At 65.1% G+C, this 57,671-nt stretch carries 49 protein-coding genes and 3 pseudogenes (2 of these 52 only partly in view); 14 read left to right on the top strand and 38 right to left on the bottom strand.

All coding sequences use genetic code 11. From position 1 onward, the window contains the following. A protein-coding gene (locus tag KXD96_RS14475; RefSeq protein ID WP_260736507.1) for an acyltransferase family protein crosses the window boundary here: on the top strand, positions 1-1,743 show its 3' portion. The gene continues 249 nt to the left of window position 1, outside the view; only the last 1,743 of its 1,992 coding nucleotides appear in the window; the start codon falls outside the window, past its left edge; the stop codon is at positions 1,741-1,743. Between the two features lie 149 nt (positions 1,744-1,892). Here KXD96_RS14475 and KXD96_RS14470 read toward each other — a convergent pair whose 3' ends face one another. From KXD96_RS14470 to KXD96_RS14435, 8 genes are all read right to left on the bottom strand, one after another. After that, entirely contained in the window at positions 1,893-2,768 is an 876-nt protein-coding gene (locus tag KXD96_RS14470) for an NAD(P)-dependent oxidoreductase (protein WP_260736506.1), read from the bottom strand. A gap of 75 nt (positions 2,769-2,843) precedes the next feature. Further along, positions 2,844-3,845, bottom strand: coding sequence for a glycosyltransferase (locus KXD96_RS14465; protein WP_260736504.1), 1,002 nt, complete (start codon positions 3,843-3,845; stop codon positions 2,844-2,846). Positions 3,846-3,973: 128 nt separating this feature from the next. Continuing rightward, the gene (locus tag KXD96_RS14460; RefSeq protein ID WP_260736501.1) at positions 3,974-4,753 is read right to left on the bottom strand and encodes an FkbM family methyltransferase; all 780 of its coding nucleotides are present in this window, start codon (positions 4,751-4,753) and stop codon (positions 3,974-3,976) included. A gap of 79 nt (positions 4,754-4,832) precedes the next feature. Next, positions 4,833-5,471, bottom strand: coding sequence for a 6-hydroxymethylpterin diphosphokinase MptE-like protein (locus tag KXD96_RS14455; protein WP_260736500.1), 639 nt, complete (start codon positions 5,469-5,471; stop codon positions 4,833-4,835). Positions 5,472-5,816: 345 nt separating this feature from the next. Further along, complete coding sequence (locus tag KXD96_RS14450; protein WP_260736498.1) at positions 5,817-6,539, bottom strand: SDR family NAD(P)-dependent oxidoreductase; 723 nt, start codon at positions 6,537-6,539, stop codon at positions 5,817-5,819. Then, on the bottom strand, positions 6,536-7,468 hold the full coding sequence (locus tag KXD96_RS14445) for a phosphoglycerate dehydrogenase (RefSeq protein WP_260736496.1): 933 nt from the start codon (positions 7,466-7,468) through the stop codon (positions 6,536-6,538). The genes KXD96_RS14450 and KXD96_RS14445 overlap by 4 nt, the downstream gene beginning before the upstream one ends. Next, positions 7,465-8,139 carry an acylneuraminate cytidylyltransferase family protein gene (locus KXD96_RS14440; protein WP_260736494.1) on the bottom strand — a complete coding sequence of 225 codons (675 nt, stop codon included), beginning with the start codon at positions 8,137-8,139 and terminating at the stop codon, positions 7,465-7,467. The genes KXD96_RS14445 and KXD96_RS14440 overlap by 4 nt, the downstream gene beginning before the upstream one ends. 25 nt (positions 8,140-8,164) lie before the next feature. Further along, on the bottom strand, positions 8,165-9,094 hold the full coding sequence (locus KXD96_RS14435; RefSeq protein ID WP_260736492.1) for a glycosyltransferase: 930 nt from the start codon (positions 9,092-9,094) through the stop codon (positions 8,165-8,167). A gap of 696 nt (positions 9,095-9,790) precedes the next feature. Here KXD96_RS14435 and istA point away from each other — a divergent pair. Together istA and istB are read left to right on the top strand one after the other, a co-directional pair. Next, positions 9,791-11,032, top strand: coding sequence for an IS21 family transposase (gene istA, locus KXD96_RS14430; RefSeq protein ID WP_260736489.1), 1,242 nt, complete (start codon positions 9,791-9,793; stop codon positions 11,030-11,032). Beyond that, positions 11,032-11,835 carry an IS21-like element helper ATPase IstB gene (istB, locus tag KXD96_RS14425; RefSeq protein ID WP_260736486.1) on the top strand — a complete coding sequence of 268 codons (804 nt, stop codon included), beginning with the start codon at positions 11,032-11,034 and terminating at the stop codon, positions 11,833-11,835. The genes istA and istB overlap by 1 nt, the downstream gene beginning before the upstream one ends. 418 nt (positions 11,836-12,253) lie before the next feature. On the opposite strand, the gene KXD96_RS14420 is transcribed toward istB, so the two are convergent. Both KXD96_RS14420 and KXD96_RS14415 read right to left on the bottom strand, forming a co-directional pair. Then, on the bottom strand, positions 12,254-13,030 hold the full coding sequence (locus KXD96_RS14420) for an SMP-30/gluconolactonase/LRE family protein (RefSeq protein ID WP_260736484.1): 777 nt from the start codon (positions 13,028-13,030) through the stop codon (positions 12,254-12,256). A 149-nt stretch (positions 13,031-13,179) separates the two neighbouring features. Further along, a complete protein-coding gene (locus KXD96_RS14415) occupies positions 13,180-13,941 on the bottom strand; it encodes an FkbM family methyltransferase (RefSeq protein WP_260736481.1) in 762 nt (253 codons plus the stop codon). 252 nt (positions 13,942-14,193) lie between these two features. Here KXD96_RS14415 and KXD96_RS14410 point away from each other — a divergent pair, with 252 nt between their 5' ends. Beyond that, on the top strand, positions 14,194-15,255 hold the full coding sequence (locus KXD96_RS14410; RefSeq protein WP_260736480.1) for a class I SAM-dependent methyltransferase: 1,062 nt from the start codon (positions 14,194-14,196) through the stop codon (positions 15,253-15,255). 68 nt (positions 15,256-15,323) lie between these two features. On the opposite strand, the gene KXD96_RS14405 is transcribed toward KXD96_RS14410, so the two are convergent. Together KXD96_RS14405 and KXD96_RS14400 are read right to left on the bottom strand one after the other, a co-directional pair. Continuing rightward, positions 15,324-16,127 (bottom strand): glycosyltransferase family 2 protein, encoded by an 804-nt coding sequence (locus tag KXD96_RS14405; RefSeq protein WP_260736478.1) that lies wholly within the window; start codon positions 16,125-16,127, stop codon positions 15,324-15,326. A gap of 182 nt (positions 16,128-16,309) precedes the next feature. Beyond that, positions 16,310-17,323 (bottom strand): glycosyltransferase, encoded by a 1,014-nt coding sequence (locus KXD96_RS14400; protein ID WP_260736477.1) that lies wholly within the window; start codon positions 17,321-17,323, stop codon positions 16,310-16,312. Between the two features lie 376 nt (positions 17,324-17,699). On the opposite strand from KXD96_RS14400, the gene KXD96_RS14395 reads away from it, so the two are divergent. Both KXD96_RS14395 and KXD96_RS14390 read left to right on the top strand, forming a co-directional pair. Continuing rightward, positions 17,700-18,953 carry a glycosyltransferase gene (locus tag KXD96_RS14395; protein WP_260736475.1) on the top strand — a complete coding sequence of 418 codons (1,254 nt, stop codon included), beginning with the start codon at positions 17,700-17,702 and terminating at the stop codon, positions 18,951-18,953. Between the two features lie 60 nt (positions 18,954-19,013). Beyond that, positions 19,014-20,306 (top strand): glycosyltransferase, encoded by a 1,293-nt coding sequence (locus tag KXD96_RS14390; RefSeq protein ID WP_260736473.1) that lies wholly within the window; start codon positions 19,014-19,016, stop codon positions 20,304-20,306. A gap of 18 nt (positions 20,307-20,324) precedes the next feature. Here KXD96_RS14390 and KXD96_RS14385 read toward each other — a convergent pair whose 3' ends face one another. The 12 genes and pseudogenes from KXD96_RS14385 to mutA form a co-directional block, all read right to left on the bottom strand. Further along, positions 20,325-21,131 (bottom strand): TylF/MycF family methyltransferase, encoded by an 807-nt coding sequence (locus tag KXD96_RS14385; protein WP_260736471.1) that lies wholly within the window; start codon positions 21,129-21,131, stop codon positions 20,325-20,327. Positions 21,132-21,370: 239 nt separating this feature from the next. Next, positions 21,371-22,645, bottom strand: a complete 1,275-nt coding sequence (locus tag KXD96_RS14380) for a glycosyltransferase (RefSeq protein WP_260736469.1) — start codon at positions 22,643-22,645, stop codon at positions 21,371-21,373. A gap of 377 nt (positions 22,646-23,022) precedes the next feature. Continuing rightward, positions 23,023-24,290: pseudogene (locus KXD96_RS14375) on the bottom strand (glycosyltransferase). Positions 24,291-24,413: 123 nt separating this feature from the next. After that, the gene (locus tag KXD96_RS14370; RefSeq protein ID WP_260745380.1) at positions 24,414-25,241 is read right to left on the bottom strand and encodes a TylF/MycF family methyltransferase; all 828 of its coding nucleotides are present in this window, start codon (positions 25,239-25,241) and stop codon (positions 24,414-24,416) included. 308 nt (positions 25,242-25,549) lie between these two features. Then, on the bottom strand, positions 25,550-26,551 hold the full coding sequence (locus KXD96_RS14365) for a class I SAM-dependent methyltransferase (RefSeq protein WP_260745379.1): 1,002 nt from the start codon (positions 26,549-26,551) through the stop codon (positions 25,550-25,552). Between the two features lie 63 nt (positions 26,552-26,614). Next, on the bottom strand, positions 26,615-27,733 hold the full coding sequence (locus KXD96_RS14360; protein ID WP_260736468.1) for an NAD(P)-dependent oxidoreductase: 1,119 nt from the start codon (positions 27,731-27,733) through the stop codon (positions 26,615-26,617). Positions 27,734-27,792: 59 nt separating this feature from the next. Continuing rightward, on the bottom strand, positions 27,793-28,680 hold the full coding sequence (locus tag KXD96_RS14355) for a TylF/MycF family methyltransferase (RefSeq protein ID WP_260736466.1): 888 nt from the start codon (positions 28,678-28,680) through the stop codon (positions 27,793-27,795). Positions 28,681-28,905: 225 nt separating this feature from the next. Then, positions 28,906-29,925 carry a sulfotransferase family protein gene (locus tag KXD96_RS14350; RefSeq protein ID WP_396876618.1) on the bottom strand — a complete coding sequence of 340 codons (1,020 nt, stop codon included), beginning with the start codon at positions 29,923-29,925 and terminating at the stop codon, positions 28,906-28,908. A gap of 226 nt (positions 29,926-30,151) precedes the next feature. Then, complete coding sequence (locus tag KXD96_RS14345; RefSeq protein ID WP_260736464.1) at positions 30,152-31,438, bottom strand: serine hydrolase domain-containing protein; 1,287 nt, start codon at positions 31,436-31,438, stop codon at positions 30,152-30,154. A 52-nt stretch (positions 31,439-31,490) separates the two neighbouring features. Next, positions 31,491-32,482 (bottom strand): annotated as a pseudogene (meaB, locus tag KXD96_RS14340) (methylmalonyl Co-A mutase-associated GTPase MeaB). Positions 32,483-32,573: 91 nt separating this feature from the next. Next, on the bottom strand, positions 32,574-34,829 hold the full coding sequence (gene scpA / locus KXD96_RS14335; RefSeq protein ID WP_260736461.1) for a methylmalonyl-CoA mutase: 2,256 nt from the start codon (positions 34,827-34,829) through the stop codon (positions 32,574-32,576). A gap of 5 nt (positions 34,830-34,834) precedes the next feature. Beyond that, positions 34,835-36,712 carry a methylmalonyl-CoA mutase small subunit gene (gene mutA / locus KXD96_RS14330; RefSeq protein WP_260736460.1) on the bottom strand — a complete coding sequence of 626 codons (1,878 nt, stop codon included), beginning with the start codon at positions 36,710-36,712 and terminating at the stop codon, positions 34,835-34,837. A gap of 155 nt (positions 36,713-36,867) precedes the next feature. Between mutA and KXD96_RS14325 the strand changes: the two genes are divergently transcribed. From KXD96_RS14325 to KXD96_RS14310, 4 genes are all read left to right on the top strand, one after another. Beyond that, positions 36,868-37,635 (top strand): TVP38/TMEM64 family protein, encoded by a 768-nt coding sequence (locus KXD96_RS14325; protein ID WP_260736459.1) that lies wholly within the window; start codon positions 36,868-36,870, stop codon positions 37,633-37,635. Between the two features lie 137 nt (positions 37,636-37,772). Beyond that, a complete protein-coding gene (locus KXD96_RS14320; protein WP_260745165.1) occupies positions 37,773-38,564 on the top strand; it encodes a S1 family peptidase in 792 nt (263 codons plus the stop codon). Positions 38,565-38,663: 99 nt separating this feature from the next. Next, complete coding sequence (locus KXD96_RS14315) at positions 38,664-38,930, top strand: hypothetical protein (RefSeq protein ID WP_260745164.1); 267 nt, start codon at positions 38,664-38,666, stop codon at positions 38,928-38,930. 53 nt (positions 38,931-38,983) lie between these two features. Then, a complete protein-coding gene (locus KXD96_RS14310) occupies positions 38,984-39,400 on the top strand; it encodes a nitroreductase family deazaflavin-dependent oxidoreductase (RefSeq protein WP_260745377.1) in 417 nt (138 codons plus the stop codon). On the opposite strand, the gene KXD96_RS14305 is transcribed toward KXD96_RS14310, so the two are convergent. From KXD96_RS14305 to KXD96_RS14295, 3 genes are read right to left on the bottom strand one after another with little or no spacing between them, the layout of a single operon-like run. Continuing rightward, positions 39,397-39,753, bottom strand: a complete 357-nt coding sequence (locus KXD96_RS14305) for a DoxX family protein (protein WP_260745163.1) — start codon at positions 39,751-39,753, stop codon at positions 39,397-39,399. The genes KXD96_RS14310 and KXD96_RS14305 overlap by 4 nt on opposite strands. A 9-nt stretch (positions 39,754-39,762) precedes the next feature. Continuing rightward, positions 39,763-40,908, bottom strand: a complete 1,146-nt coding sequence (locus KXD96_RS14300; protein WP_260745162.1) for an SPFH domain-containing protein — start codon at positions 40,906-40,908, stop codon at positions 39,763-39,765. Positions 40,909-40,944: 36 nt separating this feature from the next. Continuing rightward, on the bottom strand, positions 40,945-41,382 hold the full coding sequence (locus tag KXD96_RS14295) for an NfeD family protein (protein ID WP_260745161.1): 438 nt from the start codon (positions 41,380-41,382) through the stop codon (positions 40,945-40,947). A gap of 57 nt (positions 41,383-41,439) precedes the next feature. Between KXD96_RS14295 and KXD96_RS14290 the strand changes: the two genes are divergently transcribed. Next, positions 41,440-42,366, top strand: a complete 927-nt coding sequence (locus tag KXD96_RS14290) for a hypothetical protein (protein ID WP_260745160.1) — start codon at positions 41,440-41,442, stop codon at positions 42,364-42,366. Here KXD96_RS14290 and KXD96_RS14285 read toward each other — a convergent pair. The 3 genes from KXD96_RS14285 to fabG1 are packed head-to-tail and all read right to left on the bottom strand — an operon-like array spanning position 42,363 to position 44,991. Next, on the bottom strand, positions 42,363-43,373 hold the full coding sequence (locus tag KXD96_RS14285) for a ferrochelatase (protein ID WP_396878668.1): 1,011 nt from the start codon (positions 43,371-43,373) through the stop codon (positions 42,363-42,365). The two genes, KXD96_RS14290 and KXD96_RS14285, sit on opposite strands and share 4 nt — an antisense overlap. A 6-nt stretch (positions 43,374-43,379) precedes the next feature. Further along, positions 43,380-44,189: an NADH-dependent enoyl-ACP reductase InhA gene (gene inhA / locus KXD96_RS14280; RefSeq protein WP_260745159.1), complete on the bottom strand. Its 810-nt coding sequence runs from the start codon at positions 44,187-44,189 to the stop codon at positions 43,380-43,382. Positions 44,190-44,223: 34 nt separating this feature from the next. After that, complete coding sequence (fabG1, locus tag KXD96_RS14275; protein ID WP_260745158.1) at positions 44,224-44,991, bottom strand: 3-oxoacyl-ACP reductase FabG1; 768 nt, start codon at positions 44,989-44,991, stop codon at positions 44,224-44,226. A gap of 141 nt (positions 44,992-45,132) precedes the next feature. Between fabG1 and KXD96_RS14270 the strand changes: the two genes are divergently transcribed. Continuing rightward, on the top strand, positions 45,133-45,972 hold the full coding sequence (locus tag KXD96_RS14270; RefSeq protein ID WP_260745157.1) for a DUF559 domain-containing protein: 840 nt from the start codon (positions 45,133-45,135) through the stop codon (positions 45,970-45,972). A gap of 79 nt (positions 45,973-46,051) precedes the next feature. Here the strand turns inward: KXD96_RS14270 and KXD96_RS14265 are convergent, their stop codons facing one another. From KXD96_RS14265 to KXD96_RS14240, 6 genes and pseudogenes are all read right to left on the bottom strand, one after another. Beyond that, positions 46,052-47,059 (bottom strand): VWA domain-containing protein, encoded by a 1,008-nt coding sequence (locus KXD96_RS14265; protein WP_260745156.1) that lies wholly within the window; start codon positions 47,057-47,059, stop codon positions 46,052-46,054. Continuing rightward, a complete protein-coding gene (locus tag KXD96_RS14260; protein WP_260745376.1) occupies positions 47,056-47,967 on the bottom strand; it encodes a DUF58 domain-containing protein in 912 nt (303 codons plus the stop codon). The genes KXD96_RS14265 and KXD96_RS14260 overlap by 4 nt, the downstream gene beginning before the upstream one ends. A 53-nt stretch (positions 47,968-48,020) precedes the next feature. Next, the gene (locus KXD96_RS14255; protein ID WP_260745155.1) at positions 48,021-49,154 is read right to left on the bottom strand and encodes a MoxR family ATPase; all 1,134 of its coding nucleotides are present in this window, start codon (positions 49,152-49,154) and stop codon (positions 48,021-48,023) included. A gap of 152 nt (positions 49,155-49,306) precedes the next feature. Continuing rightward, the gene (gene ripB, locus KXD96_RS14250; protein WP_260745154.1) at positions 49,307-50,044 is read right to left on the bottom strand and encodes an NlpC/P60 family peptidoglycan endopeptidase RipB; all 738 of its coding nucleotides are present in this window, start codon (positions 50,042-50,044) and stop codon (positions 49,307-49,309) included. 10 nt (positions 50,045-50,054) lie between these two features. Next, positions 50,055-51,486, bottom strand: a pseudogene (gene ripA / locus KXD96_RS14245) (NlpC/P60 family peptidoglycan endopeptidase RipA). 238 nt (positions 51,487-51,724) lie between these two features. Beyond that, the gene (locus KXD96_RS14240; RefSeq protein ID WP_260745153.1) at positions 51,725-52,267 is read right to left on the bottom strand and encodes a DUF6676 family protein; all 543 of its coding nucleotides are present in this window, start codon (positions 52,265-52,267) and stop codon (positions 51,725-51,727) included. A gap of 188 nt (positions 52,268-52,455) precedes the next feature. Here KXD96_RS14240 and KXD96_RS14235 point away from each other — a divergent pair, with 188 nt between their 5' ends. Together KXD96_RS14235 and KXD96_RS14230 are read left to right on the top strand one after the other, a co-directional pair. After that, a complete protein-coding gene (locus KXD96_RS14235; protein WP_260745152.1) occupies positions 52,456-55,272 on the top strand; it encodes an aconitate hydratase in 2,817 nt (938 codons plus the stop codon). 8 nt (positions 55,273-55,280) lie between these two features. Further along, positions 55,281-55,862 (top strand): TetR/AcrR family transcriptional regulator, encoded by a 582-nt coding sequence (locus KXD96_RS14230; protein ID WP_260745151.1) that lies wholly within the window; start codon positions 55,281-55,283, stop codon positions 55,860-55,862. Between the two features lie 2 nt (positions 55,863-55,864). Here KXD96_RS14230 and KXD96_RS14225 read toward each other — a convergent pair whose 3' ends face one another. Both KXD96_RS14225 and KXD96_RS14220 read right to left on the bottom strand, forming a co-directional pair. Beyond that, a complete protein-coding gene (locus tag KXD96_RS14225) occupies positions 55,865-56,062 on the bottom strand; it encodes a helix-turn-helix domain-containing protein (protein WP_260745375.1) in 198 nt (65 codons plus the stop codon). 107 nt (positions 56,063-56,169) lie between these two features. Beyond that, positions 56,170-57,671, bottom strand: the 3' portion of a protein-coding gene (locus KXD96_RS14220; RefSeq protein WP_260745150.1) for an ABC-F family ATP-binding cassette domain-containing protein. The gene runs 127 nt beyond the window's last position; the window shows 1,502 of its 1,629 coding nt (coding positions 128-1,629); the start codon falls outside the window, past its right edge; its stop codon occupies positions 56,170-56,172.

The following is a 57,671-nucleotide window of genomic DNA, read 5'->3' as shown; positions in this document are numbered from 1 at the left end:
TTCAAGCGGCTAACCCCGGCTCTGGCGCTGATGGTTGCCGTGACGATGGTCCTGTCCTTTTGCCTACTGTCTCCGTTCGGCTCGCAGCAGACAGCAGCGCAAACTGGCATTGGTGCAATGTTGCTGGTGGCCAACTTTGTGATCGCCCGAAACACCGGCGGCTACTTTAACTCACCCGCGGAATCGAACCCCCTCCTTCACACATGGTCGCTCTCAGTTGAAGAGCAGTTCTACCTGGTATTCCCGGCGATTCTGGTCCTCAGCTGGGTGTTGTCCGAGCGTGGAGGGCGACGGTGGGCGCGAGCGACCCTCCTCGCCGGCACCGTCGCACTTATATCGTTTGGACTCGCGGCGATGGGAGCCGACAGACTTGCTCCGGGCGGTGCAGACTGGTTCCTGGGGTTTTACAGCCCGTTTACCCGAGCATGGGAATTCGCCGTGGGCGCGCTGCTCGCCATTGCCACCACGAGTCGCTCTCTTCGCTCGGACAAACTCGCCCACGCGCTCGCCTGGCTCGGTGTAGCGCTTCTCGCGGGGTCGGCCCTCTTGATCAACTCCACCACTCCGTTTCCCGGCCCGTGGACCCTGCTTCCGGTAGGCGGAACTCTCCTCGTGATCGCAGCCGGCACTCATCACACCACCCAAGCAAGCCGCGCCCTCGCGCGTCCAGCCGTTGTCAAGGTCGGAGACTGGTCCTACTCGATCTACCTTTGGCACTGGCCCCTGGTGGTGTTCGCCGTCCACCTGTGGCCCGATGTCGGCTTCGCACCCCTCGGAGCAGCAACACTGTCTCTCCTGCCCGCCGTCGCCTCCTACCGATGGGTAGAAGACCCATTGCGACGGCTTGCACTGATGACTCGTCCACGAACTCTCGCTCTCGTTGCGGCAGTAGTTTCGCCAGCCATCCTCCTGGCAGCAACTGTCGGCCTCGCTGCGGACAGGTACTGGTTACCACGATATAAATCGGGCGCCGTGCCGATCACTCATCGGGGCGATACGGGTTGGACGGATTGGGACGCGTATCTACGCAAGACCTATCACCCGTGCACGGACCAAGCCATTCGCGATGCCGCTCTCAAATGGAAAGGCATTAGTAATTGCTACCAATCCAAGCCAGGTTCTCGCATAGACGTTGCTGTTGTCGGAGATAGCCACGCGGAGGCCTTTTTCCTAGGGCTCGCCGACGTTTCACCCGACAAGAATATCGTCTACTATTCGTCGAGGGGGGTTCCGATAAGATCCGCAACCGGCTACTATGATCGAATCATTGAGGCGGTCGCGTCAGATCCAACCATTAAGACAGTAATTCTGACCTCACTGTGGGCTGTACACGGAGTACCAATAGATGGGCTCGTGCACACCTTTCGAGCCTTCACGTCGAGATCAAAGGCGGTCTTTGTAACCGACGACGTTCCTGTCTTTCAATACTTCGATCCCGTGGGCTGCAAGTATCGCGTGGCTCCGATCCTGCCCTTCCCGAAATGCAGCGAGAATCGACACGTGTTTGACGCGGCATACGCACAGTACTACCCAAAGCTTAGAGCGGCCGTCGACAGAGTGCCGGGAGTCCAGCTCCTCAACACGGCGAAATATTTCTGCGACAATTACGTTTGCAGCATGAATAAGGGCGATGCCCTCTTGTACCGCGACAGCAACCACGTGAATAACGTCGGCAGCAGGTTTCTCGCCAACCATATGCTCGCCGACTACCCCGCGTTCAGAGCTGCAATAACCCAACCCTGAAGGAATAGCCTAGTTAATTGTCATCCGTCCGCCAAACTCGAATTATCGGGCTACAAGGTAGCCTCGAACTCCTGGTCGGCACAGACTGCCATGCCACTAGGTCTACGACAGCAAGCATGGCCGTCCCGGCACCGATGGTTGGCGCGGGCCTACGGTGCGATCGCCGAGGGCGATGAGATCGAACTTGGGAGGAAAGCGCTCCGCAGTATGCCGTCGTACACGCGCTTGACGGTCACGGGAAACGGCGTGATCGCCACGTCCTGAAATTCGCGCGGGAAGTTGGTGGACAGCCGCAAGTCTCGAACGTGATACCGCGTGGAGGGACTAGTCCCTAGCGCGATGCGGACGGTGCGGTGGGCAACTTGTTGCACCGTCCGCACGACGGCGCAGACGGACACGGGTCGTTGAGACGAGATGTTGCGCAGCACGGGCGTCGACGGCTGGTCGCGCACCGCATTGTCAACCAGTGTGCGCACCATCGCGGCGGCATCATCGACGTACAAGTAGTCCCGGAGTGTCTCCATCGGTACGAAAACGTTCAACGATTGGCGGGTGATCGCTGCTCGGCACAGCTGACTGACCAGACCCTGCTGTTTCGCGAGGTTCTGGCCAGGCCCGGCAAGGTTGGACAACCGTCCGATCACAAGCGGAACCCAGCCTTCAAGCTTCGTCCGCAGGATCTGCTCCTGAGCGAGTTTCATCTCGCCGTAGGGACTCAGTGGCCGTGGCGTCGTCGCCTCGCTGAACGGCGGATGAGTCGACCCGGCATACACGCCACCCGCGGAGGACGAGAGGAAGAACGCACCCCGGCCAGCCGGCCGCAACTCGCGCATTTTCGTGACTAGGTGGGACATGATGCGCGTCTCCGCGACAAGTTGGTCGCCGGTGGAGCCGATGATCCCGCTGCCGGCGGCCCAAATAACCGACCAATCGTCGTTTCCGGCTTCGCGGACAAATCGCTGAAGATCGGAGTCGAGCACCCCGACCGCTTCATCGTGGTTTCCCCAAGGCACCGAAAGTTCCATGAATCTCGGGCCCATCGCCCGTGACACGGCGCTGCCGAGCAGTCCGCCGCGACCGATGATCCAGGTAAGCACGCGTCAGTCCGTAGGGCCGTCGAAGACGTCACCCGGGTCGCGCACAATGACGTATACCGGCTTGCCCATAGCCATCGTGGCCGAAACGGCAATGTACTCCGCGATGATCCCTAACCCGAACAGGACGGCTCCGCCGAGGACAAGCACGGCGACGAACACCGATGTCCAGCCTTGCACGGTGATGCCCCCGACCGCTTTCTGGATCGCGCTGTAGATCGCCACGACGAATCCGAGAAGGGAAAACAGGATGCCCATCATCGACACGAAGCGCAGCGGCCGGGTGCCCGAGGAGATGACGAGCCGCCAAAAATGCGAAACCAGGCGCTGAAACGTGTAGGCGCTAGCCGGTCGTCCTTCTTGGCGCATCAACACCGGAAACGTCGAGGGGTTAGCGACCACCCACGACAGAGCAACGTCCAAAAACACCTCGGCGCCGGCGTAGGCCGCAACGCTTCGTCCGGCCTCACCGAGGATCAGTCGATAACTGTTGAAGGCTCTTACGCCTTCGGACGACACCAAAACATGCAGGAAAAGCCACTTCGTTAGCCACGACGCCGCGTTGCGAAAGACACCGTGAGGTGGTCGGTTCCTCGGCGAGGCATAGACGAGTTGTGTGCGGTCCCGGTACGCCGTATCGAGAAAGTCGCCGATATATGCCGGATCGTGCTGTCCGTCCTCGTCCATCGTGACTATCCAGTCCCCGCCTGACGACGTCATGCCCGCGAGGGTCGCGGCATGCTGGCCGAAGTTGCGCGACAGCCACACCGGTCGGACCCATTCCTCGCTTGCAGCAAGCTCACGCACGACCTCTTCGCTACCGCGAATGCCCCGATCCCACACAAGGAGCACCTCATCGACGTGGAACCGACGACCGTCCGCGCTTTCCTGGATCGAACGGAGTTGCCCCAACTCCTTCACCACGGCGGGCAAGGTCGCGGCACCGTTGTAGACCGGAATCACAACGCTGACGGAGTCCACGCGAGCCATATGACGGTCGCCAGTCACGGGTTGCCTCCCGAACGAACGGGTCCAGTGGGGTAACTGTAACGATGGATAACCGACTAACTCACGTCAATCGCGATTTTTGGTGACGACAGCCGCTCCGCACAGGCGCTGTGCCGCCCGATGCCTTTTCACGCCCCGGCGCGATCAGCCCAGCGCCGGATGCGCATGCGCCTGACGGCGGACTGGCCCGCCCGCTCTACCGATTCGAGCAAGGGTGGGTCCACCGCGATCAAGTTGCCCCAACTTTCACTGTCAACGTCGGTCGGATAACGCGCGAAACGTCGCCACGTGTGCCGAGTGCCGTACCGGACGATCGGCTCCCACTCCGAAACCACGATCGAGTACCCGCGCTGCTCGAGGAACCGAGCGATGTCGTGCACATCGTGACCTAACCGCTTGGTCTTGTTGTCCTCGAATTCACACACCACGGCCTTGGGATGAAGATGTTCCCAGGGGAAGGTCCGCAAGACGAACAGGTCGAAACCTTCGGTGTCGATCTTCAAGAAGTCGACGTGTTCCACGCCGTGCTCGCGAATGTAGGTGTCAAGCCGCACGGTGCGAACTATCGTGGTCGGCGCGTGACTGGCGTGGAAGGGCGACAAGGTGCTGATGCCCGTTGAAACGTCGCTCGTGAAGAGCTGAACCTCGTCACCGTCCCGCTCAGATATTGCGCGAGGATCGATGACCAGGCCGGGAAAGCGGTTGGACATGATGGCCCGATTGGCCGGGTCGGGCTCGAACGCGTGTACCTTCCACCTCCGCGCCAAAAATGGCGCCGCAGAATAGCCTTGATGCGCACCGACATCGAGCATCGTCCCGGGCGTCCGCCCGATGACGTGAAATACTATTCCCACTTCGTCGAGGTCCCACGGCGGCAACACCCGACGCGCCAGCCATCGCAAAACCATCTCGTCACCCGCCTGAGAACACTATTGATGTCATCAAGCCGAATCCTTCCCTAGCTTTGTCGCCCTCGCGGCGCGGTTGTCAACGGGCGAGCGCCTCCTCAAGTGACAGTTTGGGAAACACCGTCAGTGCACCGCCGACAGTGGCATCGACGATGCGCCGGCCATCGTCCTCAAACGCTTTGCGCGCCAGTCGATATGCTATCTCGGAGTTCTCCAGATCGGGCAGTTGCCACTTGAAGCCTTTTGGGAAATAGCGCGGGTCGAAGTGGCTCGTGTCCGGCCCAGTCGACTCGACCAGTTGGTTCGGGGTCCCACTGACGGCGAAGCGGTGGTCGACGCCGACAAGGACGACCTCGGAGAATCCCATGTAGTACGCCAACTGCATCGCCACGTATGTGACCGTATAGCCTTCCCAGACCCCTCGGCCGGCGTCACGCGAGAAGTAGGGCCACAGCCCAACGATGGTGTTGAGGTACGCGGTATTCGCTGCGCCGTCAAGGAACGCACGGTTCTGCGCAGTCGTGAAGAGGGGCGCATTGATCTTCCGGAAATCATCAGCACATTGCTCAACCACGTGCCGGTTGATGACGACATGGAACGTGGTCTCGAATCCAAGGTCGTCGAACATCAGATAGATGCGATTCAGGCCGAAGGTGTATTCGTCCCGCAACAGGCCCAGGTCAGTGTCACGAAGGCTGGGGCCGTTGCCGATGATCACACAACGCTCGCCCGGATGCATGCTTTTGAATTGGCGGATATACCCGCGATTAGCCCGGCCAGCGGGGGTCAGAGTGTCGTCTAGCCACGTTCGAGCGCCTGCGATAGATCGAGTCAAAATACGGGCCGTGTGCTCACGAAAGGCATTCACTGCGGTGCAATTCGAGTCGGGAGAGCCTGAGTGCTTGTCGACAATCTGCTGTCTTGCACTTCACTCACAGCGGATGTTCCCCTAATCCCGGCTACGTCGCTCCACGGACGAACCTGTCGCCTTAGCCCCGTCAAGTGTGCCACACGTTATTGCCGCAGACGGCCGAGTCGCAAGCTCATGATCAGAGCTAACGCCTCATTCCGATCCCAGGCGAGCCGTCGCTCCACCGTCGACGACCAGAACGGTTCCGGTGATGAACCGGGCGTCCTCCCCGATCAGGAACGACACCGCTCCAGCGACGTCACTCGGCTCCCCGATGCGGCGAAGAGCGGTGCGCTGGCGCAGGAGTTCCTTGCGTTCCTCGGCCGTCTCCCCCCAGCGCGCGAACCCCTCACGAAGCTTCGCGGTGTCGATCGCTCCCGGAGCGATCGCGTTGACGCGGATGGTCGGTCCGAGATCCATTGCTGCGGAGCGCACCCAGCCCTCCAACGCCGCCTTCGTCGTGGCGTACGCCGTGATGCCCCCAGTCGTCGCGCGACCGTGAACGCTGCTTATAACCACGACCGACCCACCATTAGCCGCGAGGCTCTCGCGTGTGCCCGACATCAGCGCGTCGACGGCAAGTACGTTGACCCGCAAGGCGTTTGTCCATTCGCCGAAGGGCGTTTCCCCCGCGCCCGCGATGGGCTGCACCGCGCCGTTGTGTATGACGGCTTTCAAGTCGTATTTTCTGGCGAGCTCGTGCCCGAGGTCCATAAGCTGCTCGGACTCGCTCAGGTCGACCTGAAGGTAGGTATCGGCCGCCGGAGCAACGTTTCGGTCGATCCCGATCGCGATGTACCCGTCTTTGCGCATGCGTTCACACAGCGCCGCACCGATGCCACCGGCGGCCCCCGTCACTATGACAGCGCCGGTCATCGCGCAAGCTCCTCGATGAGGAAATCCACAGCCGCGCTGCTTGCCCGCACCACGCCCTCCCGGGTGTTGGATCCATTGTGCGCGCCCAGCACAACGTTTGGCAGCCGCCGGAGCTCGCTGTCCAGCGGCAGCGGCTCAACCTCGAATACATCGAGGCCGGCTCCCGCAAGCCGCCCGTTTTTGAGGGCGTCGATCAGATCCCTCTCCGATACGACGGGGCCTCGCGCAACGTTCACCAGGTACGCGTCCGGGCGGACCAAGACCAGGCGTTGGGCGTCGATCAGATGGAAGGTCTGCGGTGTCAGCGGGCAAGCGAGAATGATGAAGCGGCTTGTCGCCAAGAGCTTGTCAAGGTCGACGATCGATACACCCGTTGGTGCGCTGTCGACGAAAGGATCATAAGCAATGACATCCATGTCGAAACCGCGTCCGCGCTTCGCGATTTCACGCCCGATCGCGCCGAAACCCACGACTCCGAGCCGCGAGCCCGCAAGCGTTAGACCCTCCAGCTTGGGCCACTCGCCGCGGCGAACGGCGGCGTCCACCTCGATGTAGCCTCGTACGAGGTTCAAGATATAGCCGAATGCCGAGTCGGCGACTTCGTGGCCGAAAACTCCCGGGGTGTTGCGAACGGTTACCCCGTGCTCTCGAGCGGCTTCATGATCGACAGAGTCCATGCCGATCCCCCAGCGGATCACCGTCTTGAGCCTGGTGGCGCGGTTGAAGAATTCGCGGTCAAGCTGGTCGTCGCCGGCGATGATGCCCACCAGGCGGTCCCTGTATTCGAGCAGCTCCGCAGCGGTGAACTGTTGCCGCCCATCGAGTTCCGGTGCGACTACCTCGTAACCAAGTTTCTCGATCCGCTCGCGATGTCGCGGGAGTTCAACCTGCATCTGCCGGCAGGTCACCAGGATAAGCGGGGAGGTCACGTTCTGATCTCACTGCGCTCAGCGATTGCGGCTGCCAAAGAGAAGTCCTCTTCGGTGTCGATGTCCACGGCCTCCAGCGGCGCCATTTCAACCATGAACGGGTGGGCTCCGATGCGAGTACCGCGCTCGCGCAACAATTCCGGAGTGAATATGAAGAAGCAGGAGTTCTCGATGAACAACGGGGCAAGATCCTGCGTGCGCAGCAGCACGGACGGATCGTGATTGACTGGCCGGGTTTCAGCGTCCCAGAGACGGGCTTGCAGGCGTGTCACGCTGAAAACGGAGTCGAACTCACGGTCTGGCATTGCGAACATTTTCAGCGCCGCAGACACGGTGTCGGCCTTGAGGAATGGATTAGTCGAGTGTGTCTGCAGCACGATATCGGCGTCTACTTGGTCCAGCGTATTGAGCAACACATCGTTCATGGCGATACTGCCGTCTCGTAAATGCTCTGGCCGGACAAGCACCCGCACTTGGGGGAAGCTCTCGGCGCAGTCGTTGATGATGAACTCGCTGTCGGTGTCGATCACGATGAGGTCGATTTCGGGCACTGAGGTCAATGTGCGGACGACGTGATGGTACAGCGGAATTCCGGCGAGTGGGCGATAGTTCTTTCCCGGAACACGCTCACTGTCGTGGCGCATCGGGACAACGGCGACGGTGTGAGTCATTATCTCTGTAATAGTTGGTTACCCATTAGTCTTCGGAATAGACGATCTTTCGGCCCGGTGCGGGCGGAAGTTCGTCGCTTTGCGATTCGGCCGGGTAGTAGAAGCGCTCCAGCAGCCGCGCGGACACATGGTCCGGCTCGCGGAACCCCTGCCACGCCCCGATAAATTGGGCAAACCGAAATTGCGGGATGCTCAGCGCATTGCTGCGCAACAGGTCCGCTTTGATCGCATCCCGATAGTCACTCGCGATGTTCGACAGCGCAAGCCCCACGGCCCTCGGCAGGGACATCGATGACCCCTTGACGATGCGGGCATACGCCATCGCCTCCCGCCGGTACCGATTGCGGATGGTGCTCCAAGTCTCCTCGTGCACATGTACGACCGGCGCATCCGCGACATAGGCAATTTTGTAGCCCCTGTCGAGTGCCTTCTTGGCGAAGTCTAGGTCCTCAAGGCCGGTAAGAGTCTCGTCATAGGGCGTCTGGTGCCATACCGACTTCAGAACGGCGGCATTGGCATTGTTGCTGAACGGATGCCCCTGGTCCCATATGTTCTGGTTGGGAAACCACTTCAGCATCACTCGCGATTCGGAAAACTTGGTGCGCTCGTCCCCGACTTGGCGCCCATACGCTATGGCCACACCGTCACGGTCGAAGGCGCTGACGATGTGCTCGACGTGGGTGTTGTAGACCGGATAGACGTGCGCCGAGGCGAACAGCAGAATGTCGCCGCTTGCCGCGGCGCAGCCTCGATTGAGCGCCCGCCCAAATGAGAACTCGCGCTTGGCAATGTGCACAATTTTGCAGCCGGCAGCTTCGGCTATGGCGACAGTGTCGTCAGTGGAACCTGAATCGACCAGGATGATCTCGTCAAGTTGAAAGGTTTGCTGTTCGAGCCCCTTAAGCAACCGGCCGATGTGCTTGCCTTCGTTGTGGGCCCGGATGACCGCCGACACGCGACGCCGCCTTGTGTTCTCACTCATCGCTCGTAAGCCTCACACCAGAATGATCGAAATGTCTCGACTGCGGCGGGTCGGACACCTCATACTCCCTCTCCGTTACTTGCTCCCCCTTGGCAAGCGCCTAGCTCGCGGCACCCTCGGCATACGTCAGGTCTGCCGAGGGCGGAGCGTCAGTGGCAAGCATGCGCACCAGCTCATTGTTACTGGCATCGTGGCGTAACGATACCCGCGGATTGCCGAGTCCGAGGGCGTTGCGCCCGCAAAGCTCCACATCCACCGCCGATCGACCCCGCTAGCGCTGCTGGAGGAGTACTGGTGGGCGGCAGACGTGCGACCTAGTGGATCCCAGATCGGCCGCACCGGCGGAAGATGCGGCAAGGCATGTCGAGCAAGGTTCATGCGAGGGCCCGGTTGTGCGCCTAAAGTCAGCTGCTGAACCAAATATTGTCGGACGAGCAATTGAGCGCCAAGATTAAGTGACGCACTCCCTCGCCGGCTCGAATGTGGGTATAGTGGCCGCTGGAAGTTTCTGAGTGCACAACGCTAAGAAAATAGCGTAATTTGCAGCCACATCAAAATGGAATTAGCATTTGTCCGCGGCACGTGAATTGTGACCCCGGCGCGGCAACTGAAAATTGACCCCCTGGTCCGGTGGCCTGGCTCTAGTCGAGCCAGGAGGACCAGAAGGGAATGTTGTCTGTGGAAGATTGGGCTGAGATCCGCCGCTTGCGCCGGGCCGAGGGCCTGCCGATCAAGGTGATCGCGCGGGCGTTGAAGATCTCGAAGAACACCGTGAAGTCGGCGCTGGCTGATGATGAACCGCCGAAGTACGAACGGCCGCCACGCGGTTCGATCGTCGACGAAGTCGAACCACGCATCCGTGAACTGCTTCAGGTCTATCCGACGATGCCGGCCACGGTGATCGCCGAGCGGATCGGCTGGCAGCGTTCCATCCGGGTGCTCTCGTCGCGGGTGGCCGAGCTGCGGCCGGTCTATCTGCCGCCGGACCCGGCCTCACGCACGGCCTACGTGGCCGGGGAGATCGCCCAGTGTGATCTGTGGTTTCCCGACGTCGAGATTCCGGTCGGGTTCGGTCAAACCCGCACCGCGACCCGGCTGCCGGTGTTGACCATGATCAGCGCCTACTCCCGCTGGCTGCTGGCCATGCTGCTCCCGTCGCGGCGGGCCGAGGATCTGTTCGCCGGCTGGTGGGAACTGATCAGCCGGCTCGGCGCGGTGCCGCGAGCACTGGTTTGGGACGGTGAAGGCGCGATCGGACGCTGGCGGGGTGGGCGGGTCGAACTGACCAAGGAATGCCAGGCATTCCGCGGGGTGCTGGCCACCAAGGTCATCGTCTGCCGGCCCGCCGACCCGGAAGCCAAAGGGCTTATCGAACGCTCCCATGACTATCTGGAGCGCTCCTTTCTGCCGGGCCGGGCGTTCGCCTCACCGGCGGATTTCAACACCCAGATGACTGACTGGCTGACCGTGGCCAACACCCGCACCCGTCGCGCCCTGGGCTGCGCCCCGACGGATCGGATTACCGCGGATCGGGCCGCGATGCTCGCGCTGCCGCCTGTGGCGCCGACGGTCGGCTGGTGCTCGTCGCTGCGGCTGCCCCGGGATCACTACATCCGTCTGGACAGCAACGACTACTCGGTGCACCCGAGCGCGGTCGGTCGCCGGGTCCTGGTCCGGGCGGACTTGGATCGGGTGCAAGCGTTCTGCGACGGGCAGACCGTCGCCGAGCACGACCGGATCTGGTCCACCCATCAGACGATCTCCGATCCGGTGCACGTGGAGGTGGGGAAGGTGTTGCGGCGCAGACGCATCCAGATCCCACCACCCCCGCTCGCCTCTGAGGTGCCGGTGCGAGACCTGTCGTCCTACGACACCGCGTTCGGGGTGGATCTTGACGGCGGGGCCGCCTGATGGCCACCACCAAAACCACCACTGCCGGGCGGGACGTGACCACCGAGTTGGCGTATCTGACCCGTGCACTCAAGGCACCCACCCTGCGGGACTCGATTGCCCGGTTGGCCGAACGGGCCCGGGCCGAGAACTGGACCCACGAGGAATATTTGGCGGCGTGCCTGCAACGTGAAGTCTCTGCTCGCGAATCCCACGGCGGCGAGGGACGTATCCGAGCGGCACGCTTCCCGGCACGAAAGTCTCTGGAGGAGTTCGACTTCGACCATGCTCGCGGACTCAAACGCGACACCATCGCGCATCTGGGCACGCTGGACTTCGTCACCGCCCGCGACAACGTCGTGTTCCTCGGCCCACCGGGCACCGGCAAGACCCACCTGGCCATTGGGCTGGCGATACGGGCCTGTCAGGCCGGCCACCGCGTCCTGTTCGCCACCGCCGCCGAATGGGTCGCCCGACTCGCCGAAGCGCATCACGCCGGACGCATCCACGCCGAACTGACCCGCCTCGGGCGCTACCCGCTCATCGTGATCGATGAAGTCGGCTACATCCCGTTTGAACCCGAGGCGGCCAACCTGTTCTTCCAACTGGTCTCGGCCCGCTACGAGCGCGCCAGCCTGATCGTCACCTCCAACAAAGCCTTCGGCCGCTGGGGCGAGGTGTTCGGCGACGACGTCGTGGCCGCCGCCATGATCGACCGCCTCGTCCACCACGCCGAAGTCATCACCCTCAAAGGAGACAGCTACCGACTCAAAGACCGCGACCTCGGCCGCACACCTACCGCAGCGGCCACCACTGAGGAATAATCACCAACCACCCCGGCAGGGGGTCAATTTTCACCTGCCGCCAGGGGGTCAATTTTCAGCCGCCGCCGACAGCATTTTCTATCAATTTGATGACGCGTACCTTCGACACGGACTAACGCGCATGATAGGGAGCCGTTGGTTGCGGATTCAAGCAATATTCGCATCCAGCAATTTTAATAAGCCAAAGGCTTCCCCTGCCAATTCAACGAAATAAATCCTGAGTAATCAATCAGCTAGCCGCGCGATCGAAAAAGCCGACCATCCTGAAGTAATTCTCCCCGCACAATTAGTGGATAGCCTGAATGAAGAGGGTTGCCGCCGCCGTGGGTAACGGGAGCTCGCCGACCGACAGACCGCCAGGGCGCTGTTTTCGATCTGGACGATCTAACGCAGCCGAGGGCACGGATCTACTTCACCGTCACCCGCCAAACTCTGGGGCGACTGCCCCTCGTGATCCGGTACGCACTGCGAATATTGCGCCGGCAGAAGGCTCACGAGCGTGGGCCAGTCCCTGACGCGAGGTGGTGATGTACAGCAAATCGCGTCCGTCGCCGCCGAACGTACACGAACTGACCTGGGTGATGCCGGGCACACTAATGCTCTCGACGAGGCGACCCCTCGCGTCGTAATGGTTGATGCCCCCGGCGCCCCACAGCGCGACCCACAGCCCGTCGTCTTCGTCAATCGCCATCCCGTCGGGATATCCGGGTGTGTCGTCGATGTAGGTATGGATGCGGCGCCCCGACCACCCTCCCGTCTCGGGATCAACGTCGAATACATCCACACGCCGGGTCGGAGTGTCAACGTAGTACACACGGCTGCCGTCCGCCGACCATTGGACGCCGTTCGAAATCGATACAGACGAGACCAATTCGACGACCTGATGGTCGGGCGCCACGCGATAGACGGCTCCCCTACCAGGTCGCTCGTCGTAGGCCATGGTGCCTATCACGAAGCCGCCCAGAGGATCGCAGCCCCCGTCGTTGGTCCGCAAATTCGGATCATCGATGACATCCGCGATTTTCTCGAATGTCGACAGCTGATCGTCTGCACTGAGGAGCCCATGCTCGGTAGCGATCGCAAATCCACCGGATGCCCGGCGCCTCACCACGGTGGCTGCCCGACTCGGTACCTTGCAGCGGGACACTTCGCCGGAAGAATCGACCGCGACGATCTCAGCCGCCAGAACGTCCATGCACAAAATGCGACCCGTCTCCGCATCCCAGTACGGTCCCTCTCCGTGGTGGGCGACCGGTACGGTCACGCGTTCAGCTTCAAGCACCACAGGTGATTAGGTCCTTAAGTGCATACGCCGAAACTCCATGGCCCCGTGGGCGCTGACTTCTAGAGTCGGTACGCCATGCGTATAGCATCCGCGACCGCACCGGTGGCGCCACGACGCATGAACACGCAGTCGTTCTGCGAGTCGAACGAACCATGCGGGGGATACTCCTTAACCAGGCTGAACCCCATGCCATCGACCATCGCCTCGACCTCGGGCCGTAGTGCGATCCCTTCGTACAGAGGCAGCCGGAACAGTTCGAGATGCAGGGCCAGGCAGTCACCGTCGGCGAGGTAGTTGGCCGCCCCTTCCAGGATCTGTCGCTCCGCACCCTGCGCGTCGATCTTGAGAAGATGGTAGGGCTCGACGCGGTCAGCTAGTACGGCATCGAGCGTTGTGCACTGGATTTCCTCGATGTGGTCCAAACGCGATCGCTCGAACCATGTTTCGGCGAGATAGGAGGGGCCAATAGTGCGCAGGATGTCGAAGTTGTCGCGCACGTAATCAACATTCTGCCGAAATAGCGACGAGCCGTGACCATCCTGGCCGGCGTACACATAAAACGGCAGCGTGGCCGATTCACTCCAAAGGGCCGTGTCGATGGTGACCACGCGCGGCGTCTCGCCGCGAGGATCGCGCGGTTCAAACTTGAGGACGTGGCTGACAAGGTCGGACCGCTGATGCCAGGGACCCGGCAGTGATCCCACCGAGCCGACGTCGATCAGTCCCACGACGCCCCGACCGCCGCGGTTGATGACCCCATACCCTTGCACCCTATCGATCGCGCGACGCGCGAGACGGTTCGCGGCCTCTAGTGTCCCCATGCGCTTCTCCCCATGTCTTCTCCTACATCAAGCTGCTAGCTTTGGCGGCAAGTCACGGCCAAAGTGTTGCACGCGGAACGACTCCCCCGCAGGCGATGGGCGCCCCATCTCCGTGGCTTGGTGCACCGGCTAGCCAGAAACGCACCGCTTCAGGCAGCACGCCGGATCTGCGGCCGCCGGGAACCGGCTGCGTTTGCAGCGCGGATGATGATTGTCGCCCTTGATGTTAGAGTCGCCGCATGAGCCGGGGAGATGCTAAAAACTATCGCTATTCTGGAATTCCGTTTTCGTCGGCAAACTGTAGCGATTTGCCCGTGGACACCGTCGACGTCTGCTGAAGCACCGAGAACCGTGCAAAAGTTCACGAAATTGTGTCTTTCGCTGATCGACTTCGCGTTACTTCCGATCACCGCGACGGCGTCTTTAGCGTTGCGAGTGATTCGTTCCACCGGATTTGGGCGAATGCCATTGGCGTTGCGTGTTTTCAGACGAATAGGAATTTTTCCGATCCTCGACCATTACTATGAGCCGTTATTTAACCCAGTCCATCTGAGAAAGCCGTTATCCGAGGATCGCGAACTACCGAGCATCGATTGGAATGTCACTGAACAGCTGGATCTGCTGAGAAGGTTTCGGTTCAACGACGAACTGGTCAGATTTCCGCTCGACCGCCAGGCCGACCATGAGTTTTTTTACCGGAACGGTTTCTTCGAATCTGGGGATGCGGAATTCTTATACAACATGATCCGACTGTTTAAGCCGAAGCGGATTTTCGAAATCGGCAGCGGTCAATCAACACTATTGGCAGCGAGCGCGGTAGAAGCCAACCGTGTTGAAGATTCTGGCTACAAGTGCGAACACGTATGCATCGAGCCGTACGAAGCCGATTGGCTTGACAGGTTCAATGTGAGCGTCGTCCGCAAGCCGGTGGAACTGATCGACACGTCGTTATTTCGGCAACTAGAGAAGGACGACATCCTCTTTATTGATTCGTCTCACATGATCCGGCCGCAAGGCGATGTGCTGTTCGAGTACTTTGAGATTCTGCCCATCCTCAAATCCGGTGTATTGATCCATATTCATGACATCTTTACTCCAAAGGACTACCTGGAGGAATGGGTACAATCTGTTTGCTTCTGGAATGAGCAGTATCTGCTGGAAGCTTTTCTTAGTTACAATTCTGAATTCAAGGTCATTGGCGCGCTGAACTTTTTGAGACATCACTACACGGATGAGTTGACCGAGACCTGCCCTGTTCTTCGGCAACAATTGGAGTTCCGTGAGCCCGGCTCGTTCTGGCTGAGACGAGTCTAGCCGTCCCGCGCCACCGGAATAGAGGCGTCGCTTAGGAAATAACAGTGATACTCGCCGCCTCGGATCAGTCAAGTAGCGAGATTACCGCGTCGGTTTTTCGACATGTGTATGAACGCGTATTCCATGAGGCGAAGGTAGTACTCCCATGATCGCAGGTAAGCCCGCGACACTCGCCGTCCTCCCAGCGGGTAGCGGCGATGTAAGTCCCACATGCGGCGCAGGTCGCGAAAGACCACACTTGGGTGCCTGTTAGTACCGACACCGGTGGTGTCAAAGTCGCACAACACGCGTCGGATGGTGATTGGTTCCCGCAACAGCGCGGCACGCAAAATGAATTCTTGGTCTGCGGCGACCCCGAAGTCGAGGTCATAGCCTCCCAACTTGCTCACGAGCGATGACCCGAAGAACGACGCTTGGTGCGGAACCACCTGCCAACCGGCGAGAAACTTACGAATACTGAAGGGGATCGGGCCGCGCACACGCCCGAGACCGATGAGGTTGTCCATGCCATAGCCCCATACTTCGCGTGCCGGCCCATGGCCCGAGATCGCCTCCACAGCCTGAGCCACCGCGTCGGGATCCGAAAATCGATCGCCGGAGTGCATGAACCACAGCAGGTCGCCTGACGCGCGGGCAATGCCCTGATTCATCGCGTCGTACCTGCCCCCGTCGGGCTCGGATTGCCAATACGCAAATCCTGGATCACACGCGGCCAGGTACTGTACCACGTCGTCACCCGACCCACCATCGATCACGACGTGCTCGATACGTCCGGGGTAGCGCTGCGCTCGCACACTTTCCACCGTGCGTTTCAGCCCGTCGAGGTCGTGGAAAGAGATCGTTATCACCGAGACGGTCGGAGCCGCTGTCACCTACTTCCCCCTTGCGCTTCTGGGACCGCAACGATCACCTCAATCAACTTAGGCCAATAGCAAACCCTCTGAGGTCGTATCCGAAGACGCACACCATCAATCGGCCGACTCCGCCGAACGCCGTCACGGCGCAGCGAGGGAACGTTCCGGGCCACAGTCCTGCGCGGAATTCTTTATCGCTTTCATCTGGCGTTTGAGACCAGCGCCGGCCAGATGTCGACCAGACCTCTCCGACTCGGCGCGACGGCGGCAAGTCGACGCCGCAAAGTCGTGAGCCGCCGCGTGGGCGTCGCCCAGCGGTGCTGCAGCGCCAGCATTGCTATCCGCGGGTGGCGCGCGATGGTGTTCTGGAAGGCGCCGCCACCCTCAGAGCCAGGAACCTTCGCGATCTGATGCAAAATCCAATCGGCCATTACGGCAATGAGTTCCTGACGCAGTGGGTCGCCCGGGAACAGGTCGATCATGGCGTCGAAGGTCGCTGCATGGCCGGGGCCTTGCGTCAGCCAGAACTTCGGGGGGTCGACAACTTGGTTATGCCACATACCTTGAGAATGGCGTCGGTAGACGGCCATTGTCTCTGGCAACATAGCGATTTCGCCGTGGACCGCGTGTCGGACGTGTAGGTACCAATCCAGGGGCATGACATCGGCGGGTATGCCATCGTAGCGCTCAAGTCGGCGGTAGACGACGGAGTTTGTCTGAATGAAGTTCATCAAGATCAGCGCATCGACGCTCAAGTTGCCACGCAAGTACACCGGGGGGAACTTCGTGTCTTTGGCAGAACCGTCATCCCACATCACCCGGACTGGATGGAAACACACCGCCGTGTTCGGGTGCTGATCCATGAATGTGACTTGTTTGCTGAGCTTCAGCGGATCGGTCCAGAAGTCGTCCCCCTCGCACAGCGCGATGTAGTCGCCACGCGCCAGTGATAGAGCGCCCACTAGGTTCGCGTTGAGGCCGAGATTCTCGGATCTGAAAATCGGCCGGAACAACTGCGGGTAGCGCTCGGCGTACTCGCGGATGATCGCCGGGGTGCCATCAGTCGACGCATCGTCGGCGACGATAACTTCCACAAGGAAGTCGGTCTGCTGGGCGATGAAGCTGTCGAAAGCCTGGCGGACGTAGGCCTCTTGGTTGTGGGTCGTCGACACGATGCTCACCTTGGGTGAGTTCGCGGTCGTCCCTTCGGTCACTACGAATTTCCTTCCTTCATGGCGGCAGTCCCCGCGCCTTCCTCAGGGTCATGTCGTCGTGCATCGGCAGTGAGGTGCCGCGGGAAACAGAGATCTCCCTGACGCACAGCTCGGCAGACTGTGTGAACTCGGGTTCGCCACGAAGTATGGCAGTAGGTGGTGTACTGGGTTGGAGTAGCCAACGCCTTATCATTACGCGCCGGCTGGGAAAGCATCCGCATCTGCAGGTTTCACGGCGCGCCTGCAAATGACAATGCCGTGAAGGGCCTGCCAACCGTATATCAAATCCAAGGCCGAACGCCCATCACACAGTCGAACATTCAGAGATAATGGCCTCCATTGCCGACGTGCGACGATCGAAAGGCAGTGTTTCCTTGTGAAAATTGCCATGGCAAGCTCAGGAAGCCGCGGCGATGTCGAGCCCTGCACCGCCGTCGGCGCCGAGCTGCAACGCCGCGGACACGACGTCAGCATGGCCGTCCCACCAAATCTGATCGGCCTGGTCGAGGCGGCCGGGCTTGACGCGGTCCCCTACGGGCCAAATCAGGAGGACGGGTACTGGGACACGGATTTCCTTCGCCATTGGTGGCGGGTTCCGGAAGTGGCCCGGTTGTGGCGCGAAGCCCAGGAGCTCCTCGCCCAGGCGTGGGCGGAGATGAGTACCACGCTGGTGGAGATAGCCAACGGCGCGGATTTGGTGTTCAGCGGGCCGGGCTTCCCCGCGATACCGGCCAACGTCGCGGAGTACTACGACATCCCGTTGGCCACCATGCACTACTTCCCGATGCCGCCCAACGGCCAGACGGTTCCCAGCCTGCCGTCGCCGGCGGTCCGCTCCACCATGGTGGCTCTGGACTGGGTGCAGTGGCGGGTGACGAAGAAGGCCGAGGACGCACAGCGTCGGAAACTTGGGCTGCCCAAGGCAACCGCTCCCGCACCGCGCCGGATCACCGCACGCGGATCGCTGGAAATCCAGGCCTACGACCAGGCGTGCTTTCCCGGGCTGGCTGCCGAATGGGCGAAATGGGGTGGGCAGCGGCCCTTTGTCGGCACGCTCACGATGGAGTTGACCACCGATGACGACGCCGAGATCGCGTCGTGGATTGCCGCGGGAACGCCGCCCATTTGCTTCGGCTTTGGCAGCACGGTGGTCAACTCCCCCGCCGACACGGTCGCCCTGATCGGTGCGGCCTGCGCGGAGTTAGGCGAGCGGGCCTTGGTCTGCTCGGGCTGGAGCGATTTCAGCGACGTGCCGGCGGCCGACCACGTCAAGGTGGTCGGCCCGGTGAATTACGCCGCGGTCTTCCCGGCCTGTCGTGCGGTAGTGCACCACGGTGGCGCGGGCACCACGGCGGCAGGCCTGCGCGCCGGGTTGCCCACGTTGAGCCTGTGGAGCAAGGGAGATCAGCGGATCTGGGCGGCTCAGATCAAACGCCTGAAGGTCGGCACTGCCCGGCCCTTCTCAGCAACCACCCGCGAATCGCTGATCGCAGACCTGCGCCAGATCCTCTCCGCCGAATACGTCGCCCGCGCCCGCGATCTCGCCACCCGGATGACCAAGCCCGCCGACAGCGCCGCCAAGGCCGCCGATCTGGTGGAAAATCTCGCCCACGCGGGGCGAGTCGGCTGATCGCGTGACCGACACCCCTGACGCCGCGGGCACACGGCAACTGCAAGGCTAGGACCCGTGATGAAGTTTGCCCTGGCATGCTACGGAACGCGCGGCGACATAGAGCCTTCCGCCGCCGTCGGCCGCGAACTGCTGCGCAGAGGGCACGAGGTCCGCATGGCGGTCCCACCCGAGCTCGTCGGGTTCGTCGAATCGGTTGGGCTTGCGGCCGTCCCCTACGGGCCGGAACTGCAGGAGTTCCTGGACGAGGAATTCCTGCGCAACATGTGGACGGAATTCCTCCGCAACGTCTGGAAGGTCCGCGACCCGATCCGGCTGATGCTCAGAGTGTGGGAGCCCATTATCCGGCATTGGGGCGAAGTCAGCACAACGCTGATATCGCTGGCCGAGGGCGCCGACCTGCTGTCTACCGGCTTGAATTTCGAGCAGCCCGCCGCCAACGTCGCGGAGTACTACGACATTCCGTTGGCCACGATGCATCACTTCCCGATGCGGGCCAACGGCCAGCTCGTGCCGAGCGTGCCGGCCCCGGTGATGCGCTCCACGATGACGGCCGTGGAGTGGCTGTTTTGGCGCGCGACAAAAAAGGTGGACAACGCGCAGCGCCACGACCTGGGCCTGCCGAAGGCCACACGGCGCTCGCAACGACGGATCACCGAACGCGAAGCACTGGAAATCCAAGGCTACGACGCGGTTTGCTTCCCTGGGCTGGCGACCGAGTGGGCGAAATGGGGCGACCGCCGTCCCTTCGTGGGGGCTCTGACGATGGAGTTGCCTACCGACGCAGATGACGAGGTCGCGTCGTGGATTGCCGCGGGAAAACCGCCGATTTGCTTTGGGTCAGGCAGCATAGCGCTCGAATCTCCCACTGCTACAGTAGAAATGATCGCTGCAGCCTGCGCGCAGTTAGGCGAACGAGCGTTGATCTGTTTCGGTGGAACCGACTTCAGCGACGTGCCCCGCTTCGATCATGTCAAGGTAGTGGGCGCGGTCAACTACGCGTCGATCTTTCCCGCGTGCCGGGCGGTCGTTCATCACGGCGGCTCCGGCACCACGGCCGCGAGCCTGCGCGCCGGCATCCCCACGTTGATCCTCTGGAGCTCGGCCGACCAGCCGTACTGGGGAAATCAAGTCAAACGTCTCAAAGTAGGTGCCGCCCGACGCTTTTCGGCCACCACCGAGAAATCGCTTGTGGCGGACCTGCGTCGCATCCTCACGCCGGAATATGCCAACCGGGCCCGCGAGCTCGCCACCCGAATGAGCAAACCCGCGGAAAGCGTGGCCGCCGCCGCCGATCTCTTGGAAGAAGCCACGCGCAGACAGCCGTCGCCTAGGGCCGAGCGGCCAAGGTGAGGCAGGTCCAGGCGGCTCTCATTCCTTGCGCCAAAGCACCCCTGTGCCGTCTATCTCAACGATCTCCGTGGTGATGCCATGTTGTTCGCGGTAATCCGCGACAGCCTGCCGGCACGCCTCGATGGCGTGGTAGTCGTCAATGATACAAAAGCCCCCCGAAGACAGCCGGGGGTAGAGCGCGTCGAGCCCTTGAATGGTGGATTCGTAGAGATCACCGTCAAGCCGCAACACGGCAATGCGCTCGATCGGAGCATCCTGCAGCGTGTCCTTGAACCAGCCCGGAACAAAGCGAACCTGATCATCGAGCAACCCGTACCGCTCGAAATTCGCCCGGACCTCCGCCTCCGGGACCCCCAGTATCCTGGCGTGCCGGTGGAGCTTGATCCCCCTGTCAGCCTTGTACTTTTCGGCGTCCGGGGGCGGCACACCCGCGAACGAATCACATAGCCACACGCATCGCGTCTCATCCCCATAGGCCGCCAAGACGGCGCGCATCAAAATTGAGGCCCCGCCGCGCCACACGCCACACTCGACCAGATCCCCCGGAACGTTCTCCTTGAGAACGGTCTCAACGCAACGCTGCAAACTGGTCAGCCGCTGCATGCCGATCATCGTCAAGGCATCCGCCGGCCAATCCAGCCCGAAGTCCCGCGCGTGCTGATTGAACGGCCGCTTACGCACCAGCAGGTAATTGCGGGTACTGAACAGCGGCCGACCCAGCCGCTTCAACCCCGCCGGCACCAACTCGTCGCTGCCATACCGAGTGAGATCGCGTCGGAGCAGGTCAAGGTATGCGAGCCGCGTGTCCCGATCGGTCACAGTCAAGACTGCCCCTTTCTCCCCAAACACCAATATTGACCACGAGCCTAGACGCCCGTCGCCGCCGTCAGTGCGTTTCGCGGTTTTCCGCTCGCCGAGCTGGACGGGCTGATTTCGTGCCCCGGCCGACAGACCTATCAGCTGATCTCCAACAGCTGCAACCCCCCCGCCAGCAACCAACGCATGTCTTAGTCTTAAGGCACTCGAGAGCCAGGAGGCCCCACCGTTGGGCTGCCCATCCGTAATCAGCGTCGAGCAGTGCGAACGCAATGTTCTGACCGGGCGAAATTCTCCAGCAGGTCGACGGCGCGGCCGACGCTGTCGGCGGGTTTCGTCATCTGCGACGCGATGTCGCGCGCGCGAGCGACGTAATCCTCTGCGAGGATCTCCCGCAGGTCCCCGACCAAAGATTCACGGGTAGTGGTCGAAAAGCGCCGGGCCTTGCCCACTTTCAGTTGTTTGATATGGGCTCCCCACATCGGCTGGTCGCCGGCCGTCCAGAGGATTAGCGTGGGAACCCCGGCACGCAAGCCCGCGGCCGTGGTGCCCGAGCCGCCGTGGTGCACGACCGCGCGGCACGCGGGAAAGATCGTCGTGTAATTCACCACACCCACTACCTTGACGTGGTCGAAGTGCGGAACATTGCTGAAGTCGCTCCAGCCGGAACAAATCAATGCCCGCTCACCCAATTCCGCGCAGGCGGATGCGATCATCTTGACAGTGTCGGCCGGGGATTCCGCGACCGGCATGCTACCGAAGCCAAAGCATATCGGGGGCGTTCCGGCGCCAATCCACGACAAGACCTCGTCTTCGGCGCCCGTTGGCAATTCCATCGTCAGCGAGCCGACGAAAGGCCGTTGCTCGCCCCATTCACGCCATTCGGCGGCCAACCCGGGGAAGCACACCTCGTCGTACGCCTGGATCTCCAATGATCCGCGTTCGGGTATCCGACGGGGCGAGGCAACCGTGGCCGTAGGAAGGCCGAGCTCACGTCGCTGCCTGTCCTCGGCCTTCTTGTTCATGCGCCAACATAGCCAGTCGTACAGGGCCATTCCACGGCGAACCACCGGTGCCGGCAGCATCGGAATGAGCTCGCCATTCGGGCGCATTGGGATGTAATGCAGTGTGGCCATTGGTATGCCGTAGTAGTCCGCGACGTTGATCGCGAGATCCTGATACAGCTGGCCGGTGAAGATCAGATCGGCCCCGGCCGCCACCGACATCAGTGCCGAACTCATCTGCGACCAGTTCCGGAGCACGGGCTCCCAGGCTTCGCGGACCAACTTGACCGGGCCGCGGACGAGGTTCCTCCAAAAGTCGCGGATGAACTCGTCGCTCCAGAAGTCGTGCATATCCGGCCCATAGGGGATAGCCCCGAGCCCAGCTGACTGAGCAAGGTCAACGAGATTGGGTGGAACGGCCATGCGCACCTCATGGCCCCTGCGCATCAGTTCCCGACCGATTGCTACGCACGGCTCGATATCGCCGCGCGTCCCGTAGCTCGCCACAGCAAATTTCATCGCGCTGTTACCTTAATCACTTTCCCTGCGCATAGGCAATGTCATCTGTAGCGTCTTTAGTCTCTTATGTGGCTGCTCTCGACTGGTCGTTAGGATCACTAGGCGTTCGCTGCTGGTCGCGTTGTAATGGTCTTTCGGCAGCGGTGGCCAGGCGGATAGCAATGTGGTGCGCACAGAAACGTGAAGTATTCAAGTGCGGCGAAGCCACATTCATCGGCCTATCCCCCAAATTCATCGGCCCGGCCCCCCGACATAGAACTACCGCTATTCATGGGCGCTTTGACGTTCTACCCAGGCATCATCGGCTGATCGCGTTTCAGTCTGCCAGATGGTCGGCATCGTGTCTTGGAAACGGAGAGCTGACGACCCCGGCAGGGTCAGGCCCGACTCCTCGAGCGGGCGAAGTCTTCCACAAGATCCGCGGCCTTGATGACGCTGTCGGCGGGTTTGGTCATTTGTCCGGCAAGCCCGCGGGCGCGGTCGACGTAATCCGGGGCGAGGATCCGGCGCAGATCCGCGACCAAAGATTCCCGGTTAGTGGCCGAAAGCGCCGTGTAGTGCCCACTTTCAGTCGTTTCAGCTGAGCGCCCCACACGGTCTGATTGACGTCCATCGACAACACCAACGTGGGCACTCCGGCCCGCAGACTCGCGGCCGTAGTGCCCGAGCCGCCATGGTGAACCACCGCGCGGCAGGCGGGAAACACCGCCGCGTAATTCACCGCGCCGACCACCTTGACGTGGTCAGCAGGGACCACGCCGCTGAAGTCACTCCAGCCGGCACAAATAAGCGCCCGTTCGCCCAACTCCGCGCAGGCCGAGCCGATCATGGCGACCGTGTCCGCCGGAGATTCGACGGGCATGCTGCCAAAGCCGAAGCAAATCGGCGGTGTCCCGGCGGCGATCCACGACGCCACGTCGTCATCGGCGTCGGTGGTCAACTCCATCGTCAGCGCCCCGACAAAGGGGCGTTGACCATCCCATTTCGCCCATTCGGCGGCCAATCCGGGGAAGCAGACCGCGTCGTAGGCCTGGATCTCCAGGGATTTGCGTTCGGCGATCCGTCGTGGCGAGGGCCCTGTTGCTTTAGGCAGCCCCAATTGACGGCGCTGCGCGTCCTCGGGCTTCTTGTTCAGGCGCCAAGCCAGCCAGTCGAACGCCGACATTGCGGAGCGGGCCAGCGGTGCCGGCAGGATCGAAACGGCCTGACCGTTCGGCCGCATCGGGACGTGATGCAGTGTGGCGAACGGAATGTCGTAATACTCCGCGATGTTTGCAGCGGGCTCTTGGTAACTCTGCCCGGCGAAAAGCAGATCCGCGCCCTCTGCCAGCGACAGCAGCGTCGTGTTCATTTGCTCCCAGCACTGGTCGCTGAGGTCCCACATTTCGCGCCACATGCTGCGCATCTCCCGAATCCTCCAGAACCTGCTGAAGAACGACGTCCAGAAGTTGCGGTACACGTCCAACCATGCCTGGCTTTCCAGCCCGTAAGGCGCGGCCGGCAAGCCTGTTGCCTCGGTGAAGCCAACCGAATCGGGCGGGACGGCCAGGCGCACGTCATGCCCTCTGCGCTGGAGTTCCCGGCCGACAACCACGGAAGGCTCGATGTCACCGCGAGTTCCGTAGGCCGCCAGCACAAATTTCATCCCGAACTCGAGCCTTTCAATCGGGCCGCCGGAGGCAGTAGCGGGCAGATATCACTTACGATATCGGCCAATTGCGGCACCGAAGTGGGCGGGTACGGCGATAGCGAAGGAAATCAGCGGTTCTTATTCCTTGCGCCATAGCACTCCCGTGCCGTCTATTTCGACGATGCCCGTGGTGATGCCGTGCTGCTCGCGGTAATCCGCGACAGCCTGCCGACACGCCTCGATCGCGTGGTAGTCGTCAATGATGCAAAAGCCCCCCGAAGACAGCCGCGGATAGAACGCGTCGAGCCCTTGAATCGTGGATTCGTAAAGATCACCATCAAGCCGCAAAACGGCGATGCGCTCGATCGGAGCATCCTGCAGCGTGTCCTTGAACCAGCCCGGAACAAAGCGAACCCGATCATCAAGCAACCCGTACCGCTCGAAATTCACCCGGACCTCCGCCTCCGGGACCCCCAGTATCCTGGCGTGCCGGTGCAGCGTAATCCCTTTGTCTGCCTGGTAATGCACGGTGTCTGGGGGCGGCACACCCGCGAACGAATCACATAGCCACACGCATCGCGTCTCATCCCCATAGGCCGCCAAGACGGCACGCATCAAAATTGAGGCCCCGCCGCGCCACACGCCACACTCGACCAGATCCCCCGGAACGTTCTCCTCGAGAACGGTCTCGACACATCGCTGCAAACTGGTCAGCCGCTGCATGCCGATCATCGTCAAGGCATCCGCCGGCCAATCCAGCCCCAACTCGCGCGCGTGCTGATTGAACGGACGCTTACGCACCAGCAGGTAATTGCGGGTACTGAACAGCGGGCGCCCCAGCCGCTCATACCCCACCGGCACCAACTCGTCGTCCCCATACCGGGTGAGGTTGCGCCGGAGCAGGTCGAGATACGCAGACCGCGTGTCGACGAACGAGGATCGCCGGTCGCGATCAGTTACGGTCAAGACTTTCTCCAATGCCGCATGAACAAACTCCCGATGATCAGCCTCGACGTCTGTTGACGCCACCAATGCCTTCCGTCTACCCGCCCGGCTGGCCTCCCCAACCTAGACCATTGACGGAGCGGCTGGCCGATCGCCTGATTTGCTCCAACCGCTCACTGCCCACCATCATATGCGCCGTAAGGTCATCGCGTGGTCACCGTCGACAGCGGGCACCGCACGGCATGTCAGGGCGTAGAGGTTTGCCGGAATCCGCCGCGACGCAGTGGGACAACAACCAGCCGCACCCGCCCATCAGGGACCGTCGCACGTCACCTGGCGCGCAACACGAAGCCGGTCCAGTCGCCACGGCCTTGCCGATTGAGGCTTTCCGCGCGCTTTTGCCAGGCCCAGATTTGCTTGGGCCCGACGGCCCGCAGGACCTTCCAAAACATCGCGGGGTCGGTCAGCGGAATATCGCGTTTGTAGGCTTCACTTCCGATGAATTGCAAAAAAGTCGCGTCGTCGAATGTTTTATCGACTCGCAGCCCAACTTTGTCGGCCGCCAGCGCCATTCCCTCTCGGGACGGTATAGCGATATGGCGAGGCGCGTCGATGTTGACCCAGTCGCTCCCATAGATAGTCCACGCTTCCGAAGAGGTCGTTGGCAGGCGAACCAGGCACGCGCCGCCGGGAGCGAGTTTCTCGTATGCCGCCTCGAGCGTCGCGACGAAATCGGGCACGTGTTCGAGGGAATGATTGAACATAATCAAATCGAATTCCCCGGTCACCTCGCTCAGATAGCGCTTCATCAGCGGCACCCCGTGGCGAGTCTGGCCATCGGCCGCCAAGAACGGATCGGCACCGGACAAATTGTTAAATCCGACCCTCGCCAGCCTGTCGAGTAGCACACCCCCGCCACAGCCCACGTCCAATATTCGCGAGTCCCGTGCAAACCCCAATTGACCCAGCACTTTAACGACATCTACGCTTGCATCCTGCGCGCCAATGAGAGAGCGGAGGCTAGGTGAAAGCGCCGATAGTAACGCCCCGACCGGACGGCCCCCAGCACCCAATGCGAAACGATCCTGCTGCGTAGTGAGCCACCGACGCATCCTCGGCTCAGCCGAAACGTCGAAAGAGTAATAATCCGAGGGATAGAAGCGCGCGAGCTCATCGTCTTCGAGCGCGTTGACAATCTGTAGCGTTTCGCAGGCCGCACAGCTGAAATACTCGAATTGCTCTCGGGTGCCGAAAAACATCTCGCGGACGGAAAGGGTACGGTGCGGACCAGTCGATCCGCACAGCCGGCACTCGTTGGTGACTTCGCTCACTTCACTCTTTCCCATGAAATTCTCCCCCGAAGCCGGTGGTGGATTCCCCGGCTTGGAGCGGCGTCAACGGCGCCCGGCATGTTCTCCTACGGCACTACCCGCTGGGAGCGTGGAATCGCTTGTCGCAGAAAGAGAATCCTGCTCACCGATCCATCCGAGCAGTGCATGCAGACCCTCGTCGAGCGCCCACTTCGGACGCCAGTCGAGCTCCTCTTCCGCCGGTTCGATGTCACAGCTCGCGGCGCGTACGTCACCGTCGCGGAATTTCGGGACTACGACGGGTTCGGGGGCGCCGCACATGGTTGCGACCTTCTGGGCCAGCTCATGGATGGTCGTCGGGCGGCCCGATCCGATGTCGAGACAGCGCGGCTGGGTCGCGGGCCGCTGCACCGCGCTAAACAACGCGTCGACGACGTCGTCGATGTAGACGAAATCGCGCACGATGCGGCCGTCCTCGTAAACCTCCAACGGATGTCCTTCGCGTGCAAGACGCGCGAAGAGAGCGACTATTCCCGTGTACGAATTCGTCAGCGACTGACCCGGCCCGTAGACGTTCTGCAGACGCAGCACACTGAGGCTGGCGTCATGCGCGGCCGTCCAGGCCGCCAGAAGGTGCTCCTGGGCGAGCTTGGTCGCGGCGTAAACATTGGTGGGCCTGGGTTCCGTTCGGTCGGCGCAGCTCGCAAGCGGGATGGCAGCTTCGCCCGTCGGCCCTTGCGGATCCCAGACGCCGGCGAGCAGCTGGGCATGACTGCGAGGCCGCGGATAGAAGGTATGCGTGCCGCATTGCCACGCACCCTCGCCGTAGATGGCCCTCGACGAGGCCAGCACGAGTTGGTCCGGCACCAGTTCCGAGCGGCTCAGGGCGTCAAGAAGCTGGGTGGTGCCGACCACGTTCACCGAGCCATGGCGCGTCGCCTCCGAGAGCGACTGCGCCGTGCCCGTCTCGGCCGCCAAATGGACGATCTGGCAAGGGCGGAACAACCGCAGCACCGCATCCCAGTCGGGTGCGTGAGCGACATCGCCGGTGAACAACCGCACGGACGGCGGCAGGTCGATCGGCCGATTACCACCGTGTACCTGCGGGTGCAGGACGTCCATCACGGCGACGTCGTAACCGGCCTCCACAAGACGGCGCGACAGGGCTGACCCGATGAACCCGGCTCCCCCGGTGATGAGCACGGAGCCTGACAAGAACCGACGCCTTCCGTTCGAGTGCAATGAATGATGTGGCCGAGGAATCAGCTGGATCCCTGGTACGCCCGAGTGATGGGCGCGCGGTCTGCGGTGGATTCTCGTGCCGGTTTGATCAATAGGCCCTGGCCGGTGGGCAACGCACAGATCGGCACGTCCAGCTCACGCGCCAATTCATCCATCGCGAGGCGCTGCTCGTCGAACCCTCGGTAGGCGTAGTCGTCGAGCAGCACGAAAGCGCCGGGAGAAAGGCGCGGCCAGAAAAAGCGCAGGGCGGCAACCTCCGGGGGAGCGCAATTCATGTCGATGTGCAGGAACGCAACCGCGCGGGCATCGACCTGGTCGAGCGTTTCCGGGATTGAGCCGACGATGATGCGTTGGTTCTGCCACTGAGCGAAATTGGCCCGCACACTGTCAACGCCGCTGACATACATCCCGGTGCGCAGGTGATGCTCGCTCCTTTGGAGATCCCCGGCATTGCTGTCCCCGGCTACGCTGAAGCGCGGGTCGAGGCCCGCGAAGGTGTCGAGCAGATAGAACGTCTTGCCCAACCGATCCCAATCGAGGTATTCCATTACGGCGCTGCTCAAGAACCCGTAATTGACGCCGCACTCGACGAAATCGCCGTCAAGCTTGCTGGCGCTGGCCGCCGCCCACAGTCCGACGTGGACGCGCCAATGCCACTGGTACCAATCCTGCCCGCCGAGGGCGCGCGCCCCTCGCTCGTAGGCGCGCTGGAATGCCGGATCGTCCAGGAAAGCGTGGCGGTGGAAACTGATCAACCCGTCGTTGGCGTAGACATCGGGTAAAACTTTGCGCGCAATCGCGTACTCGGTGCGCACCCACCAGAGCAGGAGGCGGGCCCTCAGAGACAGGGGACGTGAGGAGGATGACGCCCCTGTGCGCTTCACGGCAGCGCGTCGACTCTTGCCCATGGCGCCACAATAGACGGCGGCCGTGCGCCATCGCCGTCGATCGTCGTATCTTGCCTCAAGCGCATGTCGCCTGGGCCCAGGTTCGGCGGCGCCGATGAGCCACCGCGACGGCTTCCATCACATCGCTTTTGCATATTTGTTTTGTTGCTTAACATTTCATCGCCTCGGCGCAGACATCACTCGCGCTCGACATTTGCTGGATGAGAACCGTCAGCGGCAGGACCTCTAGGCCCAGGTGCCCTTGCGACGGTGAGCCAGCGCGACGATTTCGAGCAATGGCTTCGCGATGGACGGCCTCAGCAGCCTGGTGGTGACGCTGTTGGAATGGCGACGGGCGTCTTCCAACGCCAACCGGAAATCGTGTTCACTGGCCCGATAGGCCTCGAAAACGCGGTCCAGCGTCGAGACATCCGGCGGTCCGTCCAGCGCGGCCGCGTGCATGGCCTCATAGACCGCCGACATCCAGTCGGTGCCAAAACGATCGACCACCGGGCCGCAATCCCGGTTGCGCCGCAGATCAGGAGTGAGAAAGTCGTCGACTGCGCTTTCATCCTCCGTGCTCAGGTCGATCTCCAGCGCGGAGGAGATCCGCTTCACCTCCCGGCGCCAGTCCCCGAGGAGCTGGGTGTATTCAACGAAGACCCGGGGCACGTCGCGCGAGTGGCGCTCGGCCAGCAGGTTCCCTTTCAACCACAGGGAGCTCGCCAGTTCCGGGGATGCCCCGGCGGCCTTACCGAGCGACGCGATGACCTCCTGCGGATGACGCACCGCGATGACGACCGCGACGTCGAGACCCGCCCGACGCGCCGCCTCGAACCACATCTCCGACAGCACAACAATGTTCAAGTCCTTGATGACCAGCAGCGGTGCGGCCGGCAGCGTCTCGAGGTAGGCCGTGATGTCGGCGGTACAGGCCTCCCTCTCCACCTCGGTGAAGGCATCCTCCTCCAGCACGCGCAGCGACGGGTCCCACCAGGCGCTGCCGCGGCGCTCCAGGATTGACCTGTTGAGCAGCAGCGACGCGCGCGGCTCCCAGTAGCCGCGCTTGTTGGTTTCGTCGGCCCCCATCATCCCGGCCGGAAGCGCGGCGCCGCATAACGAAAGAACGCGGGTCAATGCCGACGTCCCCGACCGGCCCATCCCCAAAACGAACAAAGCGAGCGGCCGCGTTTCGGCTGAACGTTCGAGGAGGCTGGCGGAGCCGGCGATACTTTTGGCGGGTCTAGTGGTGCGGGCCAATCTCATCCAGCTTCCAGCCTTCCAGTTTCGTGCGTGTCTACGCTCGGGGGTCTCGCGGCATTTTACCGATTGTTCGACTTTGCGGGCTGGTTCTATAAACACGCGTCTAGATTTGTAAACGGTATGGAGCAGATGTGTAAATCAGCAGCGTCGGGCTGCTGACCTGGACTTTCCGCTACCCCGTCCCTACGGCGCCGCGCCGGAGCGCGATCCGACGCATCCGGTGAGGTCGTTAGCCCGCGACGGCTCCCGGCTCGAAGAACGGCGCCCCGTATTCGGTCACCGGCTCGAAGCCGCGTTTGCGGGCTTTCTCGGCGGCCTTGCGGATCAGCGCGTAGATGCCGACGAACGCCGCGTGGTCGGTCATCACGAACGGTGTCAGCAGCCGGTTGTGCACCAGCGAGAAGGCCACCCCGCTCGCCGGGTCGGTCCAGCCGAGCGAACCGCCCAGCCCGACATGGCCGAAGCCGGGCATCACGTTCCCGATGGGCAAGCTGTGGTAGCCCAGGTGGAACGCCAGCGGCACGAACAGGTTTCGGTCCGGGCGCAGGCTGCGCCGCCCGGTCAGGCCGGCGACCATCTCGCGGGACAGGAACCGGATGCCGTCGACCTCGCCGCCGTTGGCGATGGCTCCATACATCCGCGCCAACCCGCGGGCCGTCACCACCCCGTTGGCCGCCGGGATCTCCGCATCCAGCAATGGGATATCACCCTGCACCGCGGAGACCATGCCCGGGAAGTACATGGACCGGAATCCCCCGGACAGCTCGTTGGCGACCTTGCGCGTCACACAGCTGAGGACCGGGTTCCGCACGAGGTTCTGTGGGGCGACGATCTGGGCGACCCGGGTCGGCGCCCCGGCCGGCGGGCGACCGAGATACAACCCGTCGGTGCCCAACGGTTCGGCGAGCTCCTCGCGGACCAGCACTCGCATGCCTTTTCCGGTCACACCCCGGGCGAGCCCGGACATCAGCCAGCCGAAGGTCAGCGCGTGATACGCGGGCTTGCCCAGCAGCCGCCCGGGCGCCGCCGCGGCCAGGCGCTCTTCCATCACGACGTGGTCCAGCAAGTCTTCGGAGCTGGCGCCGCGCAGGCCCGACAGGCCCGCAGCGTGCCTCATCACGTCGCGCACGGTGAGCTTTGCCTTGCCGTTGGCACCGAACTCCGGCCAGTACTCGGCCACCGGCGCCTCGTAGTCGATCAGGCCACGGTCGGCCAGCCGGTGAATGACGGTGGCGGCCATTCCCTTGGTCGCCGAGAAGACCATCGGGGCGCTGTCGGCCGACCACGGCGTGTGGCCGCCGCGGTCGGACCAGCCCGTCCAGACGTCGACGACGGGTTGGCCGTCGAGATACACCGCCAGCGCGCCGCCGCCGAACCGGCGGGCGGGAAACATGCTGGCGAAGCTGCGAACGACGCATCCAAAGTGTGAGTCCGCCGCGCCGGACACACGGTGACCTGCGTCAGGGTCATCGTGGACACGGACCGCGCGGCGATCGACTCGGGTTTCCACCGTCACAACTTCGAATTTACTTCGATTTCACACCTTCCCGGAGCGAAATCTAGATTGTTTACCTATCCGTTAGTCTGACGCAGCCGTTAATATTTGCTCGGCCGCCAGCGCGGGGGTCAGCTCCCCCGCTTTGACCCGGCGCTCGACCTCGGCGCGCATCTTGCGCACCTTCGGGTTGGACAGCACCCGGTCCAAGACCGTGTCGCGGACCATCTGCCACGTCCAGTCGACCAACTGGGCGCGCCGGCGCGCCTCGAACTCCCCGGCCTCGGTGAGCACCTGACGATGACGTTCGATGGTCTCCCACAACTCCTTCAGGCCGGTCCCCTCCATCGCGCTCATGGTCAGAACGGGTGGCCGCCAGAGTGTTTCACGCGGATGTATCAACCTGATCGCAGAGGACAGTTCGCGGGCGGCCATCCGCGCCTCGGCAACGTGCTCGCCGTCGGCCTTGTTCACCACCACGATGTCGGCCAGCTCCAGCGCGCCCTTCTTGATGCCCTGCAGCTGATCGCCGCTGCGCGCCAGGGTCAGCAGGACGAACGTGTCGACCATGTTGGCAACGGTCACCTCCGACTGACCGACGCCGACGGTCTCGATGATGATCACGTCGAAACCGGCGGCCTCCAACAACACCACGGTCTCGCGCGTGGCCTTTGCTACGCCGCCCAGGGTGCCCGACGTGGGCGACGGCCGGATGTAGGCATCCGGGTGCACCGCCAGGCGCGCCATCCGGGTCTTGTCGCCGAGGATCGATCCACCGCTGCGCGTCGACGACGGGTCGACGGCCAGCACTGCCACCCGGTGGCCTTGCTCGATCAGATGCATGCCGAGCGACTCGATGGTGGTGGACTTGCCCACCCCGGGGGTCCCGGTGATGCCCACGCGATGCGCATTGCCCGAGTCCGGCGTCAGCTCCAGCAGCAGCCGCTGCGCCTTCTCGTGATGGTCGGCGCGGGTGGACTCCAGCAGCGTGATGGCTCGCGGCAACGCCGCACGGTCACCGGCCCGAACGGCGGCGGCCAATTTCTCGACGGTCTGGCCGCTCATGACGCCGGCACCGGCACCGCGAGAGTGCAACTGGCGACGCATTCGCCGAGTAACACCGTCGCTAGTTGCACTTTCGCGCGAAGGAATCCGGTCACTGGCCCAGGTCGTAACCCAGCCGCTCGGCGAGCTTGTGCAGCAAGCCGATCGCGGCGTCGGCGATCACCGTCCCGGGCGGGAAGATGGCGGCGGCCCCGGCCTCGTACAACTCGTCGAAGTCACCGGGCGGGATGACCCCGCCGACCACGATCATGATGTCGGGCCGTCCCACCTCGGCGAGCGCGTCGCGGAGTGCCGGCACCAGCGTCAGGTGGCCGGCGGCCAGCGACGAGACGCCGACGACGTGCACGTCGTTGTCGGCGGCCTGCCGGGCCACCTCCTCGGGCGTGGAGAACAGCGAGCCGACGTCGACGTCGAACCCCAGGTCGGCGAAGGCCGTCGCGATCACCTTCTGGCCGCGGTCGTGACCGTCCTGGCCCATCTTGGCCACCAGAATCCTGGGCCGGCGCCCGTCGGCCTCGGCGAACTTCTCGACTAGTTCGGTGGCGGTTGCGATGTTGGGGGCCTTTCCGGCTTCGTCACGGTAGACACCGGCGATGGTGCGGATCTCCGCCTGGTGCCGCCCGTATACCTTTTCCAGCGCGTCGGAGATCTCCCCGACCGTCGCCTTGGCCCGGGCGGCGTTGATCGCCAGCGCCAGCAGATTATTACCCAGCCCGTCCTCACCGGCGCGGCCGTGTGCCGCGGCGGCCCGGGACAGCTCGGCCAGGGCGGCCTCGACGGCTTGGGGATCCCGGCCGGCCCGCAACTCTTTCAGTTTGGCCAGCTGTTCGGCGCGCACCCGGCTGTTCTCGACCTTGAGCACCTCGACCTCTTGGTCCTCTTCGACCTGATACTTGTTGACGCCGATCACCGGCTGCATCCCGGAGTCGATGCGGGCCTGGGTGCGCGCGGCCGCCTCCTCGATGCGCAACTTGGGAATGCCGTCGCTGATGGCCTGGGCCATGCCCCCGTGCTCGGCGACCTCGGCGATGTGGGCGCGGGCCCGCTGCGCGAGCTGATGGGTCAGCCACTCCACGTAATACGAACCGCCCCAGGGGTCGATCGGTCGCGTGGTGCCCGACTCCTGCTGCAGCACCAACTGGGTGTTGCGCGCGATCCGCGCGGAGAAGTCCGTGGGCAAGGCCAACGCCTCGTCAAGCGCGTTGGTGTGCAGCGACTGGGTGTGCCCCTGGGTGGCGGCCATCGCCTCGATGCAGGTGCGCGCCACGTTGTTGAAGGCGTCCTGCGCGGTGAGCGACCAGCCGGAGGTCTGCGAATGTGTGCGCAACGACAGCGATTTCGCATTCTTCGGGTTGAACTGGGCGACCAGCTCGCTCCACAACAGCCGACCCGCCCGCAGCTTGGCGACCTCCATGAAGAAGTTCATCCCGATGCCCCAGAAGAACGACAGGCGCGGCGCGAACTTGTCGATGTCCAGGTCGGCGTCCAGGCCCGCCTTGATGTAGTCGACGCCGTCGGCCAGTGTATACGCCAGCTCCAAATCGGCGGTGGCGCCGGCCTCTTGGATGTGATAGCCCGAGATGGAGATGGAATTGAACTTCGGCATCTTCGCGCTGGTGTAGCCGAAGATGTCGGAAATGATGCGCATCGACGGCTTGGGCGGATAGATGTAGGTGTTGCGCACCATGAATTCTTTGAGGATGTCGTTCTGGATGGTGCCCGCCAGCTTCTCCGGCGGCACCCCCTGCTCCTCGGCGGCCACCACGTACAGCGCCAGGATCGGCAGCACCGCACCGTTCATGGTCATCGACACGCTAACCGTCGACAGGTCGATGCCGTCGAACAGCTGCCGCATGTCCAGGATGGAATCGATTGCCACACCAGCCATTCCGACGTCACCCTGCACGCGGGGATGGTCGGAGTCGTAGCCGCGGTGGGTGGCCAGGTCGAAGGCCACCGATAGGCCCTTCTGACCGGCGGCCAGGTTGCGGCGGTAGAACGCGTTCGACTCCGCCGCGGTGGAGAACCCCGCGTACTGGCGGATGGTCCACGGCTGGTTGACGTACATCGTGGGGTACGGGCCGCGCAGGAAGGGCGGTTCGCCGGGGAAGCTGTTCAGCGGGTAACCGCCGGCCACCGCGGCGGCCCGGTCGGCGCCGATGTAAACCGGTTTGACGGTGATGTCTTCGGGCGTATGCCATTCGAGCTGATCGGGCGTGTACCAGTGCGCCGCCGCGGCCGCGGCCACGTGCTTTTGCACGGCGGCTTCGGTGGGCGGCGGCAGCGGGCGCTCGCCATTCAGCGGTACCTCGGCGAAGTTGCCGATCACGGGTGCGGTCGTGGTCATTAGGGCTACGCTCCCAGTCGAGTGAGCAGGTTCGAAAGGGCTTCGACCGCATCGATTTTCGCGGTCAGGAACTCGTCGGGCCGGTGTTCGGCGTCGCCCACGGACTTCTCCGGTCCGGCCAGGTAGACCCTCGACACGCCGGCGGCCCGGGCCGCTTCGACGATCGCCGCGGCCTCGTCGGCGTAGCGCTTGTCGGTGCCGCAGATGACCGCCGCGCTCGGCGATCCCGCGTCGGCGACGGCCTTCGCGACACCGGTGGCATCGACCGTTCCGGGGTTGACGGCTTCGATGCCGCCCGACGCCAACAGGTTGGCCGCGAACGTGGCGCGGATGTTGTGCTCGGCCAGCGGGCCCAACGGGAGCAGCAGCACCTGCGGGCGTGCGCCGGTGCGGGCCAGGAAGGCATCGGAGCGGTCGCGCAGCGCCTCGAACGCGGCGGCGTAGCGCCGCAGGTTGCCGGCGGCCAACGGGGTGACCGACGAATCAGCCTGCGGCAGAGCCGGTTCAGTGAGGTTCGGGAACTCGTTGACACCGGTGATCGCGGTGCGGCGATGCGCGACGTCGTCGGCGCGTCGCGCGGCCACCTCGGCGATCCGGTCGGCGACGTAGTCGCGCGCCTCGACGAACCCGCCGCGCGCCTCGACGGCCTGGAAGTGCTCCCAGGCCTGCTCCGCGAGCCGCGCGGTGAGGTCCTCGACGAACCACGACCCACCGGCGGGGTCCAGCACCCGGCCGACGTGCGACTCCTCCAGGAGCAGCAGCTGGGTGTTGCGGGCGATCCGGCGCGCGAAGCTTCTCGCCGTGCCGGGGAAGCCGCCCGGGATCGCCACGTCGAACGGGAGGACCAGCACGGTGTCGGCGCCGCCGACGCCCGCGCCGAAGGCGGCCAGCGTGCAGCGCAGCATGTTCACCCACGGGTCGCGTTGGGTCATCATCGGCAGCGACGTTTCCGCGTGCACGGTGACGGCGCCGCCGTCCGGGTCGCCGACGACCTCGGCGACCCGCGCCCACAGGCGCCGCACGGCCCGCATCTTGGCCAGCGTCACAAACTGGTCGTCGTCGGCGGCCATCCGGAAACTGATCTGCCGCAACGCCTCACCGACCGACACACTCGCTTCGGTGAGCCGCCGCAGGTAGCCCACCCCGGCGGCCACGGTGCCGGCGAGCTCCCAGGTCGCGTTGGCGCCCAGGTTGTGAAAGGCGGGCCCGTCGACCGTGATCGCCCGCACGCCGCGCTCGCGGGCCGCGCGCGTGGCCACCCCGACGACCTCGTCGAGCGGGGGCGCGGGACGGTCGCTCAGCGCCGCGGTGAGCGGGTCGCCGCCCAGGTCGATCGAGATCAGTTCGCGCTGGTCCGCCTCCACCCGGGACGCCATCGCCAACAAGACGTCGGCGGCGGCGGAGTAGTCCGCGCCCGCGTCGACGATGACCGGCACCATGCTCAGGTACACGCCGTCCAGGGCCTCCTCGAGCTGGCCGGCCGTCACACCGGACTCGCCCACCCGCAGCACCAGCGCGCTCGCGCCGTTGCCGAGCGCCTCGAGCACCGCGGCGTTGACGTCCTTGGCCGCCACCCCGGCGACGCGGTCGGCCGGGAACGCCTCGGCCACCTTCCAGCCGGACTTGACGTCGCGCAGGGCGTCCGCGCCCCGCACGTACGGCCACTCGCCCGGCAGCGGCGGTTCCGGCAGCTCGTCGAGCGCGGTGTACAGCGCCCGGATGGCGATGCCGTCATAGGTCGGGGTTTCCAGCAGCCGCTCGGGCTGGTCACCGAGTTCCTCGGGGTCCTTCCGGGTGCTTTTCGACAGCACGCCGGCGACCGCACTGCGCCAGCGCCCGCGAACCTGTTCTAGTTCGGCGAGTTCGGGTACATCAATGGACACCGATTGCTCCCTTTTCCCAGCAAATGGGGCCTGCGACTTACTAATGAGGCTAATTGATCGGGCCTGGCGGCAGAAAACCGCGCGGCCCAGCGTTGCGAAGAAACGCCAGCGTCGGGAAACGAGTTATTCACCTGCGCCCCGTAACCTCTACAGGCGTGACGGCTTCCGCCACCTGCAGAATCAACCGGACGCTGCGCGACCTCGGCGGCGCGCTGGCCGCGACCGCGCGTCTGCTGTCGCGGCCCCGGGCGATCGCCACAGTGGTCGGTATCACACTCTTGATCGCCGCCGCGTCATGGCTGCCCCTGCCCACGCCGGTGCAGATGCGCGACTGGGCCCAGTCGGTCGGCCCCTGGTTCCCGTTGGCGTTCCTGGCCGCGCACATCGTGGCCACCGTGGTCCCGGTTCCGCGCACGGCGTTCACCCTGGCCGCGGGGCTGCTGTTCGGCGCGCTGACGGGTGTGGCGCTCGCGGTGGTTGCCAGCACCGCGAGCGCGGTGATCGCGCTGCTGCTGGTGCGCGCGGCCGGATGGCGGCTGAACCGCCTGGTTCGCCATCGATCGATCGACACGGTCGACGAGCGCTTGCGGCAACGGGGCTGGCTGGCCATCTTGTCGCTGCGGCTGATTCCCGCCGTGCCGTTTTCGGCCATCAATTACGCGGCCGGCGCGTCGACGGTGCGCCTGCTGCCCTACACCCTGGCCACGCTGGGCGGCCTGCTGCCGGGCACCGCCGCCGTGGTGATCCTCGGCGACGCGCTCGCCGGCCACCCCAACTCGCTGCTGTACCTGGTTTCGGTATGCACGGCGACCCTGGGTCTGACGGGCCTGGTGATCGAGATCCGCCACTTCCGCCGCCACCACCGCCGCGCGCACAGTTCCGTCGGCGACGAGCCCTCCCCCGAGCCGGCCATCGTCAGCTAAAAAATCTGGCCAATCGCGGTGGCTGCCAAGCCGAAAGCTGGCAAGCTGGGATCACAGACTTACCGGCATCGCGCTCAAAAAGGGGGAGGGTGTTGGCCGGAATCCAGGTGCCCTACCCGACGCCACAGCGTTCCAGGATGCATTCCGCGCTGTTGGCGATCGCGGCACTGTGCTGCGCCCTCGCCTTGGTCGCCGCCGTCGGCCGGCTGTCCAGGAACGCCATCCCGGCCCAGGAACCCGCCCCGCCGCCGCTCCTGTCGCCGATCGATCTGCCCGCGTCGAGCGCGGTCGGCCCCGGCGCGGGCATCTACGTCGAGTACGCGGACGGGTCGGGCGGAATGGGCTGCACCGCTGGGTTTTTGGTGCGAACCAGCACCGGTCAGTCCGGTGTCCTCACCGCCGGCCACTGCAACCGCCCCGGCGAGGCCAGCAAGGTGACGATGAACCTGGGCGGCGTCCTCCCGTACGCGACGCTGGGCACGTTCAACCAGACGGTCAGCGAGGGCGTTCACGACGAGCAGCACGACATCGGCCTGATCATGCTCAACGGCGACAACGTTCCGCAGAATCCGGCCATCGGGGGCTCCTTGCCGGTCTCCGGCGTCGCCGGCAACGTAGAGCCCGGCCAGGAACTCTGCAAATTCGGCATGGGCTCCGGCGAGGCCGCGTGCGGACAAATCACGGACGTCACCGACAGCAAGGTCGTGTTTACGGCGCCCGGCCAATGCGGCGATTCCGGCGGCCCCGTCTATCTCAACGAAGGTGACGGCACCGTTCGCGCCGTCGGCATCCTCATCCGAGGGGGCGACCCCTACACGCCCAAGCCGGGGTGTTCTGCCCCGGCGAAATTCTCGGTCGCCGAGCTGATCCAGCCCTGGCTGGACCAGTGGCGTCTCACCGCGGTGACCGCCGCGTCCGCGTCCCGCTGACACATCGTGCCGCCGTCACGATCCGCCGAATCGTGGCGGCGGCGGCCTTTTCGCCAGTAGCGTCTCGGTTACCCACATCCGACGACCATGGAGAGCTACATGACCTCGGACAACACCGGAACCCGCCGCTTCCCGAGCGGCATCGCCATCGTCACCGGGCTGGCCGGCCTGGTACTCGGCGCGCTCGCCACCTTCGCGATCACTGGGCTGGTCTGGACGGTCCGGGTGCAGCTTCCCCCGCCGCCCTACCCCTCACAGCTGTCGTCGCAGTCGGCCGGCGGGGGCGGCTGCGTCCTCTCGTCGCCGCCATCCCCCACGTCCGCGCCGGCCGTCGTGCCCGCGCCCCCGCCGCCACCGCACGCGTAGCGGTGTCGCTCCTTCCCGAACTCGCCGGGCGGCTGCTCCGCTCGCGCCGACTCATGCGCGCGCCGATCTGGCTCTTCAAGGCCCGTGCGGGCGTGCTGTTCGGATCGCGGATGCTGATGCTCGAGCACACCGGTCGCAAGTCGGGCGCGCGGCGCTACGCCGTTCTGGAGGTCGTCGACCACCCCACCCCCGCGACCTACGTCGTCGCCTCAGGTTTCGGCCGAAAAGCGCAGTGGTTCCGCAATATTGAGGCCGACCCGCGCGTGCGTGTCTACGCCGGCAGCCATGCGCCCAGAGGCGCCACGGCCCGGGTCATGACCCAAGACGAGGTGGACGGCACGCTGGCCACCTACCGCGGCCGCCACCCGAGGGCGTGGGAGCGGATGCGGCCGGTGCTGGAGGGGACGCTCGGCGCTCCGATCACCGACACCGGCGCACCGCTGCCGCTGGTCGAGCTGCGCCTGGACTAGCTGCGGTCGGGGCCCTTCGCCGTCATCACGGCGAACGTGGCCAGGAACACCGCCGCCGGCAGGGTGTTGACGACCTTGTCGCGTACCCGGATGTGCGCGCCCAGTGCGAAGACGAAATAGACCGTCAGCATCGCCGTCGTCACCCGTGCCAGGGCCGGGAAGCGGGTGACCGATAGCAGGCCCACGGCGGCGGCCGCCTTCACCACCGGCAGCACGGGCCGCACGTTCTCCGGCAGACCCACGTCGTCCAGGACCTTCTTGATCGGGGCGACCTGGACACCGCATGCCACCGCGTCCACGGCGTGGAAGGCGCCGAGCGCCACGTAGGTCTTCGGCGAAGTGAAAAGGCTCATGGGGCAATCCTATTGACCCAACTGCGGCGGCGCTCCCGGGGTCGTGCCATCCACCGGTTGCCGGGCGATCGCCTCGGCCTTGGCCACCGCCTGGGCGATCGCGGGGTCGGTTTCGGTGGAGAACCAGTCGGCGACCTCGGCGTCGTCGTCAGCGCTTGGCTTGGGCGCGTCGTCGACCGGGGACGGCTGGAACCGGAACACCCCGTCCTCGCCCGGGGTGCCCAGCAGTCTGGTGAACCCCTGCAAGGCGGCGCTGAAGTCGCTGGGCACCACCCACACTTTGTTGGCGTCACCGCGCGCCATCTCCGGCAACGTCTGCAGGTATTGGTAGGCCAGCATCTCCGGGGTGGGCCGGCCGGCCTTGATCGCGGCGAACGTCTTCTCGATGGCCTTGGCCTGCCCCTGCGCCTGCAGGTACGCCGCGGCGCGCTCACCCTGGGCGCGCAGCACACGGGACTGCCGCTCTGCCTCGGCGGCCAGGATCGCCGCCTGCTTGGCGCCCTCGGCGGCCAGGATCTGCGCCTGCTTGGCGCCTTCGGCCTGTGTGATCGCGGCCTGCCGGTTCCCTTCGGCGGTGAGGATCATCGCCCGCTTCTCGCGGTCGGCCTTCATCTGCTTTTCCATCGAGGCCTGGATGGACGGCGGCGGGTCGATGCTGCGCAACTCCACCCGGGCGACCCGCAGGCCCCAGCGTCCGGTCGCCTCGTCGAGGACGCCGCGCAGTTGACCGTTGATCATGTCGCGGGAGGTCAGCGTCTGCTCGAGCGTCATGCCGCCCACCACGTTGCGCAGCGTGGTGGTGGTGAGCTGCTCCACGCCGACGATGTAGTTGCTGATCTCGTAGACGGCCGCCTGCGGGACGGTGACCTGGAAGTAGACCACGGTGTCGATGTTGAGGGTCAGGTTGTCCTCGGTGATCACCGGCTGCGGCGGGAACGACACCACCCGCTCACGCAGGTCCACCCGGGCGCGGATCCGGTCGATGAACGGCACCAACAGAGTCAGCTGACCGCTGACCGTCCGGCTGTATCGACCCAGCCGCTCGATCACCGCGGCCTCGGCCTGCGGTATCAGGGCGACCGACTTGGCCACCACGACTATGGCGAATATCACCAGGACGGCCAACAACACCAGACCAGCAACCGCACCTTGCACGGGAGTTCCTCTCTCTCACAGCGCCTTTCGCAGCCGTCATGGACTGCTCTTGAACACCACCGCCGTGGCGCCGTCAATTTGCAAGACGGTCACCGACTCCCCCGGTTCGTACACATCGTCGTCGTTGAGCGGACGCGCCGTCCACACCTCGCCGTCGAGCTTCACCCGGCCGTCGTGGCGGGAAATCCGCTCGAGCACCAAGGCGTTCTTGCCCTGCAGCGCCTCGATGCCCAGTTGCGGTGCGTGCGGGGGCGTCAGTCGCCGTCGCAGCGCGGGGCGAACCGTCACCAAAAGCAGAACCGAGACGATCAGGAACACCGTCCCGTCCGCCCACACGGGCCAGTCCGTCAACCAGCTGGTGACCGCCGTGGCCAATGCACCGCCGCCGAGCATCAGCAAGAACATATCGCCCGTCAGCGTCTCCGCACCGGCAAGCACCAGCGCGAATATTAGCCAAAGCACCGCGGCGTACATGCGGCCAGAATACGCGTGATCCGCCTTTGCCGGGCAAAACAACTACACTGCGGAATCGTGTGTTGTCCCAGTGTCTCGCTGTCCCTGTGGGCCAATGCCTGGCTCGCGGGCAAGGCCGCGCCCGACGACGTCCTGGATGCGTTATCGGTATGGGCTCCAAAGCAATCGGTGACCGCGTATGATGCGGTCGCCGCGGGTCACACCGGGCTGCCCTGGCCCGATGTACACGACGCCGGGACGGTGACGCTGCTGCAGACGCTGCGCGCCGCGGTGGGCCGATCGGCGCCCCCTCGCGACGGCCAGGGCGGGCTGCCCGGGACGATCAATGTGGTTTTGCCGGTGCCCGGCGATGTGCGCGGGCTGGCCCCGGGGACGCAGTTCGAGAGTGACGCCCTGGCCGCGGGCGAGGCGATCATCATCGCCAACCCGAACGATCCCGCGACCGCCGTCGGGCTGGTGCCCGACTTCTCCTACGACGAAGAGGCGGCGGACTTTCCGGAGTTGTGCGCGCTGTGCTGGACGGTGTACTCGCTGCCGGGCGCGCCGGTGCTCGACCACTACGAGCTCGGGGACGCGGAATACACGCTGCGGTCCGCCGTCCGGTCGGCCGCCGACGCGCTCGGCGCCATCGGGCTGGGATCGGCCGCGGCCGACGTCGACGATCCGCGCGGGCTCGTCGAGCAGCTGCTGGAATCCGCACGGCAGCACCGGATTCCCGACCATGCGCCCTCCCGGGCGTTGCGGGTGCTGGAGAACGCCGCACACGTCGACGCCATCATCGCCGTCAGCGCCGGACTTAGTCGCTCCCCCGACTCGCCGGAGCGTTTCACGGCGCCCGTCGTCGCCGGCCCCGAGCCGTTCGGCACGCAGTCGTCTTCGGAGGCTCGCATCGCCAGCGACGCGTTGCGGCCGTTGACCGCCGTGGTGCGTTCGGCGCGGATGGCCGCCGTTAACGCGATCCTGCATTCGGCCTGGGCTGATTAGCCGTACTCGACCGCGACGCAGTGCGGCGGACGGCACGGCGGGCCGTTGACGCTGGCAAGACAACCGGGCACCGGGTCCGGGCCGGCCACCCGGGCCGGGCTCCGGCCGGTGCGCAGCTCGTCGACCAGATCGGCGGCCAGCCGGGCGAATCGGCGATCCGCGTTGGGCGTAGCGGCCCGGGCGAACGCCATCCCCGCCGCCTCGGCTTGGGCTCGCAACTCCTCGTCGAGATCCCACACCACCTCGATGTGGTCGGCGACGAACCCGATCGGGCAGACGATGACGGCCTTGGTGCCCGAGGCGGCCAACGCCGTCAGATGGTCCTCGACACTGGGCTCCAACCACGGCACCTGCGGCGGACCCGAACGCGACTGCCAGGCCAGGTCGTAGTCGGCGTATCCAGCCGCCGCGGCGACCAGCCTTGTGGCATAAGCGACTTGGCGGCTGTACAGCCTCGGGCCGAGGCGCTGGTCGGCGGCCACCGGGACCGAATGCGCGGTGAACACCAGCCGCGCGCCGGCGGGCACGGTCTGCGCCGCGGCCGCGACGGCGTCGGCGAACATCTCGACGAAGAGCGGGTGGTCGAAGTACCGCCGCAGCTTCACCAGCTCCGGCGCGCCCAGCCCGGCCGTCTTTCGTGCCCGGGCGATGTCTTCGGAGTACTGCGTGCAGCCCGAATGTCCGCTCCACGCCGACGTGGTGAAGACCGCCGCGCGCTGAACACCGTTGTCGCGCATGGCCGCAACCGTGTCTTCGACGTACGGTTCCCAGTTGCGATTGCCGAAATAGATTGGCAGGTCCAGTTCCGCCTGCAGCTCGGTGATCAGGGCGCGGTTGATCCCGTTGATCGGCGACACCCCGCCGAAATGCAGGTAGTGCTGGGCGACGTCGTCCAGCCGTTCCGGTGGCACGTTGCGGCCGCGGGTCACGTTCTCCAGGAACGGCCGCACCTGCTCGGGGCCTTCCGGCCCGCCGAAGGACAATAGCAGGACGGCGTCGAAATCCATTGTGGGCTAAAGCAACTGCGTGCTGGCGCCACCATCGGCGAAGATGATGGTGCCGGTGGTGGCCGGCAGCCAGTCGGAAAGCAGGGCGCACACGGTCTTGGCGACGGGCGTCGGGTCCTTCATATTCCAGCCGATCGGCGCCCGCTGGTCCCAACCCTCTTCCAGCAGTTGCATCTGCGCGCCGGCCTCCTCGCCGAGGGCACCACCCACGATCGCCGACATTGCCAGCGTCCGAATAGGCCCCGCCGCAACGAGATTCGACCGCACCCCGAACTTGCCGGCCTCGCGGGCGACGAACCGGTTGACCGATTCGAGCGCGCTCTTGGCCACCGTCATCCAGTTGTAGGCCGGCATGGCCCGGCTGGGGTCGAAGTCCATGCCGACGATGGACCCGCCGGGATTCATGATCGGCAGCAACGCCTTGGCCAGCGAGGCATACGAATACGCGGAGATGTGGATGCCCTTGGAGACATCCTCGTACGGCGCGTCGAAGAACGGGTTGATGCCCATCCCGGTCTGCGGCATGAAGCCGATCGAGTGCACCACGCCGTCGAGCTTGTTGCCCTCACCGATCTCGGCCGTCACTCGCTCGGCGAGGGTATCCAGATGCTTCTCGTTCTGCACATCGAGTTCGATCAGCGGGGCCTTCTCAGGGAGCCGGTCGGCGATGCGCTGGATCAGCCGCAACCGGTCGAACCCGGTCAGCACCAGCTGCGCCCCGGCTTCCTGGGCGACCTTGGCGATGTGAAACGCGATCGACGAGTCGGTGATGATCCCGGAGACGAGAATCCGTTTGCCGTCGAGCAGTCCTGCCATGTCCGTCCTTAATGTCCTTGTGTCGTGGTTGAACTCAATGGCCCATGCCCATGCCGCCGTCGACCGGGATGACCGCACCGGCGATGTAGCTCGCATCCTCGGACGCCAGGAAGCTGACCGCCCCGGCGACCTCCTCGGCGGTACCGACCCGCTTGGCCGGGATGAATTCCAGTGCGCCCGCCTGTATCCGCTCGTCCAGCGCGCGGGTCATCTCGGTGTCGATGTAGCCGGGGGCGACCACGTTGGCGGTCACCCCGGCCTTCGACAACTCGCGGGAGATCGAGCGGGCCATGCCGATCAGGCCGGCCTTGGCGGCCGCGTAGTTGGCCTGGTTGCCGATGCCCCACATGCCGGACACCGACCCGATGAAGATGATGCGGCCGAACCGCTTGCGCTGCATGCTGCGCGACGCCCGCTGCGCCACCCGGAACGCCCCGGTCAGGTTCGCGTCGATGACTTCCTCGAAGCGCTCCTCGGTCATCCGGATCAGGAAGGCGTCTTTGGAGATGCCGGCGTTGGATACCAGCACCTCGACCGGGCCCTGGTGCTCCTCGACCTCTTTGAACGCGCGGTCGACGGCCTCGTTGTCGGTGACGTCACACACGACGCCGAACAGCCCCTCGGGCGCCCCGGATCCGCGGTGCGTGACCGCCACCTTGTGGCCGTCGGCAGCCAGCCGCTGCGCGATCGCCAGACCGATGCCCCGGTTTCCGCCCGTCACCAGGACCGAGCGGGATACGAATGCGGGTTTGCCGCCGTGGGCAGCACTTTCGGTGGTGTTCTCAGTGGCCGTGTCAGTCACCCCGACAACCTATCGCCTCAGGTTGGCACCGCTGCAATCGCCTCGTCGCGAGCGTAATCAGGCTGCGATTTCCGGACCGGGTTTTCGCAGTGCGGTTACGCTCGCGAGGCTTTGTCGGTGTGGCTCAGCACACTTTCGGCCATGGCGGACCCGTTCCTGGGCAGTGAAGCCCTCGCTGCCGGCTTATTGACCCCCTATGAGCTGCGCAGTCGGTATGTAGCGCTGCACAAGGACGTGTACGTGCCGAGAGACGCCGAGCTGACGGCGGTGTTGCGGGCGAAGGCGGCGTGGCTGCGGTCGCGGCGGCGCGGCATCCTGGCCGGCTTCTCCGCCTCGGCGATGCACGGCTCAAAGTGGATTGATGCGACATTGGCCGCGGCGGTCATCGACACCAACCGCAGCCCCAGCACCGGAGTCGAGGTGTGGGAGGAGCGAATCGAAGCCGACGAGATTGCCGTCGTCGAGGGCATGCGTATCACCACGCCGGCGCGAACTTCGCTCGATTTGGCCAGGCGTTGCCGGCTGGGTGTCGCAGTCGCAGCCATCGACGCACTCGCACAGGCGACGGATTTGAAGATGGCCGACGTCGAGCTACTAGTGGACCGGTACCGGGGACGGCGGGGCATGAAGCGCGCTCGCGCCGCCCTCGAACTCGTCGACGGTGGGGCACAATCGCCCAAGGAGACTTGGCTGCGCCTCTTGCTGATCGAGGCGGGATTTCCACGGCCGCAGACGCAGATCGCCGTACGCAACGAATGGAATTGGATCGAGGCCTACCTGGACATGGGGTGGGAGGACATCAAGCTCGCGGTCGAATACGACGGAGACCAGCACCGGTCCAGCCGCTACCAGTACGTGAAGGACATCCGGCGACTCGAAAGGCTGCAGCGGCTGGGATGGATTGTGGTCCGGGTGGTAGCGGAGGACCATCCCCTCGACGTGATTCGTCGGGTGGGTCAGGCGCGCGCTTCGCGAGCGTAACCACACCGCGAAATCGAGGGCCCAAAATCGCAGCCTGACTACGCTCGCGGGCCAAGGGGAGAGCGGGCCAAGGGGAGAGCTACGTCGGCAGGCGGCGGTTGATGAGCAGCGCCGCCAGCGCCGCCAGCGCCAGCACCACAGCGCCGAGCCGCAGCCAGCCCACGCTGGCGTCGCCCTTGATGGTCTCGTAGCCGATCTGCTGCTGCAGCGTCGCGTACACGGCTTTGAGCTCCTGCAAGGAAGCGGCGTTGTACCAATTCCCGCCGGAAAGCTCGGCGACCTTCTTCATCGTGGAGTCGTCGACGGGCACCGGCTGGCGCTGGTCGTTGATCTCGACGAAGCCGTACGGGGTGCCGAACGAGATCGTCGAGATCGGCACGCCCTGGTCCTTGGCGGTGCGCGCGGCGGTGAAGGCGCCCTTCGGGTTGTCCGGGTTGGTCGGCATCGTCTCCTTGCCGTCGGAGAACAACACGATGCGCGCGGGCGGCGGCGTATCGCCGCCCCCGATCACCGCGCCGACCGTGGCGATGGCCTGCAACGCGGTGAATATGCCTTCCCCGGTGGCGGTGCGGTCGGCGAACTGCAGCTTGTCCAGTGCGTTCTTGGTCGCGTCGCGGTTGGTGGTCGGCTGGACCAGCACCGTCGCGGTCCCCGCGTAGGCGATCAGCCCGAGGTTGATGCCAGGGGTCAGCTCATCGGCGAACGACTTGGCCGCCTCCTGCGCCGCCGCCATCCGGTTGGGCTGCACGTCGGTGGCACGCATCGACTGCGACACGTCGATCACCAGCATCACCACCGCGCGGTTGCGGGGAATGCGGACGTCGTTGGTGGGCCCCGCCATCGCGATGGTGAACAGCACCAGCGACGCGACGAGCAGGATGGCCGGCACATGCCGCCACCTCGGCGGGCCCTTGGGGGCGACGCTTTCCAGCAGCTCCATGTTGGCGAACCGCAGCATGCGCCGCTGCCGCGCCACCTGCATGACGATGTAGAGCGCGGCCAGCCCGAAGACGACGAGCAGGAACAGAAAGAACCACGAATGTGCGAAGCCCGACAACGACATCGGGCCGAGGAGCGGCAATGTCACTGCCGCCCCGCCATTGCACCGCGCCGGCGGGACTCGACGAAACGCACGATGTCGGCGATCCAATCGCGGTCGGTGCGCAAGGTCAGGATCGGCGCCCCGCAGCTGCGGACCGTGCGCGCCACCTCGGCGCGGTGCGCCGCGGCCGCCTTGGCGAAATCGTCGCGCAACTGGGCGTCGATGGTGAATTCGCGGGTGACCCCGGACTCGGCGTCCTGCAACACGACGTCGCCGATGTCGGGCAGTTCGACGTCCCGGGGGTCGAGCACCTCGACGGCCAGCACCTCGTGCCGGGCCGCGATCGCCCGCAGCGGTCGCATCCAGTTGATCGGACCCAGGAAGTCGCTGATGATCACCGCCATGCCGCGGCGGCGTTCCGGCCGGCGCAGCGCGTCGATGGCCGTCGCCAGGTCGCCGCGCACGCCGACCGGCGCCCGGGGGGTGGTGGCGATGGTGCGGAGCAGCGTCTGCTCGTGTTGCCGCCCGGAGCGCGCCGGGACCCGGATCGTCGTCTGGCCGTTGGAGATCAGCGCGCCGAGCCGGTTGCCGCCGCCGCTGTTGAGGAACGTGATCGCGGCCGCGGCCGCCACCGCCAGGTCCCGCTTCTCACACACCGTGGTGCCGAAGTCCAGGCTGGCCGACATGTCGACCACCAGCCAGGTTTCCAGCTCGCGGTCGGCGATCATCTGCCGGACGTGGGGGTGCGTGGTGCGCGCGGTGACGGCCCAGTCCATCCGCCGGACGTCGTCGCCGGGCTGGTACTCGCGCGACTCCCCCGGCTCGGAGCCCGGTCCCGGGATCAGGCCGAGATGGTCGCCGTGCAGGACACCGTCGAGCTTGCGCTTGACCGTCAGCTCGAGTTGCCGCAGCGCCGCGGCCAGCTTCGGGTCGACGATCTGCCCGCGCTGCATCGAGGGCGGATGTGCGATAGCCGCGGGCTTGCCCCCGGCGGATCCAGCGTTGGTCACCGACCGCTAGCCGCGCCGGCGGCCTGCATCACCGGGGGCACCGACTGCCCTTGCTGCGGAACGGCATTGACCTGAGGCAGGGCCACCGTCTGCAGGACCCGGTTGATGACGATCTCCGGCGAGATCTCGTCGGCGAGCGCGTCGTAGGTGAGCACCAGGCGGTGCCGCAGCACGTCGGGGATGACGTCCACGACGTCCTGCGGGATCACGTAGTCGCGGCCGCGCACCAGCGCCAGCGACCGGGACGCGGCGATGATGCCCAGCGAGGCGCGCGGGGATGCACCGAACGAGATCCAGGTCTTGACGTCGTTCATGCCGAGTTGCTCGGGATAGCGGGTGGCGGTCACGACGCGCACCACGTAGTCGACCAGCGCGTGGTGGACGAAGTTGTTGGCCGCGATGTCCTGCAGCCGCAGCAGGTCGCCGGTGTTCATGATCTGCTTGGGCTCCGGCGGCCGCACACCCATCCGGTAGATGATCTCCCGCTCCTCCTCGGGGCTTGGATAGCCGACGTTGATCTTGAACAGGAAGCGGTCGCGCTGGGCCTCGGGCAGCGGGTACACGCCCTCGTGCTCGATCGGGTTCTGCGTCGCCATCACCAGGAACGGGTCGGGCAGCGGGAAGGTCTTGCCGCCGATCGACACGTGGCGTTCCTGCATGACCTCCAGCAGCGCCGACTGCACCTTCGCCGGGGCGCGGTTGATCTCGTCGGCAAGCAGGAAGTTCACCACCACCGGGCCGAGCTCGGTGTCGAACTCTTCGCGGCCCTGCCGGTAGATGCGGGTACCGATGATGTCGGTGGGCACCAGGTCGGGCGTGAACTGGATGCGGGCGAACGTGCCGCCCACCACCTTGGCGAAGGTCTCGACGGCCAGCGTCTTCGCGACGCCGGGGACACCCTCGAGCAAGACATGGCCCTTGGACAGCAGGCCGACCAGCATCCGCTCGACGAGCTGGTCCTGGCCGACGATGATCCGCTTGACCTCGAAGATGGCCCGCTCGAGGGTGTGGACCTCGGCGGCCAGGCCATTACCGCCGCCGGACGGCGCTTCATGGGCCGGCGAGCCGGCGGGACCACCCGGGCCCGAGTAACCACTGGCGCCCGGAGGCGGCCCACCTGCTGCTGTCATCAATAACCCTCCACAGCTCATTCGGACACGACTGCTTGAACCACCACTGCCGTGGGGCCGCGACGTGCCCGCGTCCAACTATTCCAGGCCCGCCGGATTCCGTCGACGCTGGCGGCCGGCGCCTGGGATCTATCCGGGCGCCCAAACCTGGATCAGTACTCGATGATCCTAGTCAGGAACGGCGTCATGCCGGGCTTGCGAACCGGGCTGACGGTGACTTTGCCGGCCAGGCTGGACGCCTCGAGCATCTGGCCGTTGCCCAGATACATCGTCACGTGCTGGCCGCCGTTCGGGCCGTAGAAGATGAGGTCGCCGCGCCTGGCCTGGTCGGGCGGAATGTGCCGACCGGCGTTGTACTGGTCGCCGGAGAATCGCGGGATCAGCACCCCCACCCCGGCGAACCCGTAGCGCATCAAGCCCGAGCAGTCGAAGCCGGTGATGTTGGCGCCGTCGCCGACGCCCTTGCTCGGACCGTCCAGCGAGCCGCCGCCCCACGAGTAGGGAACGCCCATCTGCGACCCCATCCGCTTGATCACGTACTCGATCGCCTGCCGGCCGTAGACGCGCGGGATCTTGCCGCCGGGGTTGGTGGGGGTGGCCGCGGTGGGCGCGGGATCTCCCAGGATGTTGATTCCGAGGCCGCCGAGGAATTGCCTGCCCAGGTCCATCGTCGTTTGGGTGGCCTGCGCGGTGGCCTGCAGCGAGGCGTTGGCGACCGCAAGCGGGTCTCCGGGGGCGCCGGCGCTGATCATCGCCGGCAGGGTCGGATCCCACGCGCCGGGGTCGGCCGTGGCGGGGGCGGGCCCGGAAACGGCCACCGACAACATCAGCCCGGTCACCACGGTCGTGATCCAGGCGAAGTTGATCAGACGAATCCGCTTGTGGCGCATGGCTCCTCGTTCAGTACTCGATGTAGCGGACCACATAGGGCGTCATGCCGCTGGTACGCACCGGCGCGACACGGACCTTCAAACCGACGTCGGGCGCCTCGAGCATCTGGCCGTTGCCGAGGTAGATCGTCACGTGCTGGCTGCCGCCCGGGCCGTAGAAGATGACGTCGCCGCGGCGCATCTGTGAGGACGGAATCTTGCGGCCGAGGTTGTACTGCGAGCCCGAGTAGTGCGGCAGCTTGATGCCCACCCCGGCGAACGAATACAGGACCAGTCCCGAACAGTCGAAGCCGACCGTGCCCGCGCCGGAGTCGATTCCCTTGCTGGGGCCGGCCGCGTTGCCGCCGCCCCACGAGTACGGCACGCCGATCTGCGACATGCCCCGACGGATCACGTACTCGCTGGCCTGCCGCCCGTAGACCCGCGGGATCCGCCCTGCCGTCGCGCCGGGGGACGCATTGGTGATGCCGGTGTCGTCGGGCTTGAGGATGCCGAGCTGCTGCAAAAAGTTGCGGCCCAGGTTGGCGGTGACCTGCGTCGAGGTGGCCGAGATGCCCAACACCTGGTTGATGACCGCGATCGGGTCACCGGGGACGTTGGCGCTGGGGATCATCGGCAGCGTGGGGTCCCAGACGCCGTCCCATCGGCGCGCCCCGGCCTGCGGTGCCGGCGCGTCCGGCGAGCCGGTCTCCCACCGGTCGCCCGACGACCCGGCCCCGCCCCGGCTCGTCGCCCATTGCCGTTTGGCCGCTTCGAGTTTGGCCTGGGCTTCGTCGCGTTCGGCGGCCAGGCGAATGACCTGTTCGCGTTGTTCATCGAACTTGCGCTTGGAGTCGGTCAGCGCCGCCACCGCGGCGTCCTGGCTGGCCTTGGCGTCCGCGGCGGCCTTGTCGGCTTTGCTGCTTGGCCAGCCGCGCCACCGATTCCTTGTTCACCTGTTCGGTGCGTGCCCGCCGCAGCTTGGCCATCACGGTTTGGGAGCTCGCGGACAGGGTCTTGGCAGCGGCCTCGGTGGCGATGATGTCGTCGGGGCTACGCGCGGTCAGGTAACCGCTCGACGGGCCATTCATATAGGTGGCCGCCGCGAACGTGTCGAACCGCCGCTGCGCCGCGGCGATCGCGGCGTTGGCGTCTTGGACCGCCTGCTGGCTGGTCTCCAGGTCGTGTTGGGCCGCGGCGGCGGCGTCGCGGGAGGCTTCGACGTCGACCAGGGCCTTGTTGACGCTCTCCTGTTGCGTCTGGATTTCGGCGCTCAAATTCTCCAGGCGTTGGTTGGCCTTGGCGACGTTGGCGATCAGGCCGGCCAAGCTGTCGGCCGCCGGGTCGCCGTGTGCCAGCCCCGGCGTACAAAGCAGCAGGGCCACGCTGAGGAGGGACGGCACGACCGGGCGCACCAGTCTCGCGACCGGCTGCGCAACCGAGCCCCGGCGTGTGCGTCTCATTCGACTCAGGTCTCCTACGGCTCAACGCGACGGGCGGCGCCGGCCACAGAATTCATTAAGGGCGCCAAAGACATCACCAGCATCATTTGCACCGTACGTCACACTATTGGGCGTGCAAACGCTCCGCCGAAATCGCACTCTCTACGTGCGTTTAATGTGACCGAACGGTGACCTAGCGGTTTGCCGCGAAGGCGACCGGCTATCGCCGGACGACTCCGGCTCGGGCCGACAGAAGTGGTTAAGCGGTATTGGTGGGCGTCACCATGTCGGCTCCGGACGAGTCCGGCCGCGTTGCTGACCGCCGCGCGCGCACCTGCAAAAGCCGGGTGCCGGCGGCGGCCGCGAGCACCGCGATCAGCAAGAAGATGGTGAGCCCCGTCCAGGGGAATTCGGAGCCCTCCAGCTCGCCGACGAAGTGCTGTGCGGAGACGACGGGGTTACCGGTCTTGGCGATGTCCTCGCCGGCCTCCAGCGTGACCCGCGGAAACTGCGTGCTGTAGCTCCCGACGTAGTTCGGGCTCAGCGTCAGGACGGTCGCGTCGTGGTAGTCGGCGCCGACCACGGTGGAGATGTCGCGCAGCGGGGTGTCGTTCGGGGGGTTGTGATCGAGCAGCACGATCTTGAGGTTGATGCCGTGCGCGTGCGCCTGGTTGACCACGTCGAGCAGCCCGGGCATCGCCGCGGGCGGCGCGCTGACGCCGTCGGCGGCGACCTGCGCCTTGATCGCGGCCATGTCGACGTCTTGCGGGATGTAGACGGGTAGGACCGGGTGCAAGGTCATGGTGTCCCTCCTGCCGTAGCGCTACAGGCACCGTACGCGACTTGATTCCCGGGGGTTTAAACCGCCGAGATACGCGATAAGACTGAAACCATGGGCGCCCCGCTTAATGCAGGACAAGCGTACTGTTAAAGTAGCACCGCATCGCCGACACGGCCCGTCGGTGGAAGAACTTAATCCCGGGAGTTGAAGTGACTAAAGAAGATTCCGTGAACTCGTTCGGCGCACGCGACACCCTCAAGGTCGGCGACAAGAGTTATCAGATCTATCGTCTCGACGCCGTACCCAACACCGAGCAACTCCCCTACAGCCTCAAAGTCCTCGCCGAGAACCTGCTGCGCAACGAGGACGGCAGCAACATCACCAAAGACCACATCGAGGCCATCGCGAACTGGAATCCCAAGGCGGAGCCGAGCATTGAGATCCAGTACACGCCCGCCCGCGTCGTGATGCAGGACTTCACCGGCGTGCCGTGCATCGTGGACCTGGCCACCATGCGCGAGGCCATCGGTGATCTCGGCGGCAAACCGGAAAAAGTGAACCCGCTGGCGCCGGCCGACCTGGTGATCGACCACTCGGTCATCGCCGACCTGTTCGGCACCGCCGACGCCTTCGAGCGCAACGTGGAGATCGAGTACCAGCGCAACGGGGAGCGCTACCAGTTCTTGCGATGGGGGCAGGGCGCATTCCGCGACTTCAAGGTGGTGCCGCCGGGCACCGGCATCGTGCACCAGGTCAATATCGAGTACCTCGCCAGCGTCGTGATGGAACGCGACGGGGTGGCCTACCCCGACACCTGCGTGGGCACCGACTCGCACACCACGATGGTCAACGGGCTGGGCGTCCTGGGCTGGGGCGTCGGCGGCATCGAGGCCGAGGCCGCGATGCTCGGTCAGCCGGTGTCGATGCTGATCCCGCGGGTCGTCGGGTTCAAGCTGACCGGTGAGATCCAGCCGGGTGTCACCGCCACCGACGTGGTGCTGACGGTCACCGAGATGCTGCGCAAGCACGGCGTGGTCGGCAAGTTCGTCGAGTTCTACGGCGAGGGCGTGGCCGAGGTGCCGCTGGCCAACCGCGCCACCCTGGGCAACATGAGCCCCGAATTCGGTTCCACCGCAGCGATTTTCCCGATCGACGAGGAGACCATCTCCTACCTGCGGTTCACCGGCCGCTCGGAGCAGCAGCTGGCGCTGGTCGAGGCGTACGCCAAAGAGCAGGGCATGTGGCACGACCCCAAGCACGAGCCGGCCTTCTCCGAATACCTCGAACTCGACCTGTCCGACGTGGTGCCGTCGATCGCCGGACCGAAGCGCCCGCAGGACCGAATTCCGTTGTCGGAAGCCAAGTCCACGTTCCGTGCGCAGATCGGCGACTACGTCGGCGACGACCCGGACAAGACGGAGTACTCCAAGCTCGACGAGGCGGTCGACGAGACGTTCCCCGCGAGCGACCCGGGGGCGTTGACCAACGGTCACGCAGACGACCACAAACCGGTGGAGTCGGCCGCCAGGCACGCCAAGGGCCGGGTGAGCAACCCGGTGACGGTGAAGTCCGACGAGCGGGGCGAGTTCGTCCTCGACCACGGCGCGGTGGTGATCGCGGCCGTCACGTCGTGCACCAACACCTCCAACCCCGAGGTGATGCTGGGTGCGGCGCTGTTGGCGCGCAACGCAGTCGAGAAGGGGCTGGCGTCCAAGCCGTGGGTGAAGACCTCCATGGCTCCGGGCTCGCAGGTGGTCAGCGACTACTACGACAAGGCCGGCCTGTGGCCGTATCTGCAGAAGCTCGGCTTCTACCTCGTCGGCTACGGCTGCACCACGTGCATCGGCAACTCCGGCCCCCTGCCCGACGAGATCTCCAAGGCGATCAACGACAACGACCTGTCGGTGGCGGCCGTACTCTCGGGCAACCGGAACTTCGAGGGCCGCATCAACCCCGACGTGAAGATGAACTACCTCGCGTCACCGCCGCTGGTGGTCGCCTACGCGTTGGCGGGGACCATGGACTTCGACTTCGAAAACCAGCCGCTGGGCAAGGATAAAGACGGCAACGACGTCTTCCTGAAGGACATCTGGCCGTCGCAGAAGGACGTCTCCGACACCATCGCCTCGGCGATCAGCCAGGAGATGTTCACCAAGAACTACGCCGACGTGTTCAAGGGTGACGAGCGGTGGCGCAACCTGCCCACCCCAAGCGGCAATACCTTTGAGTGGGACCAGGATTCGACCTACGTGCGCAAGCCGCCCTACTTCGAGGGCATGTCGGCCGACCCGGAGCCGGTCAAAGACATCACCGGCGCGCGGGTGCTGGCGCTGCTGGGGGATTCGGTGACCACCGACCACATCTCCCCCGCCGGCGCCATCAAGCCGGGCACCCCGGCCGCGCAATACCTCGACGAGCACGGCGTCGAGCGCAAGGACTACAACTCCTTCGGCTCCCGGCGCGGCAACCACGAGGTGATGATTCGCGGCACCTTCGCCAACATCCGGCTGCGCAACCAGTTGCTCGACGATGTCGCCGGCGGCTACACCCGCGACTTCACCCAGGACGGCGCTCCGCAGGCGTTCATCTACGACGCGGCGCAAAACTATGCGGCGCAGAACATTCCACTGGTGGTGCTGGGTGGCAAAGAATATGGGTCCGGCTCCTCGCGCGACTGGGCGGCCAAGGGCACGCTGCTGCTCGGCGTGCGGGCGGTGATCGCCGAGTCGTTCGAACGCATCCACCGCTCCAACCTGATCGGCATGGGCGTGATCCCGCTGCAGTTCCCCGAGGGCAAGTCCGCTACGGAGTTGGGGCTGGACGGCACCGAAGTGTTCGACATCACCGGCATCGAGGCGCTTAACGACGGCAAGACGCCAAAGACCGTGCACGTCAAGGCCACCAAGGACGGTGGGAATCCGGTCGAATTCGACGCCGTGGTGCGCATCGACACGCCCGGGGAGGCCGACTACTACCGCAACGGCGGCATCCTGCAGTACGTGCTGCGCAACATGCTGAAGTCGTAACCCGCACTGTGCCAAAAGTCAGCGAGGACCATCTGGCGGCTCGCCGCCGCCAGATCCTCGACGGTGCCCGGCACTGCTTCGCCGAATACGGCTACGACAGGGCCACGGTGCGGCGGCTGGAAAAGGCGATCGGGATGTCGCGCGGAGCGATCTTCCACCACTTCCGGGACAAGGATGCGCTGTTCTTCGCGCTGGCGCACGAGGACGCCGAACGGATGGCCGACGTCGCGTCGCGCGAGGGCCTCATCCAGGTGATGCGCGACATGCTCGCCGCGCCCGACCAGTTCGACTGGCTGGCCACCAGGCTGGAGATTGCGCGCAAGCTGCGCAATGACCCCGACTTCAGCCGCGGCTGGGCGGAGCGGTCCGCGGAATTGGCGGCGGCGACCACCGATCGGCTACGCCGGCAGAAGGAGGCGCAGCGGGTGCGCGACGACGTTCCCGGCGACGTCTTGCAGTGCTATCTGGAGTTGGTGCTCGACGGCCTGGTGGCCCGGCTGGCATCAGGCGAAGATCCGCGGCGGTTGTCCGCCGTGCTCGACCTGGTGGAGAAGTCGGTGCGGCGCAACGACTCTGGGCCGCGGGCGTGACGCTATACGCGTGCGGATCGCGAGGTGCGGTTGGGACCGCCCCGGCTGCGCATCGTGGTGCCGGATTCCAGCAGCATGCTGTGAATCGATCCGTAAGACCTGCCGGTGGAAGCGACCAGCGTGCGGATGCTGGCCCCGCCCTCGTAGGCGTTGCGCAGCTCGAACAACAGCTGCTCGCGCGTCTTCTTCGACCTTCGCAGCGTCCTTTTCATGGATGACCTCCGCGGCTGAACACGATCGCAAGCACCTAGAGTAGGAACCCGCCGTCCGCCGCGGGCGGATTTGGGAGAAAAGCCCGCACCGGAAGTCAGGCGAGTTCGATGAGGTCCCGGTATTCGTCGGACCAGAAGTCCTCGGTGCCGTCGGGCAGTAGCACGACGCGTTGCGGGTCGAGGGCCTCGGCCGCTCCCGGATCGTGCGTCACCAGCACCACCGCGCCCTGGTAGCTGCGCAGCGCGTCGAGCACCTGTTCGCGCGAGGCGGGATCGAGGTTGTTCGTCGGTTCGTCGAGCAGCAGGACGTTCGCCGTCGACGCCACCAAACCGGCCAGCGCCAGCCGCGTTTTCTCCCCGCCCGACAGGGTCCCCGCCGGCTGGCCGAGCTGGAGTCCGCTGAACATGAACGCACCCAGCAGGCCGCGCAGATCCTGCTCACCCGTATCGGGTGCGGCGTGCCGGATGTTCTCCCACACGCTCGCGTCGTTGTCGAGCGTGTCGTGCTCCTGCGCGAAATAGCCCATGCGCAAACCGTGTCCGGGTTCCAACGCGCCGGTGTCGGGCTCCTCGGTGCCGGCCAACAAGCGCAGCAGCGTGGTCTTGCCCGCACCGTTGAGCCCCAACACCACCACCCGCGAGCCGCGGTCGATGGCCAGATCGACGCCGCTGAACACCTCCAGCGAGCCGTACGACTTGCTCAACCCCTTGGCCACCAGCGGCGTGCGCCCGCACGGGGCCGGGGTGGGGAACTTGATCCGGGCCACCTTGTCGGCGACCCGTTCCTCGTCGAGCGCGGCCATCATCCGGTCGGCGCGGCGCAACATGTTCTGGGCCGCAACGGCCTTTGTGGCCTTGGCGCCCAGCTTCGCGGCCTGCGTGCGCAACGCGGCGGCCTTGCGTTCGGCGTTGGCGCGCTCACGGCGGCGCCGCTGTTCGTCGGTGGCCCGGGCGTCCAGGTACTTCTGCCAGCCCATGTTGTAGACGTCGACCTCGCCGCGCACGGCGTCCAGAAACCACACCCGGTTCACGACATCGGCGAGCAACTCGACGTTGTGGCTGATGATCACCAGCCCGCCGGTGTGGGCCCGCAGGAAATCCCGCAGCCAGCCAACCGAATCCGCGTCCAGGTGGTTGGTGGGCTCGTCGAGCAGCAGGGTGGTCGACGAGCCCGCACCGGTGTCGGACGCGGCGAACAGGATGCGCGCCAGCTCCACCCGGCGGCGCTGCCCACCGGAGAGCGTGCGCAGCTTCTGCGTCAGGACGCGGTCCGGCAAGCCGAGGCTCGCGCAGATGCGGCTGGCTTCGCTCTCCGCGCCGTAGCCGCCCAGCGCGACGAACCGCTCCTCCAGCTGCCCGTAACGGCGGATGGCGCGGTCTCGGGCCTCGTCGTCGGCGACCTCGGCCATCAACGCCTGTTGCTTCTCCAGGTCGGTGAGCAGCACGTCCAGGCCGCGCGCCGACAGGACGCGGTCGCGGGCCAAAACGTCGAGGTCGCCCTCTTTGGGATCCTGTGGCAGATAACCAATTTCACCGGAACGGGTCACGGATCCGGCGTACGGTTCGGTCTCCCCCGCCAGGATGCGCAGGGTGGTCG

The organism is Mycobacterium sp. SMC-2 (assembly GCF_025263485.1).
In the GTDB taxonomy this organism is placed as follows: Bacteria; Actinomycetota; Actinomycetes; order Mycobacteriales; family Mycobacteriaceae; genus Mycobacterium.
The sequence above is the reverse complement of the archived record's forward strand: the minus strand, read 5'-3'. Positions and strand labels throughout refer to the sequence as shown.

Excerpts from the sequence above, each read along its gene's own strand:
- KXD96_RS14470 (WP_260736506.1), bottom strand. The coding sequence starts at position 2,768 with ATGGAACTTTCGGTGCCTTGGGGAAACCACGATGAAGCGGTCGGGGTG.
- KXD96_RS14315 (WP_260745164.1), top strand. The coding sequence starts at position 38,664 with ATGACCTCGGACAACACCGGAACCCGCCGCTTCCCGAGCGGCATCGCC.
- KXD96_RS14260 (WP_260745376.1), bottom strand. The coding sequence starts at position 47,967 with ATGCAGCGCGGGCAGATCGTCGACCCGAAGCTGGCCGCGGCGCTGCGG.
- KXD96_RS14285 (WP_396878668.1), bottom strand. The coding sequence starts at position 43,373 with ATGGATTTCGACGCCGTCCTGCTATTGTCCTTCGGCGGGCCGGAAGGC.
- KXD96_RS14240 (WP_260745153.1), bottom strand. The coding sequence starts at position 52,267 with ATGACCTTGCACCCGGTCCTACCCGTCTACATCCCGCAAGACGTCGAC.
- istB (WP_260736486.1), top strand. The coding sequence starts at position 11,032 with ATGGCCACCACCAAAACCACCACTGCCGGGCGGGACGTGACCACCGAG.
- KXD96_RS14380 (WP_260736469.1), bottom strand. The coding sequence starts at position 22,645 with ATGAAATTTGCTGTGGCGAGCTACGGGACGCGCGGCGATATCGAGCCG.
- scpA (WP_260736461.1), bottom strand. The coding sequence starts at position 34,829 with ATGACCACGACCGCACCCGTGATCGGCAACTTCGCCGAGGTACCGCTG.
- KXD96_RS14295 (WP_260745161.1), bottom strand. The coding sequence starts at position 41,382 with ATGTACGCCGCGGTGCTTTGGCTAATATTCGCGCTGGTGCTTGCCGGT.
- KXD96_RS14320 (WP_260745165.1), top strand. The coding sequence starts at position 37,773 with ATGCATTCCGCGCTGTTGGCGATCGCGGCACTGTGCTGCGCCCTCGCC.
- ripB (WP_260745154.1), bottom strand. The coding sequence starts at position 50,044 with ATGCGCCACAAGCGGATTCGTCTGATCAACTTCGCCTGGATCACGACC.
- KXD96_RS14410 (WP_260736480.1), top strand. The coding sequence starts at position 14,194 with ATGCTAAAAACTATCGCTATTCTGGAATTCCGTTTTCGTCGGCAAACT.
- KXD96_RS14310 (WP_260745377.1), top strand. The coding sequence starts at position 38,984 with ATGCGCGCGCCGATCTGGCTCTTCAAGGCCCGTGCGGGCGTGCTGTTC.
- KXD96_RS14355 (WP_260736466.1), bottom strand. The coding sequence starts at position 28,680 with ATGGGCAAGAGTCGACGCGCTGCCGTGAAGCGCACAGGGGCGTCATCC.
- KXD96_RS14350 (WP_396876618.1), bottom strand. The coding sequence starts at position 29,925 with ATGAGATTGGCCCGCACCACTAGACCCGCCAAAAGTATCGCCGGCTCC.
- KXD96_RS14440 (WP_260736494.1), bottom strand. The coding sequence starts at position 8,139 with ATGACTCACACCGTCGCCGTTGTCCCGATGCGCCACGACAGTGAGCGT.
- inhA (WP_260745159.1), bottom strand. The coding sequence starts at position 44,189 with ATGGCAGGACTGCTCGACGGCAAACGGATTCTCGTCTCCGGGATCATC.
- KXD96_RS14390 (WP_260736473.1), top strand. The coding sequence starts at position 19,014 with ATGAAGTTTGCCCTGGCATGCTACGGAACGCGCGGCGACATAGAGCCT.
- KXD96_RS14415 (WP_260736481.1), bottom strand. The coding sequence starts at position 13,941 with ATGGGGACACTAGAGGCCGCGAACCGTCTCGCGCGTCGCGCGATCGAT.
- KXD96_RS14270 (WP_260745157.1), top strand. The coding sequence starts at position 45,133 with ATGGCGGACCCGTTCCTGGGCAGTGAAGCCCTCGCTGCCGGCTTATTG.
- KXD96_RS14460 (WP_260736501.1), bottom strand. The coding sequence starts at position 4,753 with ATGGTTTTGCGATGGCTGGCGCGTCGGGTGTTGCCGCCGTGGGACCTC.
- KXD96_RS14450 (WP_260736498.1), bottom strand. The coding sequence starts at position 6,539 with ATGACCGGCGCTGTCATAGTGACGGGGGCCGCCGGTGGCATCGGTGCG.
- KXD96_RS14420 (WP_260736484.1), bottom strand. The coding sequence starts at position 13,030 with ATGGACGTTCTGGCGGCTGAGATCGTCGCGGTCGATTCTTCCGGCGAA.
- KXD96_RS14305 (WP_260745163.1), bottom strand. The coding sequence starts at position 39,753 with ATGAGCCTTTTCACTTCGCCGAAGACCTACGTGGCGCTCGGCGCCTTC.
- KXD96_RS14255 (WP_260745155.1), bottom strand. The coding sequence starts at position 49,154 with ATGACAGCAGCAGGTGGGCCGCCTCCGGGCGCCAGTGGTTACTCGGGC.
- istA (WP_260736489.1), top strand. The coding sequence starts at position 9,791 with ATGTTGTCTGTGGAAGATTGGGCTGAGATCCGCCGCTTGCGCCGGGCC.